The organism is Acinetobacter johnsonii CIP 64.6 (assembly GCF_000368045.1).
Taxonomy (GTDB): Bacteria; Pseudomonadota; Gammaproteobacteria; order Pseudomonadales; family Moraxellaceae; genus Acinetobacter; species Acinetobacter johnsonii.
Map to the genome: position 1 here is coordinate 900,744 of NZ_KB849236.1, position 57,671 is coordinate 958,414.

The window sequence follows — 57,671 nt, forward strand, 5'->3', positions numbered from 1 at the left end:
AACCTGAAAAAAAGTAGAGCTTAGAATTGTAGCAAGGCACAGGCCAGTTTTTTTGAAATGCATGGAAAGTGTCGCTTATAAAAATTATGTTCCGATTATAGCTTTACCCGTATAAAAAAAGCACCCTTAGGTGCTTTTCGTTGGAAAATTAATTAATCTTTCTTGGTATTTTCATTGATTAAAAACTCAACCAATGCTTTTTGTGCATGTAAGCGGTTTTCAGCTTCATCCCAAACCACGGCATTTTTATGGTCGAGCATCTTTTCAGAAATTTCTTCGCCGCGATGCGCAGGTAAACAATGCATAAATAAACAATCAGGATGAGCAAGATCCATAAGACGTTCATTCACTTGATAGTCTGCAAAAGCAGCTTCACGAATTTTTTGCTCTTCTTCTTGGCCCATGCTTGCCCATACATCGGTCACGATGAGGTCTGCATTTACGGCAGCATCTTCAGCTGAGTTCACCAGTTCTGCACAATGCGCAAATTCACTTAAAAATTCTGCTTTGGGTTCATAACCTTTAGGCGCAGCAATTTTTAATTTGAAGCCCCACATATGTGCAGCTTCAATATATGAATTACACATGTTGTTGCCATCACCAATCCAGGCTACCGTTTTGCCTGCAATGGGGCCACGGTGTTCAACAAAAGTTTGAACATCTGCAAGTAGTTGGCAAGGGTGGTGATCATCGGTTAAAGCATTAATCACAGGAACTTTTGAATAAGAGGCAAAACGTTCAATAATGTCATGTCCAAAAGTACGGATCATCACAATATCCAACATGCTTGAAATTACGCGTGCTGAATCTTCAATCGGTTCACCACGACCCAATTGGGTGTCTCGTGGTGAGAGGAAAATTGCACTGCCACCAAACTGGCTCATGCCTGCTTCGAACGATACACGGGTACGGGTGCTCGATTTTTCAAAAATCATACCCATGACTTTACCAACAAACGGTTGGAATACTTCGCTGTTGTGCTGTTTACGCTTTAGTTCGATACCGCGTTGCACAACTTGGTTCAGTTCTAAAGTAGATAAATCGCGTAAGGTAAGAAAGTGACGTAGAGCCATTGTTACTCCACAATAATTGCTGAAAACCGAAATAGGTACAGAACAACAATTAGTTGTTGGTTGGTGAAAAGAAAAAAGGGAGTCGATTAATATACTATATGCAAAGGAAATTGCAAAAAAACTAGACTTTTTGATGACCTGCTAAGAAACGATCTACACAATAATGAACATATTCTAGATTTTCTTGTTCATTTTCTTCAACATAGATGTTCATGAGTACTCGCCACTCTAATTCACGCACAATGCCAAAAAAAAGCTGTGCAGAATAATTCGGGTGTTCACATCGAATAATGCCTATTTCATCTGCTTTGGTTAAAACACAAGCCACGGCATCTTCAATATGTTTAGGTCCTTGTTTGTGAATATGAAAGGCCAACTGCGGATTACGTTGTACTTGTTCCATAATGAGTCTTAAAAAAGAGGCATTTTCTGGAAGCACAAGATGTGTTTGAATATTTAAAATGGTTTGTATTAAATAAACGCGCAAATTGTCCTTAGTGAAATCAAAAGACATACAAATATCTTTAAAAAACAGCTCACGACGGTAGTCACAAATTGCTGTAAAAAGACCGTCTTTATTTCCAAAATATTTGTAAATCGATGCTTTTGAACCACCCGCATGATTGACAATATCATCAAGTGAAACTGCATCGTAGCCATGTTGCAAAAACAACTCGTTTGCACTTAATAAAAATGCAAGACAGCGTTCATGACCTCGTTTTGTGTGAGGTATGTCACGTGTAAGGGGTTCTAGTTGAACTGAGTCGTGCATATAACTAACAACAGCCTAATAAATGTGGATCTCTAGTTGCTATCATAGCAAAAATATGCACACATTGTTGTTTTGGGGCTTATCTGTTTACCACTAAACCCCAATGCATGGAAGGAAATTACACAATAAAAACGTGAACCATGGGACTAAAGTTTTAGAGTGATCATTCTAAAATGTCATAGCCAATTCAGTCATTATGGCTATACTCAAAACTCGAAAATTAAAGTAAATGCCGTGGAAAGGACGATGACAGAACAAAGATCTGCAGGCTTAAGATTTAGACAAGCACTGGAAGTGGAAAAACCATTACAAATTATCGGTACAGTCAATGCTTATGCAGCAATGATGGCGAAACAGGTGGGCTACAAGGCCATCTACCTTTCGGGTGCTGGTGTAGCCAACTACTCTTATGGATTGCCTGATTTAGGCATGACCAGTCTGGATAATGTTTTGGAAGATGTACGCCGCATTACCGAACGTGTAGACACTCCGTTACTGGTAGATATCGACACCGGTTGGGGTGGGGCATTTAACATTGCCCGTACTGTGAAACAAATGATTGCTGCAGGCGCAGCCGCAGTGCACATCGAAGACCAAGTAGCACAAAAACGCTGTGGCCACCGCCCAAATAAAGAAATCGTCACCCAACAAGAAATGGTCGACCGCGTCAAAGCCGCAGTCGATGCTAAAACCGATGCAAACTTTGTGGTGATGGCTCGTACCGATGCCCTACAAAAAGAAGGCCTACAAGCGGTGATTGACCGTGCCTGTGCTTGTGTAGAAGCCGGTGCTGATGCGATCTTTGCTGAAGCAATGACGGATATCACTATGTACAAAACCGTCTGCGATGCAGTCGGTGTTCCAGTACTGGCGAACATTACCGAATTTGGCGATACCCCATACTACACCAAAGAACAACTGGCAGAACAAGGCATCTCGATGGTGCTGTACCCACTGTCACCGACCCGTGCCATGCAAAAGGCAGCACTGGAAGTCATGCATGCCATTCGCAATGACGGTACCCAAGTCAACGTCCTCGACAAAATGCAACAGCGCAAAGAACTCTACGAATTTCTCGATTACCACACCTTTGAAAACACATTAGACAAGCTGTTTAAACAGGAGAATTAAAAATGGCTGAAGGAAAAGTCCTCACAGGCGCAGGATTGCGCGGACAAGTCGCAGGAAAGACAGCACTCTCAACTGTAGGTAAAAGCGGAGCAGGTCTAACCTACCGTGGTTATGACGTACAAGACCTCGCTGAAAACTGCCAGTTTGAAGAAGTGGCCTACCTGATCTTCTTTGGTGAACTACCAACAGCAGCACAACTCACCGCTTACAAGGCTAAACTTAAATCACTGCGCCAACTGCCACAAGCACTCAAAGAAGTCTTAGAGCGTATCCCTGCGGATTCACACCCAATGGATGTGATGCGTACAGGTGTATCGATGCTAGGTAACCTAGAAACAGAACAATCCTTTGCAGAACAGCAAGATGTTGCAGACCGCATTCTCGCAACGCTTCCAGCAATCATTTGCTACTGGTACCGTTTTAGCCATGATGGCGTACGCATTGAAGAAAACACCGATGACGACTCAATCGGTGCTCAATTCCTACACCTGCTGCGTGGCGAAAAACCAAATGAACTGCATGAGCAAGTGATGAATGTCTCACTGATCCTCTATGCAGAGCATGAATTCAACGCATCGACTTTCACCGCACGTGTATGCGCATCAACCTTATCGGATATGCATTCATGTATTACCGGTGCAATTGGTTCACTACGTGGTCCATTACATGGTGGAGCAAACGAAGCAGCGATGGAGATGATTGAAAACTGGACGTCACCTGAAGAAGCTGAGCGAGAAATGCTGGGCAAATTGGAACGTAAAGAAAAGATCATGGGCTTTGGACATGCAATCTACAAAGACAATGACCCACGTAATGGCATCATTAAAATTTGGTCAGAGCGCTTAGCTAAAGATGTCGGCGATACGGTCCTGTATCCAGTTTCAGTCCGTTGTGAAGAAGTGATGTGGCGTGAGAAGAAATTATTCTGTAACGCAGACTTCTTCCATGCATCGGCTTACCACTTCATGGATATTGCGACCAAGTTATTCACACCAATCTTTGTGATGAGCCGTGTGACAGGTTGGGCTGCACATGTGATGGAACAACGTGCGGACAACCGTATCATTCGCCCAAGTGCGGACTATACGGGGCCTGAACTGCGTAAAGTAGTGCCGATTGAAGAACGTTCAGCGGCTTAATATAAAGCTCTGATACATTATTAAAAAAAGCCTCTTCGGAGGCTTTTTTTATATGCAATTTTTTTGTTGATTTTTCTCACGGGTTAATTCATATAAATATTTAATTTTAATGAAATAATAGATAATTAAAAGAATAGAGTTGCTATAATCGCGACCGTTTATTTCTTCATTTTTATTGTAATTTAATTTATGAAACATAAGTTTTTGTGTGCGTCAGCACTGTTTTTGGGATTGTCTCATTCTGCTTTCGCCATACCATTTGACCCACTTATTGGAACGTGGAAAGTGATTGATGATCGGACTGGGTATTATATTTCAGATATTGTGATTCGTAAGAATTCTAAAACATCACAATATAGCGCAGTGGTGACCAAGTACCATCCTTTGGCTGGAGCGCCTGTGAGTGATGTATGTAGTAAGTGTCAGGGTGGACTCAAGGATAAACCGATTTTTGGTATGCAAGTGTTGAATGGCTTAGTGGGTGATGCAACAGGTCAAAAATTCGCAAAAGGCCAATGGCTGAATCCTCAAGATGGTCGTGTATATAACATCAATACTGCGCAGTTAAATGTTGGTAAAGATCAGATGAAGGTACAAGCCACAGCAAAAGATGCGAAAGGTTTGAGCAACATGACATGGAAAAAGCTTTAAGTCTTTTGCTTGTATCGATAAAGCCATCGCATTGTCACATTGAGATGGCTTTTTTATCCATAAAAAAGTTAGAGAGGGATTTTCTAGACTTGTTCAATCCGTATAAAAAGGAAAAATCATCTTTCGGAGTGTGTAGTCAAAGAAAATGTAGACTATTTAATCGATGAGATGTATGTCATGAAGCGAGATGATTAAGAATTATTTAATTGATAATGATAACTATTATTGTGTGTTAAGCTTCGGTATCTCATGACTGTATATACGAAAAATGACTCATCTTTATAAAAAGACTTTTCATAGTGTGCTTTCGCGAATTTTTGGCTCGTTGTTGATTTTGGGTGCCAGTTTAAGTATTTATGCGAAACCTGAAATGAAACCTTTACCTGCCAATATTGCAGAAGTGGGGTCTGAGTATTATGATTTCAAAATTAAAGAGTTTGTATCCAAAGACCCACAAAAAACATATAAAGTGTGGTTAGGTATTCCTAAAACAGCGCAAAATGGACAAAAAGCGTATCCATCTGTTTTTATGTTAGATGGGAACTCTGCGATGTCTCATCTGACTGAAGAAATACTTAAGTCTTTGTATGCAAATGATGCCCCTGTATTGGTTGCCATTGGTTATAAAACCAATTTGCCGTTTGCCACAGCTTTTCGTTCACTCGACTATACTCCAGCAGATTTATTAACTGGGAATCCCTCCCAAGATCCAAGAAATCCAGAGCGGATGAGCGGGGGAGGTGCTGATTTTAGAAATATGATTTTGAAGGACATCGCCCCTTGGGTTGAGCAAAATGTAAAGCTGGATGCGCAAAAAAGAGCGTTATGGGGGCATTCCTATGGTGGGCTTTTCGTGCTTGATAGCTTGCTCGATGGGCGTTATTTCAGCCATTTCTTTGCTGCAAGTCCATCACTTTCTTGGGCTGATGAGCGCATGATGCAAAAAATTAGAGCCGTAAAATTAGTCAAAGAGCCACAAAAACATGTATTGCTGATGGAAGGTGATCTTTTAGCAAATGTTGGAACACAGCAAAGCGCTAATTTTGATGCAAATGGCATTAATAAAAATAGAGAAATTTTGTCTATATTCGATCAGCAGGGCGTCAAGGCTAAATTTTTAATCTATCCAAATCTAAAGCACGGTGAGGTGTTTAAAGCGTCTTTATTGGATGTGCTTTCAAATAAATTGTATTGATGGTATTTAAATTATCCGAACATAAAGAAAAGCCTGAGCATAAGATCAGGCTTTTCTTTTAAACAATGTTAAACAGAATTTTGTTCTAGTAGTACTTGGCCATATTGGGCGCGGAGTTCACGTTTTAGCATTTTACCCGTACCGCTCAGTGGAATGCTATCGACAAAAATCACACGGTCAGGGATCTGCCATTTCGCAATTTTGTCGGTATAGTAGTCTAAGACATCTTGTTCAGTGACCGTGCTATCAGGTTTCTTCACAGCGATGACAATAGGACGTTCATCCCATTTTGGATGTTCGGCTGCAATAACGGCTGCCATAAGAATGTCTGAATGTCCCATCGCAAGGTTTTCAAGTTCAACTGATGAAATCCATTCGCCGCCAGACTTAATTAAATCTTTAGAGCGGTCACTGATGCATAAGAAGCCGTCTTCATCTAAGGTTGCAATATCACCTGTGTCAAACCAGCCATCGGTCGTGAGTGCGGATTCATCTTTACCAAAGTAACTGTCAATAATCCAGTGGCCCTTAATTTGTAGATTTCCAATCTGCTCACCATCGCGGGCAATTTCATGGCTGCCTTTTTCTTCATCGGTAAGACGTAAATCCACGCCAAAAGGCGGACGACCTTGAGATAGGCGCAGCTGGAAACGCTCTTGTTCAGAGAGCTGCTGATGCTTGGCTTTAAGTTGGTTGGCAGAACCGAGTGGACTGGTTTCGGTCATACCCCATGCATGGATGGTGTCGCAGTTATAGTCATTTTTAAAGGCCGCTAACATGGATGGTGGACATGCAGAACCACCAACAACGTTACGGTCCATACTTGCCAGCTGGCTGCCTGTTTGTTTGGCTGCTGCCAGTAAACCTTGCCAAATGGTGGGCACACCCAAAGCCACAGTGACTTTATAGGTGTCAATCATGTTCACTAAACTTGGCCCATCTAAGCCTGGCCCAGGCAATACAACGGTACAACCGACCATAGCTGCTGCATAAGGCGTACCCCAAGCATTGACATGAAACATCGGAACTACGGGTAACATGATGTCATTTGCAGATAGATTAAGAGAATCGGGTAGGCTGATGGCAAAACTATGCAATATGGTAGAGCGGTGGCTATATAGCACACCTTTTGGATTTCCCGTTGTACCTGAGGTATAGCACAAAGAGCTTGCTGTTTGCTCATCAAAGCTTGGCCATGTGAATTGTTCAGACTCTTTGCTGACCAAGTCATCATAAAATTTCACATCGGCAATTTTTTCTGTAATAGCCTCATCTGCGGCATCTAGGCAAATAAAGTGTTCTACATGGGGTAAATGTGCTTTTACTGCAGCAATAAGTGGCGCAAAGGTTTTATCAAATAACACCACGCGGTCTTGGGCATCATTGATAATAAAAATCAGTTGTTCTGGAAATAAACGTGGGTTGATAGTATGGCAAATATAACCACTGCCAGAGATCGCATACCAAGATTCTAGGTGACGATGGTTGTTCCATGCGATGGTCGCCACGCGGTCACTTTGCGAAAGCCCTAAGCCTGCGAGTACATTGGCAAATCGCTTAGAATTGGCTGCGACTTTGGCCCAGTTGGTTTCAGTGATACTGCCGTCTGTATTTTTAGAAATAATGGCTGTATCCGCATGGTAGCGTTCTGCGTGATCAATAAGATTGCTAATTAATAGCGGTTGAAACATCATACGTCCAAGCATGTATAAATATCCTTATCGTTGCTTTTTTATCAAACTCTTTATTGGTTGCTCGAAACATCTGTTTTGAGCATTGATTGTATTTTTATCCTAGCTTGATCCAAATTTAAATCAAGCATTCTTTCAATCTCAGCATCATTTAAAAAATGATGTGATGCAGAACCACAAGTAAATGAAAAGCATCATTTAAAAAAGTAAATGACCATTTATCACTTTATGCTGTTATTCGACAAAAGGCACTTGAAATTTATAAAAAGTATGTTTAAAACTGTGTATAGCTCATGAGATATGAGTTGTGGGTATTTCAGGAAGATATACCTATTTTAAGAAGCGAATTTTTAAAAAATCATTTACAGGAGTTAAAAATGCTTCAGTTGTTTAAAAAATTATTTTGCATCCACGTTTATGAATATGAACAAATGACTGAAATAGGGGAGCATATGGAATGCCGAAAGTGTGGTGATTCTAAAACCGACTAATCATCTTAAGGAAAAGTGAGCGTAGGCTCACTTTTTAATGCCTGTATTTTTTTATGGCTTAGTTCGACTGAATTGACGCAGAACGGCTTACAATAGCCGAATAACAGTGTTTAGCGTATACAGATAATGACTAAAAATTTTCAAGCACAGACTTATATTGTCAATGATAATCTGAGTGATACCTTAAGCTGGCTGTGTCACCATCAAGAATGTTTCGAATCTTTTCACTATGACGCGATTCGCCAAACGTTAACTGTCCGTCATGCCAATGGTGAAGATGAGATATTCCAAGGTGATTATCTGAATGCCAGTTATGGTATTTTAATTACTGCGCATAATTTTGCTCAGTCGCCTGAAGGTTAAATAGATAGACATTAAAAAAGCCCCATACTGAATAAGGGGCTTTTTTGTGCTTAGCAAATCTTGGGAATTAGCTTGCCATGGCATCTAGGCTAAGGTCTGCCACCGTTGGTTTTGGCTTTTCTGCCACTAAACCTAATTTGGTGAACAGTTGACGGTCCTTACCTTCGCCTGCATTTGGTGTGGTCAGTAGTTTCTCACCTGAGAACAATGAGTTTGCACCCGCCATAAATGCAAGTGCTTGGTCTGAGTCAGAAAGTGCTTCACGACCTGCAGATAGGCGGATATAGCTGTGTGGCATGATAATGCGCGCAACAGCAATGGTACGAATCCATTCCGTCACATCGAGTTTTTCAACATCTGCCAGTGGCGTGCCTTCAATTGGAACCAACATGTTGATTGGCACAGATTCTGGGTGAATTGGCATGGTTGCAAGCTCTTGCAATAAACCAATACGGTCTTCTTTCTTTTCACCTAGACCAACGATACCACCGCTACACACTTTCATACCTGCTTGACGGACATATTCTAAGGTATTTAAACGGTCGTCAAAGGTACGTGTACTAATAATATGTGAATAATACTCGCGTGAAGTGTCGAGGTTATGGTTGTAATAATCTAAACCCGCATCTTTTAAACGTCCAGCTTGAGACTCATTCAGCATCCCTAAAGTCATGCAAGTCTCTAAACCAAGTGCTTTTACTTCTTTAACCATTTCTAGTACATAAGGCATGTCGCGTTCATGTGGATTCCGCCAAGCTGCACCCATACAAAAACGAGATGAGCCTGAGGCTAAAGCTTCTTTGGCTTCTGAAATCACTTTGTCTACAGCAATTCGCTTTTCGGCTTCAAGTTTTGAGTCATAGCGTGCTGACTGAGAGCAGTACTTACAGTCTTCAGGACATTTGCCTGTTTTAATCGACAATAAAGTACTGACTTGAATGGTGTTTGCTTGGAAATGTTGGCGATGTAAGGTCTGCGCTTGAAAGACGAGATCAAGAAAAGGCTGATCATACAAAGCTTCGATTTCTTCACGCGTCCAATCATTGCGTAGGTTCATAATGGCGATCCATTTTTAATTCTAACTTGTATACATCATACATTTAACGTGCCAACTTAAAAGGCATTATTGCTCAGTTTTAATAGTATCTCCCGATTATGTTTTTAATTTTATCTTTTTATGAGATTGTAAAAATAGTTGCAAAGTTGAACGTTTTTTCGGAAATTTGGCCGCAAAATTCTATTTATTTGGATTTTGAGTTACACTGAAAATGCAGCTAAATAGATAAAATAAATAAAATTATGCAAGCAAATGGCTGTTTGATTGAACTTTTATTGATTGAGTCTGTTCGAAGCAAGTTTTAGTGCCTTTTCATCAGTTGCTCTTGGATGGCCCAGTCAATATGGACTTGCACAATATCGTTAAGCTCTAGGCGAGAAGCTTGTAATTGCTGCAATATTTCATCTGAGAAAGGTGCATTACCTAGACCAATCGCGACGTTACGCATAAAGCTTTGGTAGCCTGTACGACGTAGGGGACTCCCTTCTGTATTTGCCATAAAGGTGTTTTCATCCCATTGCCAAAGGTCAATTAGTTGAATGTCATCCAAGCCATGACGTGGGTTAAAATCATCAATAGGAGTAGTTTTGGCAAAGCTATTCCACGGGCAAATGAGCTGGCAGTCATCGCAACCAAACACACGGTTACCAATACCGCGGCGTAGTTCTTCAGGAATAATGCCCTGAAACTCAATAGTTAAATAGGCAATGCATTTACGCGCATCTAATAAATAAGGTTCAACAATGGCTTGGGTCGGGCAAATATCAATACAAGCGCTACATGAACCACAGTGTTTGGTGGTGGCTTGGTCAAAAGGTAGCTCTAAAGAGGTAAAGAGCTCACCCAAAACAAAAAATGAGCCTGATGTTTTATGAATGAGTAAGGTGTGTTTACCGACCCATCCCATCCCTGCATTTTCAGCCAATGATTTTTCAAAAATGGGTGCTGAGTCTGCAAATGGGCGAGATTCAAAATCGCCAACTTTGGCTTTGATTTTCTGAGAAAGGGTCTTTAAACGCCCACGCATGACTTTGTGATAGTCACGTCCGCGTGCATAACGTGCAATGATGGCGCTATTTGGTGCAAAAGGCACAAGACGTGGTTCAGGAACGGCAACCAAATAATCCATACGCACACAAATAATGCTTTTGGTGCCCGGAACAAGCAGTGTTGGATCTGCGCGTTTTTCTAAGTTTTCAGCAAGAAAATGCATGTCACCATGATAACCAAGTTCTAAATATTTTTTAAAACGTGGCAATTCAACTTGAGCATCTGGTTTGGCGATGACACAATCAGAAAACCCCAAAGCCAGTGCTTCAGCTTTAATCCAAGCCTTAAGCTGCTCTGGATCATATTGATCTACAGGGATTTTTGAGGAAGATGTGGATGTTGTCATAACCAAGAACAAAGGAAAAATCATGCATCAGCAAGTGTACCACAGCAGTGAGATTCAAGCATGGGAAGGGCGTTGGTTCGCGCAGCAAAATAGTGCTTATGGATTGATGCAACAAGTCGCATGGGCAACAACTGAACAGATGCTGCCTAGGCTTAAACAGCAGCAAGTCAAAAGCGTTGCGGTGTGTTGTGGTCAAGGCAATAATGCAGGTGACGGTTACTTGATTGCATTGTATCTAGCCGTGCAAGGTTATGACGTTGAAATTTATGCAGCTGCTTTGGGAGAGTCTACTTCACTGCAACAAGCACATGCAGCAGCTGTGCAACTGGGGATAATGATTCATACTGGTTTTGCTTTTCAACGTCCTTATGATGCGTATATTGATGCTTTGTTTGGCATCGGTTTAAACCGTGAACTCAGTTCAGACTGGCAGGCAGTGATTCAGCAGATCAATAGACAAACAGGTTTAAAAATTGCGGTTGATATTCCAAGTGGTTTGCAGGCCAACACGGGGCAAGCTTTACCTTGTGCCGTTATTGCCGATTATACCTTTACGGCTCTGGGCTTGAAGGCTGGTTTATTTACTGGTCAAGGTAAAGCATTTGCAGGAGAGATCACGCTTATTTCGCTACTTCCTGTAGACAGTGCTTTAAAACCTTTAGCTTCACTTGCTCCACAACATATGCACCTTGTACCGCGTCAAGCCTTTGGACATAAAGGAAGTTATGGGCATGTACTGGTGATTGGGGGACATGCACAGATGGGTGGTGCGGTGATGTTAGCCGCCGAAGCTGCCTTTCATGCGGGTGCTGGCAAGGTGACCGTGGTATGTGATGCAAAACACCATACTGCAATTTTAGCTCGTGCACCCAATATTATGCTGCGCGATATTAACCAAATGTCGCTCCAAGAGCGTGCAGCGTTGGTGGCACATGTGGATGCAGTCAGTTTTGGTATGGGCTTGGGAAGGGACTCGTGGGCTCAGCAGCAGTTTGATGCATGGTTTCCACTCATTCAAACCAGTGCTTTACAGGTGGTATTGGATGCGGATGCTTTATGGTTCTTAGCCTCAAGACCTGTAAAACTCGGTGAGCAGGTCTACGCAACACCGCATCCTGGCGAGGCCGCAACTTTGCTCGGTATCAGTACCTCAGCGGTGGAGTCTGACCGCATTGCAGCTATTTATGCCTTACAAGAAAAATATGCAGGACAATGGGTGCTTAAGGGTTCGGGAAGCTTGATTTTAGATACGCAACTTTGGATTTGTACCGCAGGTAATCCGGGGATGGGGACAGGTGGAATGGGTGATGTATTGGCAGGCATGATTGCCAGTTTAAAAGCACAGTTGCAAGGTAACATTGCGTTACATCAAATTGTGACCTTACATGCCCAAGCAGGCGACCTTGTGGCTCAACAAGGTGAGCGTGGTTTACAAGCACAGCAAATGAGTCAGGCTATTTATACGGTCGTGAATCGAGAGCATACAGTATGAAAGCAGTAAAACTGACCATATCGGGAAAAGTTCAGGGTGTTGGATATCGACGTTGGTTTGCACAATATGCTGTTGCTTTAGGTTTAAAGGGTTATGTAATGAATTTGGATTCAGATGCAGTTGAAGCGTTGCTTTTGGGTGATGATGGTATGGTTGCCGAACTGGTGAATCGCGCTAAAGTCGGGCCAACTCATGCGGTAGTCACGGATGTGGTCATCGTAGAACTTGCTTCAGAACAGCAAACATTTACAGATTTTCAAATACGTCGCGAATGATCAAGTATGCAAAAATAAAAAAAGGGCGGAAGTTAAACTTTCGCCCTTTTTTTAAGATTGTTAAATCTTAGTGGTGGTGACCACCAGCACCGTGCGCATGGCCGTGCTGTAATTCTTCTTCAGTTGCATCGCGGATTTCTACGATTTCAACTTCGAAAGTTAAGTCTTGACCAGCAAGTGGGAAGTTCGCATCAACAATTACGTTTTCGCCTTCAACTGCTTTTACAGTTACGATTTGAACGCCATCATCAGTTTGAGCTTGGAACTGCATACCCGCTTGGATGTTGTCTACGCCTTGGAACATTTGCGCTGGAACTTCTTGAACGAGTTCAGGGTTGTATTCGCCATAACCTTCAGCAGCAGGAACAGTAACAGTGAATTTTTCACCTACAGTTTTGCCTAGCAATGCATTTTCTAAACCTGGGATGATGTTACCTGCGCCGTGCAAATATGCAAGTGGTTCACCTTGTGATTGGTCTAGCGTTTCGCCTTCAGCGTTAGTCAATTTGTAGTTGAAAGAAACCACGTGATCATTTGCGATAGCAGTCATGTTTTTCGTCCATTCATTTAGAATTTAAGGGGTATATCATAAAGTGAAAAGCAGCTTTTGTAGACTAAATTTAGCAAAAAAACTGCATTTTCCACGTTCTTATGGCGTTTTTTTATTAGTGGGGACGCATTTTTAGATTTCAATGCAATTTTATTTTCGGACCGACTTTTTTATTCATCAGGTCTTTTGCGGTCATCAGCCCAGCTTGGGTATAGCCATGTAAGGTGGCCTGATGGAGTCGATATAAAGAAACATACATGGTTTTTGCCAGCACGCCTTGCACATTAACTTGGCCCAGGAGTTCGCCCACAGCTTTGTATTGACTGAGGGAAACCAAAGAGCCTTTGTCAGAAAATTTAAACATCGGCAAAGACTGACCACGAATGCGCACTTTGAGCGCTCGAAGCAAAAAGGCTGCTTGTTGGCTGGCCACTTGAGCACGTGGGCCAAGGACTGGTTCATCGGCCGCGGGCTGGCAGTGAGCACAATCGCCAAAGGCAAAAATGTTGGGGTCGGAACGGGTTTGCAAAGTTGCATAGACTTTAAGACGTCCAATCGCATCTTTTTCAAAGCCTTCAAGCGCATTTAAAACGACAGGCGCTTTGATGCCTGCCGCCCAAACTTTTAGATCGGCATCGATTTGTGAGCCGTCAGCAAAATAGACATGGTCTTTGTCTAACTTGGCAACACGGTGATGGGTGAGGACTTCAACGCCAAGTTTTTCCAATTGGGTATGTGTGTGATTTGCCATTTTGGTGGATAGGGCGGGAAGAATACGATCCGCTGCCTCAATCAAGGTCACTTTGACTTTGTTTGGGTCAATTTTATTGAGACCGTATTTAAAAAAGGTACTTTTCGCATGGATCAATTCGGCTGCAAGCTCGACCCCTGTGGCACCTGCACCAATAATCGCAATATTGAGTGCGCGTGTTTCGGGGCGGTTTTGTGCATCCAAATACAAATGTAGAAGGTCTTGCTGGAAAATTTCAGCTTGCTGGCGACTGTCGAGGAAATGGCAGTAATGTTTAGCACCTTCGGTCGAAAAGTCGTTAGAGGTCGAACCGACTGCTAGGACTAAGGTGTCGTAGTTGAGTTCAAACTGCGTGGTTTCCGTGCTTTGTTTGGCATATTGGCGTGCTTCAAGTTTTACATTTTTATGTTCTTGATCTAAGCCGACAAAACGACCCAAAACAAACTCATAATGATGCTTAGAAGCATGTGCAAAATAATTAATTTCTTCAACACTTGGGTTGAGTGTACCTGCCGCAATTTCGTGGAGTAAGGGTTTCCAGATGTGGGTGAGGTTTTGATCGACGAGGGTGATTTTAACCCAGTTGGATTTTGCGAAGCTGTCACCGAGTTGCGTTGCTAACTCTAGACCACCAGCACCACCGCCAATAATAACAATATGGTGTGGCACTTGTTCTGTTTGTACAGCCATATGAAGCAACCTATTTATTATTAAAAAAAGAAGATGACATTGAATATGCCATCTTCTTGATTTATTGATAATTAGATTGTCTTACAAGTTACATAAAGTATAAAACTCGGGATACTGCTCGAACTTAACCGAGTGTGTAGGTTTTTACTTTAGGTTCATCACTTGATAAAAATGGAAACAAGCTTTTGAACCAAAACATCAGTCGCTGGAAAATATTGGCTTCTTCAATTTGTACATCTTCTTCAATGGTGAACGTTTGAATGAGCTGATTGTTTTGATAGACCTGCACTTTCGCCAGTTGCATCACTTCAGCCAGAGGAGCGGTCAGTTTGTTTTGCAACACTTCAATATTGAAATGCGTTTTTGTAGATTCTAAGGGATCAATGCGTTGAATAGTGCCATTGCCTGTATTGAGCATAATCCGTTGGTTGGTCTGGTCAAAGGCATGTAAGTCAATGGCATATGGCTGATCGTACAGTGATGTGGTCACAATTTTCGGTTGCTTACTTTCCACTTTGAACATTTTCAATGTCGATTTGACGACAGGCAGTTCAGCGATAATTTGCTTATCTTTCAGTGCAACTTCATTGCGAGTATAGGTATAAGACAAATTCATGAGGTTGTGTGCAACTTCAGCACGCTTAGCTGCACTTTCTGTACCCAAAACGATGACCACCAAGCGACGGTTTGGATTGTCTGGATTCATGGTTGGGCGGTTTGCTGTCAGGGCTAAATTGTATCCCGCTGCTTTGGTATAACCTGTCTTTAAGCCATCTACGGTTGGGTCTTGTTTTAACAGAATATTTGTTGCACGGTGAAAGCGTTGATTATAGCTAAAACTTTGCTGTTTTGAATAGTATAAATAGTCTGGCGTTTCATTCACCAAGGCTTGGCCTAATAGCGCTAAATCATGTGCGGTCGAATAGTGCTCTGGCATGGTGATACCAGCAGGATTCTGAAAATGGGTTTCAGTCATTCCCAGCGCTTTGGCTTCTTGGTTCATTCGTGCAACAAAGTTTGGAATATCACCTGAGATGCGTTCTGCTAAAGTCACCGCTGCATCGTTGGCAGACATCACCACTAAACCCGCTAAAAGCTGATCCACAGAAATCTGTTCGCCTTGTTTTAAGTACATTTGGGACTCATCCCACATCACTGTACTGACCACAGGTGTTGCGGTAAGAATTTCGCTCTTATTGAGCTTCCCTGCATTAATTTCTTTGAGTGCAATATACGCCACCATCATTTTGGTGAGCGAAGCGGGTGCACGTTGAACATGACTATTATGCTCTGCAATGACTTGCCCCGATTGGCTGTCAAAAACTGTCCAAGCTTGAGCTTCAACTGTTTCAGGAACAATGTTGAGCAATGCCGCTTGAGTGAAACTTGAACATAAGGCGAAGAGTGTAGCGATGAAGTAGATGACAGCTTTCAATGAAATTCCCTAACCAAGCCATTCCGTGACTTTTAAACCTAAAACAGCTGCAAATGCTATGCCTTTTTTTCCTCAATGACCAGTCAAAAATGCAGACAAATGTGACTGTGACGCAAAACTGGCGTAAATAATGCTAAGCTAAGTTATAACTCATTTCATTTTATTTTGTATCGCCCATTATGTTGCATTATCAGATCGAATTTGACGATTATCGTCAGCACCTTATACACGTGACTTTACGTTTTGTAGCAGACCCAACACAGGTACTTTCATTACCAACTTGGATTCCGGGTAGTTACCTCATTCGCGAGTTTTCAAAGCATATAGAGTCAGTTCGTGCTTATGATGAAGAAGGGCGTTTGTTAGAAATTCAAAAATTTGAAAAGAATAAATGGCGTCTTTTTAATACCGATCATGAACTGATTACGGTTGAGTATGATGTCTATGCCTATGATCTGTCGGTGCGCGGTGCGTATGTAGATCAAACCCGTTTATATGTAAACCCCGCATGTGCTTGCTTAGGTTTGGAGGGTCAAGAGGATAAAGCAGTTGAAGTTGAATTGTTCCTTCCTGATGAACTAAAACACTTCCAATTGGCTACCGGTATGGCTTCTAAAAGCCTCGTTAAAGGTCGTTTTACCTTAAAAGCCAAAAACTATGCCGAGCTGATTGATGCACCATTTGAGTTGGCAGAACAGACGCGTTTTGGTTTTGAAGCCAATGGTATTCCGCATGAGTTTGTGGTGTCAGGTAAACATGCCATGAATGCTGCACGTATGCAGCAAGATATTGAAAAAATCTGTGCAACAGAAATTTTAATGTTTGGCTCAGCGCCATTTTCAAACTACACCTTTATGACGATGGCGACAGCAAATAGCTATGGTGGTTTGGAGCATCCAAATTCAACCAGCTTGATTATTCCTCGTGAAGACTTACCAAAAGCCAATGAGCCTGAAGAGCCATCTGAAGACTATCAACGTTTCTTAGGTTTATGTAGCCATGAATATTTCCACTCATGGTTGGTCAAATTCATTCGTCCTGAAAACTTTGTCAATTATGATCTAAACAAAGAAGGCTATACCTCTTTGCTTTGGATTTTTGAAGGTTTCACGTCTTATTATGATGACCTGATTTTGCTACGTAGTGGTGTGATTTCCCAAGCCTCATATATCAAACTACTCAAAACTCAGATTGATCGTTATTTACAAAATCCGGGTCGTTTTGTTCAGTCTGTGTCTGAGTCCAGCTTTGATGCATGGGTGAAATTTTACCGTCAGGATGAAAACTCGAACAATGCAGGCACCAGCTATTACAACAAAGGTTGTTTGGTTGCCCTATGCTTAGACTTAGGTTTGCGCTTACGTGGTTCAAGTCTAGATGCACTTATGCGTAAACTTTATGAGAACGCGCAAAAGGGCATACAAGTACATGAGCGTACAATTGTTGAGTTGTGCAATGAGCTGACGGGTGATAACTGGATTGAGCAAATCAATCACTTAATTAACACCACAGATGAGTTGCCGCTCGATCAACTTTTCCCTGAGTTTGGTTTAAGTTATAGCCTGAAAAATGATAAGTCATTACCGTTAGGTTTAAAGCTTGTAAATAAGCCAGAAGGCGTGTTGGTGCAAAGCGCACGTCGTGATGGTGCTGCTGCTCAAGCTGGCCTTTCTGCCCATGATGTGATCATTGTGATTGATGGTCTCAAAGCAACGGTGAAACTGATAGAAAAGTATGCCAAGCAAGAAGGTATATATAGCATTTTGGCATTCCGCCGTGATGAGTTGATGAGCTTTGATGTGAAAGCTGCTGGCTCAGAGCTGACGGAAGTTGAATTGAAAGTTGAAGACCAAGCAAAAGCAGAGAAGTGGTTCAAGGCTTAGTCCCTAAGCCACTTTATTTGTCATTCTGTTGAAATAAAAACCGATGCCTAGGTATCGGTTTTTTTATATTTGTTCATTTTTGAATATTAACTACCACGATAAGTGGAATAGCCATATGGGCTAATTAACAGCGGGATATGGTAATGATCTAATGAGCCATCAATTACAAACACCACGGGCACTTCTGGAAAGAATGAGCGCTGATTTTTTTGGCGAAACCAATCACCCGTTTTAAAGGTAACTTTGTATACACCTTTTTGTAAGGCCGTATCTTTGGGATATAAATCATTGATTCGACCTTGGTCATCGGTCATGCTTGAGCTGATTTCTGTCCATTTATCATTTTGTTGGGCTTCAAGTGTCACTTTGACATTGGCAGAAGGGAGACCATTTTCCAAATTCAGCACATGGACGCTCAATGGATTTTGAGCAAAACACCAAGAAGAAAAACCAAGTCCAATGAGCGGAAGCAGCATTTTTAGCATTGAATTGACCCTTACCGTTGCAGGAAAAAGATTCAGTTTAACCAACCATATAAAAATCATAGGTTTAAAAATGTAAAAATGGGGGAGTACGCGTAGAGGGTTTATGTATCAATATTTAAGCTGCAGCATGTCGAATGGCTCTGCCGATTTAAATTTAGCGCTGAGAAAAGTCATTCTGATGCATGTAGGGCTAGATGCATGTAGGGCTATAAGACTATAAAAAGGATTTGAAGACTGTATTATGTGAAAAGTATCTGTTGTTGTGGTTTAGATGAGGTAAATAACACATTTCGCTAAAAAATTTGTCTATTTTCTAAGCAAAAGCTAAAGCCTTGTGGAAAGACGTGATTTTGAAAAACGAAGGCTGTAGTGGTATTTTCTGGCGAAATGTCGTTATCACTGGATATTACGTTGACTGTAAAGCCCTGAGGGACGATACTTTCAGGGTTTTATTCAAGCACATCGGTTCGCAGGGGTTGAGCCAGAAGCTCATCACCCTAAAAAACTCAATCTAACGCAAGGGGCTATATATGGCTGGTGGAAAGTCAACCATCATTTACACACTGACCGACGAGGCGCCATTGCTAGCGACTTATTCGCTACTGCCGATCATTGAGACCTTTACTAAACCTGCTGGTGTAGAGATCGTTAAAACTGATATCTCTGTTGCCGCACGTGTTCTCGCAGAATTCTCTGAATACCTAAAAGAAGAGCAAAAAGTCCCAGACAATCTTGCAGAACTAGGTCGTCTTACCCAAGATCCAGATACTAATATCATCAAACTCCCGAATATTAGTGCCTCTGTTGCTCAGTTAACAGCATGTATCAAAGAGCTTCAATCAAAAGGCTACGCGATTCCTGACTATCCTGAAAACCCAACCACTGAAGACGAAAAAGCGCTTAAAGCGCGCTATGGCAAATGTCTTGGTTCAGCTGTAAACCCTGTATTGCGTGAAGGTAACTCTGACCGTCGTGCACCAGCTGCAGTGAAAAACTATGCGAAAAAACACCCGCACTCTATGAGCGAGTGGAAGCAATGGTCTCAAACTCACGTTTCTCACATGGATGAAGGCGACTTCTACCACGGTGAAAAGTCGATGACTTTAGACCGTGCACGTAATGTGAAAATGGAACTCATCACCAAGTCTGGTGAAACGATTGTTCTGAAGTCAAAAGTTGCACTTCAAGACGGCGAAATCATCGACTCAATGTTCATGAGCAAGAAAGCGCTTTGCGATTTCTATGAAAAAGAACTTGATGATTGTAAAGAAGCGGGCATTTTGTTCTCTTTACACGTTAAAGCAACCATGATGAAAGTTTCACACCCGATCGTTTTCGGTCACTGTGTGAAAATTTACTACAAAGATGCTTTTGAAAAACACGGTAAATTGTTCGATGAGCTAGGCATTAACGTAAACAACGGTATGGCTGGTCTTTACGAGAAGATCGCAACTTTACCGACATCTTTACGTGAAGAAATCATCGAAGACTTACATGCTTGCCAAGAACACCGTCCTGCACTTGCAATGGTTGATTCGGCGAAAGGCATCACAAACTTCCATTCACCAAACGACGTGATTGTAGATGCTTCAATGCCTGCAATGATTCGTGGTGGCGGTAAAATGTGGGGCGCTGACGGCAAACCTTATGACTGTAAAGCAGTAATGCCTGAGTCAACTTTTGCGCGTATCTATCAAGAAATGATCAATTTCTGTAAGTGGAACGGTAACTTTGACCCACGTACGATGGGTACTGTGCCTAACGTTGGTTTGATGGCGCAAAAAGCTGAAGAATACGGTTCGCACGACAAAACTTTCGAAATGTCTGAAGCGGGTGTTGCAAACATCACTGACCTAGAAACTGGCGAAGTGTTGATGACTCAAAATGTTGAGGAAGGCGACATCTGGCGTATGTGTCAGGTGAAAGATGCACCGATTCAAGATTGGGTAAAACTTGCAGTAAACCGTGCTCGTAACTCGGGTATGCCAGCAATCTTCTGGTTAGACCCATACCGCCCGCACGAAAATGAAGTGATCAAGAAAGTACAAAAATACTTGAAAGACCACGATACTGCTGGTTTAGACATTCAGATCATGTCTCAAGTACGTGCAATGCGTTATACACTTGAACGTGTAGCGCGTGGCCTAGATACGATTTCTGTAACGGGTAACATCCTACGTGACTACCTGACTGACTTGTTCCCAATTATGGAATTGGGTACTTCAGCGAAAATGTTGTCTATCGTTCCGTTAATGGCGGGCGGTGGCATGTACGAAACTGGTGCGGGTGGTTCAGCGCCTAAACACGTACAACAGCTTGTTGAAGAAAACCACTTACGTTGGGATTCTTTAGGTGAGTTCTTGGCGCTTGCTGTTTCTTTAGAAGAGCTAGGTATTAAAGAAGATAACGCTCAGGCGAAACTTCTTGCGAAGACTTTAGACCAAGCGACTGGCAAATTACTTGATAACGACAAGTCTCCATCACGTCGTACAGGCGAGTTAGATAACCGTGGCAGCCACTTCTATTTAGCGAAGTTCTGGGCTGAAGCGCTTACTGCACAAGATGAAGATGCTGAGTTGAAAGCGAAGTTTGCGCCACTTGCGAAAGCACTTGCTGAAAACGAAGACAAGATCATTGCTGAACTTGCTCAAGTTCAAGGTCAAGCTGCTGACATCGGTGGTTACTATGCTGTAGATACAGCTAAAGTAAATGCTGTAATGCGTCCAAGCGAGACTTTGAATGCTGCACTTGAAGCGATCTAAGTCAAAACTAAATCGGTAAATTTACCGATGAAGTGAAAAAAGCCGATGCATATGCGTCGGCTTTTTTTAATAAATATATGTCCCGTCCTGAAATAAGTTTACACCTTTAAGAGGCTTATTTTATGGAACATGAACGAGAACAAAGAGTTAAACGTACACAAGGTGATTATAGCTTTGCCTTTAAAATGATGGTTGTACATGAAGTAGAAAAAGGGCAAATTACTTATAAACAAGCTCAGGCAAAATATGGTATTCAAGGAAGATCAACTGTGCTGGTATGGTTACGCAAGCACGGACAACAGGACTGGACTTCGAATATGCCGCCTTCTTCTAAACGCCAATTAACACCCCAACAACGAATCCGCCAATTAGAAAAGCAGTTAGCCGCAGAAAAGCTTAAAACTGAATTTATTCAGGATGTGATTTATCACATTGATAAAGAATGTGGGACTGATCTTGGAAAAAAGTATACCGAGCACGTTTCAAAGATTGGCAAAGCCAAAGAGGACTAAGCGTTTCACGTTATTGTCAGTGGTTGGGAATCACCCGACAAGCTTATTATCAAGCAGAAAAACGTGCTCAAATGACTGCACAAGCAACTGAACAAATACTTGAGTTGGTTATGGAATATCGTTGTCTCATGCCAAGTATCGGAACACGTAAGTTGTATTGGCTTATTAAAGGCAAATTGTTGCAGCGTGGTTTAAAGTGTGGACGGGATCAGTTATTTAAAATATTGAAAGAGCATAATTTATTGATTCGCCCCAAGCGTCGCTATACAAAAACTACGGATAGCAAGCATTGGATGAAGAAGCATCCAAATTTATTAAAGGATTATTCAGCAGTGCAAGCCAACGAAGTCTTTGTTAGTGATATTACTTATGTTGAGAGTGCTGAAGGCGTACATTATTTATCATTGGTGACAGATGCTTATACCCGTCAGATTAAAGGTTATAAGTTATCGAATGATATGCGTGCGGAGAATGTTATGCAGGCTCTACATATGGCGATGCAGCATGTGACGGATCGAGCGACTAGGATGATTCATCATTCAGACAGAGGCTCTCAGTATTGCTCTGAGCTATATCAATCGGCATTGCGCCATTATGGGATATGTCCTTCCATGACAGATGGATACCTTGCGAAACAGTGTTTCTCATATCAAAATGCATTAGCAGAGCGGATTAATGGAATATTAAAGCAGGAGTTTTTAACTACACGATGTCAAACCATGAAGGAGTTAGATCACTTAATTACGGAATCTATCATGATTTATAATTGCTATAGACCACATTTAAGTTTAAATATGAACACCCCGAATCAGATGTATGAGCAAACTAAAACCGAGCTAATTGCTTAACTCGGTTTGAAGTGGAATACTGTCAATCTATTTCAGGACAAGACATATAATTAATGTAAAACACACTGAGCATGGATTTAAAGAAGAAAAAGTAGATGAAAGTTTATAAATATAGATATGGCTCACAACGTGATTTAGAGTCGTTAAAACAAGATTATTTTTATGCACCTAATTTTTTGAAATTAAATGATCCCTATGAAGGGATGTATGTTGATGAAATTTTAAGTGCGTCTGAACTGCATCCTTATTTAAAAGATAGTTTTAGTAGATTTTATGAGGATATTAAAAGTTATGGTATTTACTCGTTGAGTAAAACTGCAATAGATGAGCTTTTATGGGCATATTATGCAAATTCACATCAAGGTTTTTGTATAGAGTATGATCAAGAAGTACTATTACAGATAAAAAATATTCAGACATATTAGATCTCCTGCGAAAGTCATTATTGCAAGTTTATCCGGTTTACGAGTGCAGCAATTAAGTTAATGCGTAAGCCGAATCTTTTCCGTCTATTTCGATAGCGTTCACTTAATATTCTAAATGTTTTCAATTGACTATTAATGTGTTCGATCACAACTCGTATTTTTCCAACCATTTTATTGTACTTTTTCTCAACATCAAATAAAGGTAAATTCTTCTTTTTCTTTATTGGCATCAATAATTTAAAGCCATCTTGCTCTAATCCGTAGTACCCTAGATCAGTCATAACATATTCACAATGTTTGAATTTCTTAACCGTTTTTCTTGCCAATTTAATGTCATGCTGACTGCCATTCGATATATCTAGCCCTATGATTTGTTTGCTGTTCGGATGATAGATCACTTGTACTTTTAGCGTATATTTCTTCTTTTTACCACTGTAGAATTTACTCTGATTTTTTTTTCGGACGTTCTATTGAACATTCTGTCGCATCAATAATTACCCAGTTAAAGTGTTCGTCTGCCGTGGTAATGCTTCGTTTTGGCAGAGTAAAACGTCTTGATTTCATCAATGCATCTTCAACCTTTTTAATGGTTCGATTCACATTACTTTCAGCGATATGGTAATTTGCCGCTAATTCCAGTTGAGTGCTGTAGTTCCGTAAGTAATTGAGAGTTAATAACAACTGATCCTCTATATCTAAAGTATGAGGACGACCTGATTTCTTTTTGAGTGATTCTGCTTTTTCTAAAACCTCTACCATTTCAGTAAAAACATGTCGAGGTACGCCAACCAAGCGTTTGAATTCAGAATCTGAAAAACGATTTAATTTCTGATATCTCATGAAATTTATATTGAGGTGGTTTTTACTTTCGCAAGAGGTCTATTGTGTTATGGAATATGGAGACGATTTACCTAAATTGAATTTTAATTCGGTTTTTCTTAATAATAGTATTTCTAAACTTAATAAGTTTATTTTTGGGAAAAAATCAAAAAGATGGCAACATGAAGATGAAATAAGAATAATCATGGATTATTTTGGTAAAGTTGAATATGACTTTAGAGCAGTGAAAGCAATTTATTTTGGTTTAAGAATGCCGAAAACACAACAAGATTTGTATGATGATAATAAAAAATTACCTGATAAGTTATCTCAAGTGAGTCAAGAACAAGTCATGGAGGTTTTGAAAGGACGAAATATTAAATATTATCAGATGAAATTTAAATCTAATTCTTATGAATTTGAATATATTCAAGTTATAGACCCTTATAATGATGTTGAAAAATATAAAATACTATAAATTTATAGATGATTTTTGATTGATTAGAGTGGTTATCTTTAGTAGGTAGGAAGTCAGTTATTTTACTAAACTTGCTGAGATTATGCTTTCTGATCGAATTTTTTGTAAATTAGCTCACATAGTTAGTTAGATCTGTAAATGCTTGAAAAAGTGAAATAGACCAATTATTTATACTGATTTTCTAAAAGAGGATGAATAAATCTTATTAATAAAGAAAAACTTTGCTTTGCAAGAAATTCATGACTTTCATTAAGAATTAAAATTACCATAAAAATAAAGCCCACTTTCGTGGGCTCTAAATCACTCAAATCTTAACGACCATTACGTCCGCGACCACGTGGAGCTTTCGTATTAGGACGTGTTGTACCATTGGTTTTACGTTTTGGTTTCTCACTTTCATCCATTTGCCAAATACGCTTTGTACCTGACTTTTTCACGGAACCATCTTTGTTCTTACGAACCATAGGCTTACCACCTGTACCCCCCGGTTTTTTCACATAAGAGCGTGAACGGTAAGGTTCTTCCGCAGGAATGTTTTGAAAGTCAGGGTATAAAAGTGGTTCGATTTCTTTGGATTCACCTGGTTGTAAACCCATTTGAACCAAATCAATTGCACCAATTTTAGTACGGATTAAACGTAAAGTAGGAAAACCTACAGCAGCAGTCATGCGACGTACTTGACGGTTACGGCCTTCACAAATTGAAATTTCGACCCAAGAAGTCGGCACAGACGCACGGAAACGTACAGGAGGATCACGATCCCATAACCACTCAGGTTGTGCAACTTTAGATGCTTCAGCAGGTAAAGTTATACCATCTTTCAGTTCCACGCCTTTACGCAACTGCTCCAGCGCTTCTTCAGTTACATCACCATCGACCTGAACCAAATACGTTTTAAATTTTTTATTGGCAGGGTTGGTGATGTATTGGTTTAAACCACCATGATCGGTTAAAAATACCAAGCCTTCAGAGTCCATATCCAAACGACCAGCCAAGCGCAAAGTAGAGTCGCTGACAAAGTCAGACATCGTCATATGTGCTTCATCTTTACGGAACTGGGAGAGGACGTCATAGGGCTTATTCAGGATGACGATTTTCATAGTCAATAACTTCTGTAATTACATAAAATAAGAAATATCAAGATTTATTTAATAGAGAAATGTAGTTATTTCTCGTATAAATCTCAAAAACAGCGGAATTCGATTAAGCTATTATGCGATAAGAAGAGTGGAAAGTATTGTCTATCGGCAATTATTTTTTAAATTTGCCAATTATAATAAAAGGGAGCGCCTGCAAAATGGGTTATCAGAAGATCATCGTTCCTGCGGATGGTAGTAAAATTACTGTAAACGCAGATTTATCCTTAAATGTTCCAAATCAACCGATTATTCCTTTTATTGAAGGCGATGGTATTGGTGTCGACATTACACCAGCTATGAAAACTGTAGTGGATGCTGCAGTACAAAAAGCATATGGTGGTAAACGCTCGATTGAGTGGATGGAGGTCTACTGCGGTGAAAAAGCCAATAAAATTTATGGCTCTTATATGCCAGAAGAAACTTTTGATGCGCTACGCGAGTTTGTGGTTTCAATTAAAGGCCCTTTAACCACACCTGTTGGTGGGGGGATTCGTTCTTTGAACGTGGCGTTACGCCAAGAATTAGATTTGTACGTCTGTGTACGCCCTGTACGTTGGTTTGAAGGGGTACCATCACCTGTTCAGCACCCTGAACTGACCGATATGGTCATTTTCCGTGAAAACTCAGAAGATATTTATGCAGGGATTGAATGGAAAGCCGACTCTCCTGAAGCGAAGAAAGTGATTAAGTTTCTCAAAGAAGAAATGGGCGTGACTAAAATCCGCTTTGAAGATAACTGTGGTATCGGGATTAAGCCTGTATCGAAAGAGGGAACGCAGCGCCTTGTGCGTAAAGCGATTCAATTTGCGATTGATAATGATAAGCCGAGTGTGACCTTGGTTCACAAAGGCAATATCATGAAATATACCGAAGGGGCGTTTAAAGAGTGGGGGTATGAGCTTGCGATGGACCGTTTCGGTGGTGAGCTCATTGATGGCGGGCCATGGGTAAAAATTAAAAACCCAAAAAGTGGTAAAGACATTATCATTAAAGATGTGATTGCCGATGCATTCTTGCAGCAGATTTTAATGCGTCCTGCGGACTATTCAGTGATTGCAACTTTAAACCTGAATGGTGACTATATTTCTGATGCATTGGCTGCAGAAGTTGGAGGGATTGGTATTGCGCCGGGTGCGAATATTGGTGGGGCGATTTCTGTTTATGAAGCCACGCACGGAACAGCGCCAAAATATGCTGGGCAAGATAAAGTCAACCCAGGCTCTATTATTCTTTCTGCTGAAATGATGCTACGGGATATGGGTTGGGTAGAGGCGGCAGATTTAATCATTAAAGGGATTTCAGGGGCAATTGAGGCGAAAACAGTCACTTATGATTTTGAGCGATTAATGCCGAATGCAACCTTATTACGTTGTTCAGAGTTTGGTGAGGCTATTATTGCGAATATGGAATAAACCTAAAGCTAAAAATGATAGAAACCCGCATATATTGCGGGTTTTCTTTTGTTGGCTTGAAAATAGGTCTGGAAATAGGTTTGTAATGTAAAACTAGGTTAAAGGATTCGTGCTTTCAGTGAGTATAGGTAAGGTCAAATCAAAAGGAGAGTTGATTTTTAACCATAAATTATATATGTAATTACAATGAAGTACTTTGATACAGCTTATAGCTTGGGTTTTTAGCTGAGTGATGTATGGTGGTCTTTGTCGAATGTTACGGCAGATGATAAAGGAGTAGTCTCGTGGCTAATCAACAAAATCAACAGCAGAACAATCAGCAGCAACGTCAACAACAACCAAATCAACCGCAAGAACAGCCAGATCAACAACAACAGCAACAACAACCCAAACCAAATCAAGGCCAGCAAAAACAGCCGAATCAAAACCAACCGAACCCAGATCAGCAACAACGCTAGGCGTATTGCTATTTCATGAACGAATGTTAAAGGCATTTCAAGGAAGAATCGAGCAAAGGGAGTTGAACCAAAGGAGGACCCTATGTCGAATAATGTTGTGAAAACATTAAAACAGAAGATCAAAGCACGTTTAAAAAAGATCTCTAAGCATCAGTCTAAGCTGAAAGCCTTAGAGAAAAAACTGAAGAAGTGTAAGTAGTTTTACGTGGTTTATTCGAAGCAAAGCCCTCATTTTATATGAGGGCTTTGCCGTTACATATATAAGATATCTTTCAATATATGAGGCATTTAGTATGAAAAGGTAACTTTATCTTATTTTAATATCTAAAAATTAGCTGAGTAGTTGAATCATGTCTCGTTTAGTTCTGAGTGGAGCTATTTTAAGTACAAGTCTGCTGATGAGTGGATGTCAGCCACCCGCTTCGGGTGAAGCAGCAGGTTTGAGTTATCCATATTTATATTGGCAATTATATAAGACACCTTTAGAGAAAATCTTAAATGTGCCTGTACAAGGTGTAAGCCATAAGCAGATACAGGACACTTGGGGGGCTGCACGTGGTCAGGGCCGAAAACATCAAGGTATTGATATCTTCGCTAAACGTGGTACACCTGTCTTAAGCGCTACATCAGGCATTGTCTTGGATGTCGGCCTCAATAGTCTAGGTGGACAAGTAGTATGGGTAATGGGACCAAACTTAAGCCGTCACTACTATGCACATTTAGATGCTTATGCGCCTAATATTCAAACGGGTGATTGGGTTGAAGTGGGAGAAGTATTGGGCTATGTCGGGAACACGGGCAATGCCAAGAATACGCCACCACATTTGCACTATGGAATTTATAGGACTGGAAAAGGAGCCGTAAATCCTTATCCGTATTTAACTTTAAATGCATTGAAATAACCGAGCTTTGATCTACAGCTGTAAAAGTTTGAATGCGTGAATTGTATTGGTTATAGAAGGCACATCAATTGGGTTCTTTTCTTATACTTAAACCGTACATTTGTAGTATTTAGAGGTAAGTTAAAAATATCACAGGTATTTAACATGGACGGCCCTTTATAACGGAACCTACAACTCTTTTTCGATTTCCTTCTATGTGAAGGATTAAAAGGCCTCTTTTTTAGTTGTTGGATTGGAGGTGGATGTCCTACGGGTAAAGTAAAATAGTTGCAATGTTCCTAAACCGAGAACTCCCGCAGCAAGCATAAACTGAAAGTGATATGACCAACCCAAATGCTGCAAGGTACTAAAACTTAAACCACCGACCAGTTGGACCGTTGCAAAGCTAAGTGTCGCCATACTCCACAACTTTTTATAGGCCAAGCCGTAGAGTTGTAAGATGGTGTAGGAGGTGAGAAAGACCACCGCAGGGTTCAGTAGGCCTGTGAGAAATGAAGACAGGAGCGTAAATATAGGCGAGAAACTCAGAACCGCAATAAAAACTGCCGCAATATAGACACTGTATAAAATCTTTAAAGCGTGAAAGTTGCCAAATTTACGCGCTAAAGCATAAGCTATCGCTGCACCTAGAGCACTGCCTAAGCCATATAAAATCCAGTTAAAATTGATCCAATATAAATTTAGCGTTAAAACATGACTTAAATAATCAATCCAAAACAAAGAATGGGGAATATAGGCAAAGGCGCTGCAGGCATAAACAATGAGTAAACTATAGTAAATTTTATTCACTGTATGAGTCTGGGGCTGGCTTGTAGGGATACTGTGCAGTTGCTTTTGGAAAGGGCGAACCAGTATCCATAATAACCATGTAATGACAAATGCAAAGCCACAGAGAATGAACCATGCGCTACTGATTGCAATACGGTCTAAATACGGCATAAACAGCGTGGCTGCCAATACGCCAATTCCTATTCCGCTAAATCCAATGAGATTAATTTTAAAACGGTGCGGTAACTCACTGCACTGTGCCACAATACTGGGCGATAGAATCATCAGCAAACCACCACCGATACCTGAAATGATGCGCCACACCAAATACCAAACTTCATTAAAATGCGAAAATGCACAGGCAAACAGGCTGATTGAACCAAAGAGCGCAGCAAAAATGATATAGATCGGCATTTTTGCATTTTGTGGCAACTTCATCGCCCAAAATGCTCCGATCAGATAGCCCAGCAGATTGGCACTACCGAGTAGACTGGCGAAATTGTGTGACCATTCATAGGCTTCGCGAGTGGACGGCAGTAGCGCGGTATAAGAAAAACGTAAGATGCCAATTCCCAAGCACATACTCAGGCAGAGAAAGAGACTCAGTTGTACGGTGCTTGAGAACGTCCTGTTCATCATAATTTGACTATTTGTTTAAAAAATACACTTGAACTATAAGATGAAATTTACAATAAAACAATCGAGTGATGTCCACCTTTAGTCGAGCGGAGTAAAGGCGCAGTCAATTTAATCAGTATCTTTGAGTTGATTGATATCCACTGCATCACCAATGGTATAAAAGTGTCCGCCTGCAACATGGTGGATGCTTTTCCACTCATCTGCGGCTTCATGGTAGTACCAATGGCCATCTCTAAAAACACGATCATCTGCATAAGCGGCAATGACTTTGCCAATAAATAAGTCATGCTGCTGCTGATTATGCGATTCAGGAATGAGTTCACACAGAATCCATGCGCTACAGCCTTCAACCACTGGAATTGGGCTGTGACCAAACTGAAAAAGTTCGACCCCACACTGACGTAACTTTTCAGGAGCATCATATTGACTGATCATGCCCAGTGCGTAGACCATTTTCAGCTGTTTAAGTGTAGGGACTTGCAGCGCAAACAAACCCGATTTTTCAATAATACTGCGGGTTTTCGTAGATTTATCGAGTACCACCGTCACTTTGGCTGGGCTAAACTCTAGGGCGCATGCCCAAGCCGCGGCCATGACATTGGTGCTTTCATCATCTTGACTGGAAACCAGCACGGTTGGGCCGTGGTTGAGTAGCCGATATGCTTTTTCTAAAGGGACGGGCAGAATGTGAGGATTAAGCAAAGATTGATTCATGTAAAAGAACACTTTAACAGTCGTTTAAATGCTTTATACCACATTCTAAAACTGCCAATTCAGTCTAAATTTGTACATTCAGCGTGGAATATGGCGCAAAACAGTAAGCCCGTTTAAATTTTGATTTATAATTATGACAGCATCATTTAGGGAAACAATATGAATATCCCCTTAATCGTCAATGTCATCATTTTTATTGCATTGCTTTTTTTACTGGGCCGAACCCGTAAAACCGATTGGAGTTTAGCGAAGAAAGTACTGGCAGGTCTCTGTCTCGGTATTGTTTTTGGTCTCGCTTTACATGGGTTTTATGGTACGAATTCGCCTGTACTGCAAGAGTCAGTACAGTGGTTTAATTTGGTCGGCAAAGGCTATGTCAAACTACTACAAATGGTGGTGATGCCTTTGGTATTTGTTTCCATTTTAGGCGCTGTGATTAAGCTGCACGATGTGGGTTCATTGGGTAAAATTAGTTTTATCAGTATTGGGACTTTGTTATTTACCACAGCGATTGCTGCATTTGTCGGTGTGGTGGTGACCAATCTGTTCGGCTTAACTGCGGCAGGTTTAGTGCAAGGGACACAAGAAACAGAACGTTTAAATACGATTCAAACTGACTATGTCGGGCAAGTGGCTGACTTGCAAGTGCCTGATTTATTTCTGTCATTTATACCGAGCAATCCTTTTGCCGAGCTGACAGGGGCACATCCAACGTCCATTATTAGTGTAGTCATTTTTGCAGTGTTTTTAGGCATTGCAGGCTTGAACCTCATGAAAGCGGATGCTGAGAAAGGGCAAAAGCTGTTGTCTGCAATTGACATCTTGCAAGCGTGGGTCATGAAGTTGGTGCGTCTAATTATGATGCTCACGCCTTATGGTGTGTTCGCACTCATGACCAATATTGTGGCCAACTCTAAAATGGCAGACATCTTAAACTTAGGTGGCTTCTTGGTTGCGTCTTATATCGGTTTGGCGATTATGTTTATCGTACACGCCGTGATTTTGGCGCTCACAGGTGTGAACCCAATTCAGTTCTTTAAAAAGGTTTGGCCTGTGCTGACCTTTGCGTTTACTAGCCGTTCAAGTGCTGCCAGTATCCCTTTAAATATTGAAGCGCAAACACGACGTCTGGGTGTACCAGAGTCGATTGCCAGCTTTTCAGCATCATTTGGTACGACCATTGGGCAAAATGGCTGTGCGGGGCTGTATCCTGCGATGTTGGCTGTTATGGTTGCACCGACAGTAGGTATTAATCCACTCGATCCGCTTTGGATTTTGACTTTGGTTTGTGTCGTGACCTTGAGCTCGATTGGGGTGGCGGGTGTAGGTGGTGGAGCAACATTTGCAGCACTGATTGTCCTGCCGATGCTGGGCTTGCCTGTGACTTTGGTTGCACTGCTCATTTCAATTGAGCCTTTAATTGATATGGGACGTACGGCTTTGAATGTGAATGGTTCTATGACCGCAGGTGTCGTGACCAGCCAAGTCTTATGTCAAACCGATAAGCGTATTTTTGAGCAAGACAATGTGGACTTAAAAGAAGTCTAAGCTGAGAAATATATCGCTTATGAACTGAAAAGAAGCCTATCTTCATGATTAGGCTTCTTTTTATTGGGCGTGTATCCATAAATGACTAAAAACTGTATCTATTTTTTTGCGCAGTTTTTTGCAAAATAAAGCTTCAATTTAGGAGAAAAACGATGAAAATGTATCAAGTCGATGCCTTTACAACTGAATTATTCAAAGGTAATCCTGCCGCTGTGATTGTACGTGATGAATGGTTAGCAGTAGATTTGATGCAGAATATTGCCTTGGAAAATAATTTGGCAGAAACGGCTTTTGTGAAAGTCATTGATGCTGAAAATTATGAAATTCGCTGGTTTACCCCTCAGGTTGAAGTGGAATTTTGTGGGCACGCGACTTTAGCCAGTAGTTTCATCCTGTTTCGGGATTATACCGATGCTAAACGTATCCAGTTTCATGTGAAAGACTTGGGTGTTTTTATCATTGATCAAGATGTTGATGGCAAGATTCATATGAATTTTCCAATTCGTGCACCGCAAAAGTTAGAAGACTATCCTGCGGAAATTCATGAATTGGTCGATTGTGAAATTAAAGAAGTCTATTTAAACCCACAGGCTTATATTTTAGTGTGTGAGTCTGAGCAGGCAGTTAAGGATGCCAAACCGAACTTAGATAAAATTCGTCAAATGGCAGAAAAGCATAAAGTCAGTACCGCGATTACCGCTGAAAACTTGGATGTTACCCTGACCTCAACGTCTCAAGACTATGATTATATCGCGCGTTATTTCGCACCGCATAAAGGCATCAATGAAGACCCTGTGACAGGCTCCATGCATACAGGTCTTGCGCCCTTGTGGGCGGAGAAGTTGGGTAAAACCTCATTGATTGCCTATCAGGCATCGAGCCGTGGAGGATTACTTTATTGCGATATTCAGTCTGCAATGCGGATCCAAATTTCTGGCTATGCCAAGTTATATATGACGGCTGAACTTTACTTAGATTAAGTTGTAATTCTCTTAAATTAAAACTACTGGTGAAAAATAAGCATTGATTAAAATGCTATTTTTCACCAAATTACTATAAAAATAATTTCACTTTCCTCTATGATGTTGAGAATCATTCATATTTTGTCGAATTATTTGGAAAAATAATGTTAATGCGTTTTAAAACATTGAGTTTGTCGGTATTGCTACTTGGCTTTGGGGGCACAGTATGGGCACAACCCGTATTGGTAAAATCGGAACAGAAAATTGAAGAATATAAATTAGATAACGGTTTACGCATTATTCTTGCGCCAAACGATAAAGAAAATAAAGTGTATATGAACATGGTCTATTTGACTGGTTCATTGAACGACCCAAAAGGTAAGGGCGGTTTAGCGCACCTATTGGAACACTTAGCGTTCAAGGGGACTAAAAATGTTCCAGGGGACGAGTTTCAACGCCGTTTAGATCAATACGGTTTAATGAATAATGCCAGCACGGACTATTATTCAACCAAATTTATTAATGTGGTTCGTCCTGAACAAAATGCAATTAATGAGCTAATTCATCTTGAAGCAGAGCGTATGGACGGTTTGGTGCTCCAAGAAAAAGATGTACCGTCGGAAATCGCGATTGTAAAACGCGAGCGTGAAGTCCGTATGGATCAGCCTTTTTCAGTGCTCATGGATCAGATGTGGAAGTCCGCTTATGGCAATCAATATTTAGGGCGTTTACCGATTGGTGATTTAAATGAGTTACAGTCAATCAAAATGGCTGAACTGAATAAGTTTTATCGTGACTGGTATGCACCGAATAATGCGGTATTTGTCATTTCAGGTAAGTTTGACCAAGCTGCTGTACTGAAGCAGATAGATGAAAAGTTTAGTGCGATTAAAGCGCGTGCTGTGCCTGCGAAAGTCAAAGTGCCTGTCTTAGATGCCAGTAAGATTAAAGAACGCCAGTTTGTGGTGAAAAAGGGCAGTAATTTCGCCAAATATAATATCTACCTGAATGGTAAAAACGAGAACATTAAGACCGCGTTGGCGGTGTCACCGTATTTATACACCATGCAACCCAGTGGGCATTTGTACCAAAGCATTGTAGAAACGGGAACGGCGACAGCTGTTCAGTCGACCACATGGTTAGACCAAGATTTTAATATGGTGTTTATGGGCGCAGTTTATGCCCCCAACCATGATGTGAAGAAAGTCGAGTCGGCTTTGGTTACTGGTGTAGAAAAAACACCAAGCTTCAATGAGGTTGAGCTCAACCGTGTGAAGAGCATGATTAAAAATGCCCAAGAAAGCATGTTCAGCAGTGCAACGGCAGTCGGTGGCATGCTCAGTGACTATGTGGTTTCTGCCAATGGTGATTGGACACAATACTTTAAAGATCAGCAACAATTACAACAGCTCAGCGTTACTGATGTGAACCAACGTTTAGATGACTTTTTAGTGCCTGAGCATCGTATTTCAGGCACTATTTTACCGACCCCAGAAGATCAGAAAAAAGCACTTGAACAAGCGGCAGCAGCGACCCCAGCAAAAACTTTAGACCAACAAGCCGTTGCTGAAGAACCATTGAAAGATATCAGTGCGTATAAGGCAGAAGTGGCTGGATATGTAAAAAGCTCAAAGCAATATTTAGAAAGTGCTGAAAAACAAATTCAGCGTGGCAAGTTAAAAAATGGCATGCAATATGCGCTGTACCCAAGTACTACGCGTGACGATAAGACCTATGCCACCATTTCAATTGACTTTGGTACTGCAGAAACTTTGTTTAATAAAGCAGAGTTGTTAGATCTGACTTCTTATTTATTGCTCAGAGCATCAACTCAATATAGCTTGCAAGATATTGCCGATCATTCTATAGATGCGGGTGGTGGTGCAAGTGCAGCAAGTAATGGCAATGGGATTAATATTTCAATCGTGGCGAAGAAAGAAAAGTTTGATGAATTTTTTAACTTCGTGATTGATGTCCTTAAAAATCCAACCTTTGAACAAAGCCAGTTTGATTTGATTAAGTCACAAAGCTTAGCAAGTCTAGATCGACCGTATACTGAACCTGAAACTGTAGCGGCTTTAACCATTGCTCGTTTACTTGAAACTTATCCAATTGGGGATATTCGACATCACTTCGAGCCTGAATATGTCAAGAAGCAGTATCAGACCGCAACACAAGCTCAGGTTAAACAGTTGTATCAGCAGTTTTTCGCGATGAATCATGCACAAATTTCGGTGACGGGTGTGATTGATACGAAAAAGATGAAAAAGACTTTAAATCAGGCTTTTGCAAACTGGAATTCGGCAGCGCCTTATCAGCGGATTACTTCTGACTTTACGGCATATAAAGCGCAGCGTGTACATGCACTGTCAGAGCAGCGTGAGTTTGGTAGCTATCAGAGCATTATGACGTTCCCTGTGGGCACATACCACCCAGATGCACCTGCCTTACAGGTACTCGAGCACATCTTAGGTGAGTCACAATTATCTTCTCGTTTGGCGCAAGAGCTACGTGAAAAGAATGCCTTGGTCTATGGTTTTGGCAGCAGCATTTCGCTGGATGACTGGACGGAGTCAGGAGCGCTGACGATTGATGCAAACTATAGCGCAGGTAAATCGGCTCAAGTGTCTCAGGCGGTCTATAAAGTGTTGAATGAGTTACTGGCAAAAGGCGTTACTGAACAGGAAGTGGAAGCTGCCAAGGCCGATATTTTGAAAAAGCGTGTGACTGCACTTGAAGATAGTCGCAATATCCATCGCATGCTGATTCCTCAAATGAAACGTAATCGTACTTTACTGGATCGTGAGCAGCGTGATTTAGCATTGGCCAAAATCAGTAGAGCTGATGTTGATGCAGTGATTCAGAAGTATATTAAGCTGGATCAGTTGGTTGAAGTGATGGCTGACCAATATGGCAAAGCGCAGCCAGCGTTGAAAAAGTAAAGATTTCAGTTCTCAGCTAAAAAGAACCCCTCAAAATTGAGGGGTTCTTTTTGTCATAGGTTTTGTGAATTAATTTTCAATTAAAGCCGATAAAACTGTTTGGCATTGTGATGGAATACGCGCTCTAAAGCATCAGGCTCATAGGCAGCGACGACATCGCTAAAGGCATCGATAATATTCACTAACGATGTATTGACCGAATCCATAGGAAAGTTCGAGGCAAACATTACCCGATAGGTTCCAAAACAGGCAAGGGCATGTGTAATCATGGGATGTGCAAGGTCAAAGACTTCTTGTTTGGAAGCCAGTCGGCCTTCTTTATGAAAACGATGTCCTAATACAGGCATGAAAAGCCCCGACATTTTGGTATAGACATTTGGATAGCTTGCAAGTTCAGCTAAGTCGTCTTTCCAACGAAAGAAAATATTTTCCCGCGCTGTTTGTGTCATCCCTGTATTTGCACCAATTGGACCAAATAAACCTGCGGGTGTACCTAGATGGTCTAGCACAATGGAAGTTTCAGGGAACTGCTTGGCCAGATAAATCACATCTTCAAGCTGTGTGGAATAAACCCAAGCATCAAAACTCAAGTTGTATTGGGACAGCACTTCGAAGCCTTTGAGAAATTTTTTATTGCGATATAAGTGTGGCTCATCTGTCCACGAATGGATTGCTTTGTCTTCATGAAAAGACGCCATTTTACGAATACCACGAAAGTGTGGTGAAGCTTTATGGTGTAATTTTAGGATTTTTTTAAAGTTACGATCACGTGGGTCAGCTGTTGCGACAATGCCACCCAATTTGACCGTATCTGCCCCAAAAGCTAAAGACTCGATAAACTGAGTTTCCTCAACCACACCTTTACCTTTGCTGTGATGCCAACTGGCTTCAACATGTACCACTTGCTCTACTGTGTATGGGCCAGTATCGAGTTTATAGTCTTGGGGCAAATAAGGACGTGTGATATGACGGGTTAGGCCTAGGGTTTCAATCAGATCTTTAGGTTTCACCAAACGAACCATTTTGTCCAAAAGCTTAGGATGCTTACCCAATAATTTGACTGCCAAAGCCGCTGCATGTGGCGTGTTATAGGGGTCCCACTGATGGATGTGCGGATCGATGAGTGCAAAGTCCAAATGCTGCATGTTCTTCCCTAAGTCATATTCCTTAGCGATTACCTTACTGTAAATTGAGGTGTTGCAACATTGTATTTCGTTTCAAATACGACGAAATGAAAAAAGCCTGCACGAAGCAGGCTTGGATTGATCAGTGATCGTGTTTGTGGTCATGCTTATTGGCATGAAATTCTTCGTTATGACGGAAACGAAGGTAGTTTTCAAACTGTTCACAGTATTCGTCATAGTTGTCTTCAAGCATCATTTGGAACTGCTGCAAAATATAAGACATCACTTGCTCTTTGGCATCACGCATTTCATCGCCATCTTTAAAGTTGTTGGCTGCCACCCACGTGTTAAAACGGGCTGTACCAAACAACATCGCAGCACTCACTTGGCCACGTATTTCAGCAGGTTTCACTTGTGAACCTTTTTCAGTGCGACAAAAATCGTTGGCTTGCTTAATAAATTCATCTGCACGTTCAAAAAAAGCAGCATTCAACGCTTCTTCTTCGGTTACATCTGTTGCTTCAATCTTCTGAACCATGAACTTGTCCTAAAATACATAAATAACTCAGACTGCATTATAGGCAAAGCCTTGCAGAAACTAAACCTTTGCCTTAATCTAAAAATAGCCTAAGCGATAAAATAGAGAATATCCATGCAAGACGCGATTGCTGTACAAAGTTTAAAAAGTGATATTGCCTTATTGCGTCAAAATATTTGGCCACCACAAAATTTAGCCAATGTTGGAGACTTACCAATCTATTATGGTACGAAAGCGGAAGTCGAGGACTACTATCTTCAGTGGACGGGTTTGATTGAGCGGGCACAAGACTTGTTCCAACCTTTTATGGAAGATGAAGTGTTGGATGCAATTCATTTACCTAGTCATTTGAACTTACCACTGTTTTATTTTCACGTCGATCGTATTCGGATTAATAAAACCCGCGCCAAAGAGTCTAAAAGTTTTCGTGGCATTGCGAGCTTAATTGAAAAATGTGGGCAGTTTGAGCCAGAGCAAGTCCAAGCCATGCGCGCTTGGTTGGACAGCGATGATAACGCTGCCTTGGTTGCGCATAGGGAATTTATTGACCTCAGAACCTATGTGTTTCAGCATGGGCAGAGTGAATATACCCGTACCCGATTTTATGTAAATGGTATTGTGTTAAGTACCGAAGCACATTTTGAGTTGGTCGATGCTCGAGACAAACCACGTAAACAGCGCAGTGATAGCTATAACGACCCCTTAGCAGACAACAATACGTGGAAAGTATACGGCAAGTATCGCTAACTTAATTTCCCGTAGAAAATGGACTGCTTTGAGTCTTTCTCGGTTGATGTGTGTTTTGATTTAAACGTCTATTTCAACTTTTTGATTTGACTGAACTGCCTCAGCTCTTGTTCAACCAATTTTAGCATTCTATTTTTTTCCGCGGCGATCCATCCTGTGGCAAAATTATAAGCGGCTTCTGGTTCCGGGGCCTGTTGAAATAAAGCGTCTGCAACCACCAAATCATTATAGTGCCCCAAGCTTTCCTGAACTGCTTTGAGTTTTTTTAAATAGGTTTTTAATGCTTTTGCATCGAGTAAAGACGCCACAAACTCAATGCTATAACGCAGTTGTTTGACTTGCTTACGAACGCGGTGTTTTTCCTCATCTTCAAGCTGGCTAAAGTGCTCGGCATGTGCGCATATTTTATGGTGTAAAGCTTGTATCACTTTGAGTGCATGTTTTTTCAGTTTGCTTTTTGAAGGCGAATCTAGTTCTTGCTCTGTAAATAAAATTAATTCAAGCCAAAGTTGCGTCGTTTCTGGTCGTTGGAACAGGGCGCAGACATCAGAGATTGCTTCTGTACTTGGTGCAAGATGGTCTAATAGATAACCTGCCTCAATCAGTTGGGGGAGTAAATCTTCGTTCAGCGCATCGATGTCGCGGGTTCCACCTAAGGCTTGAAAAATAGTGGTGAGTTCCGTGTTCCAGTGTGGTTGAATGTCCTCCGACCATGCAGCAAAACTTTTCAGTGCGGTACGTAAACGGCGGATTGCCACGCGGGCTTGGTGCACATGCTCACTGGAGTACTGCTGTCGAGCAATTGAACTGGCATTGGGAAGTAAGTGCTGTAAGCAATTGGCCACTATGCTTTGTAGCGTTTCAGCTTCGCTTGAGGTTTTGTTCAGTACAAGAAGTGTTTGATACTGTGCAGGAAAGCAACTTTTCTGACGAACAGCTAGAAGGCCATAGTCAGATTTACTGTGTGTGTCGAGCGACAGTTTATACTTTTGAATCCAAGGTCGTATAAATGCGATTAAATCTTCTATCGATCCTTGTTTTAATTCAAATTCGATCTCGAAAATATCAACACTGCTTTGTTCTTTAAAAATTTTTCCAATATCGAGAGCAATTTCAACTGTACTGTTTCCAACATCCTGCAAAACGCGTAAACGTTGGATCTTGGTTTCAAAGAGCAATTCAAGGGTTGGAAGTGGAAGCCCCAAAGCGCGTTTTAATTTTTTATAGGCAGCAGGATAAGCTTCATAGTTATCTAAGTCGAGTGTAGTCGTCTCAGGTGGCGCTATATCAAATTCAAGTTCCAAGCGACTCAATGCTTTTGCGGTATTCAGTGCTTTGAAGGTTTGTTTCCATTCATCATTTTCCTGCCGACGTCGAATCGCGATGCAATGCTTAGCAAGTGTTTGATCCGCTGTATCAAAGTATTGGGCTGCTAAATGAATCGGCTCAGCCTTGAGCAGTGTAAAGGCTTTTTGCAAGGCCTTACGCTTCTTAACTGGAACTTGAAACTTAAATTCAATCTCTTGCATAGCCCATGACTCATGACAACCTACGTTTTACTATATGCTAAATTGAATAAAAAAAAGACAAATTTTAAATGTGTATAAGTTAAAAGAGCAGAAATAGTGTGCTAGATGTCACTTTTAAAATGAGATGGTCGTCAGAAATATGCAGAGTTAATAAGTACAGATGGTTACATCGAAGTGATAATAAATTTACATTGAGTAGGAATGTATAGGTTTACTTTTTAAGAATAAAAATGAATATAAAGCCTGTATTGTTCTGATAATAGGCCGCTTTGTCATAGATAAATTAGTGGTTTAGATATACCAACCACGATCTTCTATCGTGGTTTTCGGCTTGTCAGGCCTTGTGGAGGATGGATAGCAGTCATGTATTTAACATGACTGCTTTGGTATATAGAGCGTTATTTTAAGAATTTACGGCTGACTAAGAACTGTTCTGTCGCTTCTAAAAGCTTATCGGCATAAACTTCAAGCTTTGCCGTGAGCCAACCCAAAACAAACCAATCACTGGCTTCAAGTTCTGTCTGTTGAATGTACGCAGCAGAAGTCGCCAAGATTTGATATTCATGTGCGGCTTGTTGGGCATCATTCAACGCTTTACTGTATTTCTGCAAATTTTTCACATCATAAATGGATGTTAAAATAGGAAAGCTAAACTTCAATTCCTTAATTTTCTGTGCCAATACATCTAAGCTTTCAAAGTGGCTAATATCTGCAGCATTTAAGCTTTCTTGTAGCTGTCGATATTGGTTTTGCAGGGTATTGTGCGCATAGGTTTTTAAATCCTGCTTTTGCACCTGATCATGTGAACTTAAACTAAAGGTCAATAATTCAAGATAATGATGTACATTCTGTGTCGATTTAACTAAGTTACCAAGCTTTTCTTGAGCATATAAAATGTCTTTGGCTAGATTTTCAGTGGTGGTTGGGTTCTGAAGAAAAGCGCCTAAGGTACTTTGCATATGCTGCAAATGTTGTAAATGATCAAACTGATGCTTAAATGCAGCAAGTTGCATCGCCCATTTATCAGAAATATTGCTATTCCAGTCCTTAAACAAAGCTAAGGTCAATTGTAAGTGCTCTAAAGCGGTTTGTGCCTGATCAATATGGCTTTGCTCAGCAACACCTGCCGAAATTGCAGCAATATTCGGCAGTAAATGCTGCATTTGCTGACCAATCAACAAACTCAGGTTATGTGCCGCACTTTCTTTTTTCGATAAGACAAACTCTTTTTCAAAACGTGCTGGACTTACGGTTTGCTCAAGTGCCAGTAGATTACCCATTTCGGCTTTGCTGCGGACATCTAACCATAGTTGATACTTTTTCACCCATTCAAAACTAAAAGCCAAAAGTGACTGAACAGAGCCTGATTTGAGTTCGAATTCTACCTCATGGATGGTCTGTTCTCGACCAGATGCACGAACCACTCCAACATCCAAACAGACTTCAATTTCAGCGTCTTCAAATTCAATGACGCGATAGGTACGTTGGATGTCCGTTTCAAATGTGAGCTTTAACGCAGCTGCATCTGAGCCTAAAGCTTGGGTTAAAATTTGCTGAGCCTCTGGAATAGCGTCATAAATGCTTAAGTCCAGTACAGGAGATGACTCTAACTCACCCAAATTATGATTATGTTCAAAACGGTGTAAATGACTTTTACCTGCGGCTTTGAGGGTTTGAATCCAGCAAGTACCTTCAAGACGCTGACGCAAAGCTGCGCCGTGTTGGGCCAAGAGGCGATCAGGCGTGTCAAAATACTTGGCTTGAAGTTGAATCGTTTCAGATTTTTTAGGATCTAAAGTTTTAAGAAGGGCGGTACGTCGTGTTTCGCTAATCTGAAATTTTAATTCAATTTCAACCATGAAAAATTCCTAATTTGAGGGGCTAGGTCAGTGCCAAGCCTTTATGTATTTAGATGCATGATCTGTAGTTTGTTTTTATGTGCGCTAAAGGCACACCAATGGACCACTGGATTGTAGCGAAAAAGAGACAGTATGTAAGACTTGACGACACAATAAAACAAAGTTGCAGTGCGAGATTGATCAAAAAACAATTCTGTTTTTAGTGGACGCGCGCCCAGAGGCGATTGCACTTTGCAGATTGCATATTTTCAGCTATGTTGGTAAAAAACTATCAGGATGATGACAGATGAATGCTCAGGTTGAACCGAAACAGGAACATGACGCTGAACCTAATTTTCAATTGCCGATTAAGGACTATCAACAGTTTTATCGTTTTTATCTAACAGAGCACCGCAACATCATGAGTCGTCGGCTACATGTCGCGGGCAGTTCAATTGGACTGTACTTTTTCTCTAAAGCCATACTTAAACGTAAGCCGCGTTATTTTATATACGGCTTAGTCTCTGGCTATGCCTGTGCGTGGGTAGGTCATTTTGTTTTTGAAAAAAATAAGCCAGCTAGTTTTAAACAGCCTTTGTATAGTTTTATTTCTGACTGGCGCATGTTTTCCGATGTTTTACGTGGAAATTTAAGCTTACAAGATCGTGCTTTGGATAAAATTCCAAGTTAGTGAAGCACTTTGTGACTTCATCATGAAAGTTTTATTAAAAGTTTGAAATTAACAGTTGCAAAGTATGAGTTAATGTTCTAATAATGAGATCGTTGTTTATATTTTCACCAAATAATATATAAGTGCTTTGAACCTTAAAGTGCTTTTAGTTTTCCAAGCCTAGAGTGACCTTCTCTAGGCTTTTTTTATATGGACGCTAAGTAAAAATATGCGGCTTTTTAGCTTTTATGATGTTGTTCAAACACCACTGGTTTAAAAAGCTAAAAAGCCGTATCAGATCGCTGCGTGTCTCTTATTCTTGTTATAAAGTTGTTATTTTTATTTTATTCTTGTTGCTTTCTGTATCCATTAAACTGCGAAAGCGGTGGGGCGACTATCACTGAAAATAGGTATTTTTATATAGGCTGAGCTTGGCCGCGGGATTTTTGTGCAAAGCAAAGTATTTTCAGTCCCAACTCATTAAAGCATCAGTCGCCTTTGGCTTTATAATAGAACGACATAACCCAAAGGTAGAGTTAAATGCGCGGTTTATATTTAATTACAAATGATGATCCTTTAGAGCTACTTTTGGCTAAATTAGAAGGTGCAATGGCAACACGTGAAGTTGCCGTTTTGCAGTATCGCCGTAAAAAAGTACCTAAAGAAGAACAGGCTTACGAAGTCGAGTATATGAAAGCGATGTGCGCTGAGTATCGTGTTCCTTTTGTGATTAACGATGACTTAGAAATGGCAGTCAAATACGGCGTTGGTGTGCATTTAGGGCAAGATGATGGCGAAGTTGCCGAAGCTGTCGCGCGCCTGCCAAAAGATGCGGTGATTGGTCGTACGTGTTTGAACTCGATTGAGCTGGCAGAGAAAGCTATTGCTGAAGGTGCAACATACGTCGCTTTTGGTGCAATTTATGCAACTGAGACCAAGCCAGAGGCTGGCAATATTGGCTTGGAGACTTTAAAAGAAGCCAAATCCAAATTGAATGTTCCGATTTGTGCGATTGGTGGCTTAACAGTTGAAAATTCAGGTGAAGTGATCGAAGCCGGTGCCGACCTTTGCGCGGTGATTAGTGATATATTAGGGCTATCAATGTCTGCGATTCCTGATCGTATAGAACAGTGGGCTGATTTATTTGCATCTAAAGCTTAAGCGTTTTTAGATGTTTTTTTATTTTTTGAGTTGAGTAACTTCATGAGCTTATCTCCAAAGCAAGAACAATTGTTTAAACAAGCAAGCAAACATATTCCGGGTGGTGTGAACTCACCTGTACGTGCATTTAATAGCGTAGGCGGAACGCCTGTCTTTATTGAAAAGGCGCAAGGTGCATACTTGTACGATGTGGATGGTAAGCGCTATGTAGATTATGTGGGCTCATGGGGACCAATGATTTTAGGTCATGCTCATCCTGAAATTATTAAAGCAGTTCAAAATGCTGCAGTGGATGGATTAAGTTTCGGTGCGCCTACCGTACATGAAACGACTTTAGCCGACATTATTTGCGAAATTATGCCGTCAATTGAGCTGGTTCGTATGACCAACTCAGGTACTGAAGCAACCATGACCGCCATTCGTCTTGCACGTGGTTATACAGGTCGTGACAAGATTGTAAAATTTGAAGGCTGTTACCACGGTCACTCAGATTCACTGTTGGTCAAAGCAGGCTCTGGTTTGTTAACCAGCGGCGAAGGCGAAGCGACTTCGGCCGGTGTTCCTGCCGACTTTGCCAAACACACACTGACTCTTCCATATAACGATATTGCTACTTTAAAAGAGTGCTTTGCGAAGTTTGGTTCAGAGATTGCAGGGGTGATTGTGGAGCCTGTGGCAGGGAACATGAATCTAGTTAAACCAATCGAAGGCTTCTTACAAGCGATTCGTGATGTATGTGATGAACATGGTTCTGTTTTTATCATTGATGAAGTGATGACTGGTTTCCGTGTTGGATTGGGTGGTGCGCAAGCTCACTATGGCGTGACTCCTGATTTAACCACCTTGGGTAAAATTATTGGTGCAGGCTTGCCCGTTGGTGCTTTTGGTGGGAAACGAGAAGTGATGGAGTGTATTGCTCCACTGGGTAAAGTTTACCAAGCTGGAACACTGTCGGGGAATCCACTTGCAATGCGTGCAGGGATTGAGATGTTTAAACACCTGCGCCAAGATGGTTTTTATGAAAAATTGACAGCGCAGCTAGAAAAACTGCTTGTGGGTTTACAAGCCGCGGCTGATGAAGCGGGTATTGCTTTTAAAACGCAACAAGTAGGCGGTATGTTTGGTTTGTACTTTACCGATCAAGAAGACATTACTAGCTTCGACTCGATGTTAAAGTGTGATATCGATGCATTCCGTAAGTTCTTCCATGGCATGTTAGACCGTGGTGTGAACCTTGCACCATCTGCATTTGAAGCTGGCTTTATTTCAGCTGCCCATTCTGATGAAGATATTGAATTTACCCTACAAGCAGCGAAAGAAGTTTTTGCAAGCATGAAGTAAGTATTTGTCCTTGCTAAAAAAGCCCATCTCATTTGATGGGCTTTTTATATGATGGGTATTTTGAATAAAAAAATACTATATCTCAAATACTTTGTGTTAATTTTAGGAGCACATGAAAAAATTAATAATTAAATAAGATGACTTATGATTTTAGATTTTCTTAGAAAGCCTATTCAGCTAAAACATTTTTTGATCTTTATACTATTGTCACCAATCATTATCGTTATTTTGAGTGTTATTGTTAGTGTATTAGAACCAAGTGATGTACCGAGCTTAAAAGAAAAACCATATGAGTGTGGAAGTTTTGGTGATCAGAAAATGCGCATTGATCGACGATATTTATTTTTTGCAAGAGTTGAATATCAAGATGTCAGTTACTGGGAGAAAGGCTATAGAGAGCTGCATAATACCAAAGATTGTAATGATCAAATCCAAAGTGCCTCATTTAATGTGAAATGGCCTGAGATGCTACCTTCTAAAAATGGATTTCAACTTTCTTCAAAGAAGCTAAATGACATCACATTTTATCTTCATCAGCGTACAATTTGGACTGGTAGGCAAGAAGACAAAGATTTTTTTGACTCTGATCCAGTTCTGAAACTGTATTTAAGTCCAGATGGTGCTGACATGGAAATTAACGATGAAGAGATTAATAAAAATAAAGTATTTAATCCGGATCTAGGTCTTTATGAAATAAGTTTTGACAGAGTAGGAAATGTCACAAAAAAGGTTTTTTGGCAAGAGAAAAAGGGGAAAGGAGTCAGTTTAGTAATTAAATGTCTTTATTTTAAGACTGGCGGAAGTGATTGTAAGTTAAGTAGTCATGTACCAAATTATGGTTTTAATACTAGTAATTTGGATATAGATTTCCATGCGGAGCTTCTGCCACATTGGGAAAAAATTCAGCGTGATTCTTTAAAATTATTTAATTCTTTTCAGATAGAAGAAAATAAAGTAAATGCTTCGGGTAAAGAACATTGATGTAGTAATGGTAAAAGTGGGGAGGAAGAATGGATAAATACTTACTGGTGGCCTTGGTGGTTGGTGCATGCATACTGTTGGTGATTTATACCCAACTTGCACCATCAGGTGGACAGAAAAATTTTAAACAAATCGTACAGCAGGCATTTGGTCGTTATAAAGTGATCGAAAAAAACTACACTATTATGATTTGTGAGATCAACCACCGCAATGAGCCAGAAGAATTGGTCTTTATCCGTATCGATCCTGCTCAAAAGAAAAATTTACGCATTTCGGGAAGAATGCTGATAGCAACTTATCCCAAAGCACCATCGGTACGTGAAATGCGTAAAGACTTTAAAGACTATGTCACTTAACACTTAGCGTCGACGAGAGCTACTACGGCTGCGGCCGCGCGCCATACCGCCAAGAGCATTGAGTACAGCAAGCTTAGTCATACTGCCTGAAGCATGCGCATGACAGATGGCAGCAGCGAGAGCATCGGCGGCGTCTTGCTGTGGTTTGATGCTTAGGTTTAGGAGCTTCATCACCATCATTTGTACTTGTTCTTTGTCCGCAGCACCATAACCGACTACTGACTGTTTAATCTGACGTGCGGTGTATTCCGCAACTTGTAGGTCAAGGTTTACCAGTGCGGCAATAGCAGCCCCGCGTGCTTGCCCAAGCTTCAGTGCGGAGTCAGGGTTTTGTGCCATAAATACTTGCTCAACCGCGGCTTCGGTTGGGCCATGAAATTTTACAATACGATCAATCCCTGCAAAAATACGTTTTAGCCGTTCAGGCATATCAGCAGCTTCGGTACGAATGGTGCCAGCATCGACAAAAATTAGTTTTTGACCTTCTTTTTGAATAATACCGTAGCCTGTAAGGCGAGAACCGGGGTCAATACCAATAATTAATGACATGCTTGCCCTTTAAAAAAAAAAATATGCCCATATTGTTACATAAGCGTATCAAAAAAGCTTGATGTAGATTGAGCACTTGATTCTTGCACCTTATTCATTTTGTTGAGATTAGATTAATTTTCATGAAATTATTTCTTTTTATATTAGCTGGTGTCATTCTCGAAGTCTTTGTATGGATTGGCGTGGGCGACCTCGTTGGTAGCATGTGGTACGTGTTCTTCTGGTTTATTGCCGCTTTCTTTATTGGTATGAGCCTGATTCGTAAGTATTCAGCAGGTTTAATGCCACAAATGCAGCAAATGCAAACGGGCCAGATGGGTGCAGATCCTGCATTAACAAACAATCTGCCAAAAATCATTGCGGGTTTTCTTTTATTGATTCCTGGCTTGGTGACAGACGTGGTTGCAGTGTTATTGCTTATTCCTGCGGTGCAAAAAGCCATGACAGGTGCACTGATGAACGTGATGATGAAACGTCAGCAAGCGATGATGGAAAAAATGATGGGTGGCATGATGGGGGATATGAATGGCATGGGCGGTGGTGCTCAAGGTCAAAACCCATTTGCAGATATCATGCGCCAAATGCAAGAAATGCAGCAACAGCAGGGCGGTTCAACTTATCGTGACTCTAGTATTATTGATGGCGAAGCACGAGAAGTTACGCCAGTTGCGAAAAAAATTGAAATGAAAGATGTGAATAAATAATTTCATGCCTAATTTTAAAGCCGAGTTCTAACTCGGCTTTTTTTATCTTTATGAAAATGTTTTAAGTGCTTATGATTTAAAATAAATATAACAAACGATATAATTATTTTTTAAAATTTATGCCACTTTTTTATGTCATTGCTTTTCACGATTTGCGCATTGCATTTTGTTGCGCAGCTAAGTCCTGGTCCTGATGTTTTGCTGATTGCCAAAAGCTCAGCTTCGACCACACAAAAAAATACTTTAAAAACGATCTTGGGTATTTCCGTCGGTATTGTGGTGTGGGTGGTTTTAACCTTGTTAGGTTTTACCGTACTCATCGACAAAATGCCGTGGATTCAACAAGTATTGATGGTGATTGGTGGGGTGTTCCTTGCACGTATGGGTTGGCTGATGTTGAAAGCAGGCCTCAGCACAATGCAGCAAGAAGCCTTGCTAGATGATGGTCAAAAACTGCCTACACCCAAGGCCAACCATTATTTCATGTCAGGTTTGCTGACTAACTTGTCTAACCCGAAAACGCTGATTTATTTCAGTAGTGTGTTTTCATTAGCCTTGAGTTCTAGCGCAAGTCCTTATCTAAAAATGCAACTTGCGGTGATTATTCCCATTCAAACTTTTATGACTTTTGCACTGTTAATGCTGCTTTTGTCATTACCAAAAATTAAGGCGGCTTATCAGCGTTCAGGAAGTTATATCGACATTTTTTCTGGCGGGTTGTTCCTGATTTTTGCTTTATGGCTTTGGTACGATGCTCTCGCAATCTACATCTAAGTCATTTTTAAGCTCTTTAGATGATGGAGCCTGTTCCAAGCTAGACACTTCGTCTTTTTTACTTTGCGCATAGCGGTTGGGCTGCAATGTCGCTTCGGTATTTTCTGAGCCCTTATAGCTCCGACTGCGGTTGGCACGTTCGCGTAAACCGCCTTTTTTAATCAACTGAACCATTCTTTCTTCCTCATCGTTGCATCTTATTTTAATAAACAATCGCGAGAAAACTAAAGGATTTTGAGCAAATATGACGTAATACGTCAAAAACTATTATGTTACAAAATGAAATTGTCATGATTCGGTGTTATAAAGAGGAATATGCGTTAAATCAATTGATTAATCTTTCAGTGTAAGCATTGCTGACATCACTTCAGGCGAATGGCGCTTGAGTCTCAACAAATACTCACATAAGATAAATGAATCTAACATTCTGTGAGGCAGGGTGATGGACAATAAAAACAAGAAAGGACAAAAACAAGGGGGTAAAGCCATGCTCTATCAATACCACTGCGCATGTTGTGAAACAGTTGTCGCATCAACAGATAAAGACTGTCCAAACTGTGGATCACATAATATTCGAAGTCCTTTTGGATTTTGGATTTTCTGTATTGTTGCATGTCTTGCAGCAGCGATTATCGTTAAATCTGTACAAGTCTATTTGGCCGACCGAAACAGTGAACCCGCTGCGGTAACATCATTGTTTGATGTGTTGAATCATGAAAACAAGCCTAAGTAGTGGAGTTCAATGACTTCACGACTGAACTGATGGACTATTCTCCATCAAGGAAAATAAAAAACCCGCATTAAGCGGGTTTTTTTGGATCAAGCTTATAGACCAGCTGAAGCTTTAAGCGCTTCTACTTTGTCTGTTTTTTCCCACGTAAATGCAGTATCTGAACCTTCACGACCAAAGTGACCATAAGCAGCAGTTTGCTTATACATCGGTTGAATGAGGTCAAGCATACGAGTGATCCCGTATGGACGTAAGTCGAAGTGTTCACGGACTAATGCAATGATCAACTCTTCAGATACTTTTGCTGTATTGAAGGTATTGATCGAAATAGACGTTGGCTCAGCCACACCAATGGCATAAGACACTTGAATTTCACATTTGTCTGCAAGACCCGCTGCTACGATGTTTTTCGCAACATAACGACCTGCATATGCAGCAGAACGGTCAACCTTAGATGGATCTTTACCAGAGAAAGCACCGCCACCGTGACGTGCCATACCACCGTAAGTGTCTACAATGATTTTACGACCTGTTAAACCACAGTCGCCCACTGGACCACCAATCACAAACATCCCTGTTGGGTTGATGTGAAATTTGGTGTCTGCGTGGAACATTTCAGCAGGGATCACTTTTTTCACGATTTCTTCAATCACAGCTTCTTTTAAGTTGCTTTGAGAAATTTCAGGATCGTGCTGGGTAGATAATACGACTGCGTCTAAACGAACAGGCATGCCATTTTCATAAGCAAAAGTCACTTGGCTTTTTGCATCTGGGCGTAACCATGGTAAAGCACCATTGCGACGTAATTCAGCTTGCTTTTCCATTAAACGGTGTGCATATGAAATTGGAGCAGGCATAAGCACGTCAGTTTCACGGCTTGCATAACCAAACATTAAACCTTGGTCACCCGCGCCTTGATCTTCAGGCTTTTGACGGTCTACACCTTGAGCAATCTCTGGTGACTGTTTACCAATCATGTTGATGACGGCACATGTTGAACCATCAAAACCAAGGTCAGAATGGTGGTAACCAATGCCATTTACGGTTTGACGAACAATCGCTTCGAAGTCAACATTTGCAGTTGTTGTGATTTCACCTGCAAGTACTACCGCACCCGTTTTTACAAGCGTTTCACAAGCAACCCGCGCATATGGGTCTTCTTTTAAGATCGCATCCAAGATAGCATCACTGATTTGGTCAGCCATTTTATCTGGATGGCCTTCGCTTACAGATTCCGAGGTAAATACAGCGTACTCGCGCATAAGTCCTATCACAGTTAATTTAAAAGACGCAATATGGTACATCGACTTAGCCGTTTGAGCCAGTTCTACACGACCAAAATGACTGAATTTATTTCAATTCAACGACTTTTTATCTGATATAAGCATCTAAAAAATTGATATAGCGTTTATTTTTAGTTCGAAACGACAAAGTAACGGTTCTGATTCAAAGTTTATGGGTGCGTATCATGAGATTTTGTGCTTTGGTTATATCTAATTGTAAAACAATAGTTTGTTTGGTTTTTTTTTGGCTTTGGTGTTAAGTTGGTAAATAAAAAATGCTCAAAATAAGCATCAGAAAATAATCAATAATTTGTACTAATTCATGAATAATTTAAAAAAGTGAATAAAATTCACCATGAATGTTTAATTGTATGTAAAAAATACAAATGTATCCTATGATGTGTTTGATACTCAAGGACAAAGGCTTTTCTGATTAGTGAATAAGATGGCTGAGCTTTGTTTTTAAAAGTTGACGATTCTATCGTGTAGAATTTGACTCAGAGAAAAGCGATAGAGACATTTCCGAGTGAAATTGTTGTGATTTTAGGCAATGCCCGCATTTATTAGACATTGATGATGAATAAATAGCGAAATATTGTCCATTAGGCTTTACCCATTCCTCTTTTTTTAAGACAATACACCTATCTTTGAATTCTATTCATCTTACTCTTTAAATCATTTGTTTGGACTCTGACCTATGACAACCCCGCTTAACGAACGTCGTATTGCAAACGCAATTCGTGTATTGGCAATGGATGCTGTGCAAAAAGCAAACTCTGGACATCCAGGTGCGCCAATGGGGATGGCTGATATCGCTGATGTGGTATGGCGTGAGTTTTTTAACCATAACCCGACTAACCCTCAATGGGCGAACCGTGACCGTTTTGTACTATCAAATGGTCATGGCTCTATGCTGCAATATGCGTTATTGCACCTTACGGGCTATGATTTATCAATTGAAGATTTAAAAGCATTCCGTCAACTGCACTCTAAAACGCCGGGTCACCCAGAATTAGGTTATGCACCAGGTATTGAAACGACAACTGGCCCGCTTGGTCAGGGGATTGCAAACGCAGTTGGTTTTGCTCTAGCTGAAAAAACTCTAGCAGCGCAGTTCAACAAAGATGAGTTGAGTGTTGTTGACCATTTCACTTACTGCTTCTTAGGTGATGGTTGTTTAATGGAAGGTGTTTCTCACGAAGCATGTTCACTTGCAGGCACACTAGGTCTGGGTAAACTGATTGCTTACTATGACGACAACGGTATTTCGATTGATGGTGAAGTAGAAGGTTGGTTCTCTGACGATACAGAGCAACGTTTCTTGGCTTATGGTTGGCAAGTACTTAAAGCTGATGGTCATGATGCAGATGCATTACGTGCTGCAACTTTGCAAGCAAAAGCTGAAACGAAAAAACCAACGATCATCATCTGTAAAACGATTATTGGTCTAGGTTCACCAAACAAGCAAGGTAAAGAAGACTGCCACGGTGCGCCGCTAGGTAATGACGAAATCGCATTAACACGTGAAGCATTGGGCTGGACTGAAGGTCCATTTGAAATTCCTGCTGACGTTTATGCAGCATGGGATGCAAAAGCGAAAGGGACGGCTTCTGAAGCGGCTTGGAATGAATTGTTTGCTCAATATGCAGCAAAATATCCAACTGAAGCAGCTGAATTAAAACGTCGCCTTTCAGGTGAATTGCCAGCTGAATTCCTTGCTCAAGCAGATGCATTTATCGCAGAAACTAATGCAAAAGCTGAAACCATTGCTACACGTAAGGCAAGCCAAAACACATTGCAAGCTTTCGGTCCATTATTGCCTGAACTATTAGGCGGTTCTGCGGACTTGGCTGGTTCTAACTTAACACTTTGGAAAGGTTGCCAAGGCGTTCAGGACAATCCTGCAGGTAACTACGTACACTATGGCGTACGTGAGTTTGGTATGACTGCTATTGCAAACGGTGTTGCGCTTCACGGTGGTTTTATTCCTTACGTTGCAACATTCCTTATGTTTATGGAATATGCACGTAATGCAGTGCGTATGTCTGCGTTGATGAAACAACGTGTAATCCATGTATATACACATGACTCAATTGGTTTGGGTGAAGATGGTCCAACGCATCAACCTGTAGAGCAAATTGCGTCTTTACGTGGTACACCAAACTTAAATACTTGGCGTCCATGTGACACAGTTGAAGCCGCTGTGTCTTGGAAATCTGCACTTGTACGTTCAGAAGGCCCAACTGCGTTGATCTTCTCGCGTCAAAACCTACCATTCCAAACACGTACAGATGCACAAATTGCAAATGTAGTGAAAGGTGGTTATGTATTAGCTGAAGAAAAAGGCGAATTAAAAGCGATTATTATCGCGACGGGTTCTGAAGTATCTTTAGCGATGGAGGCGCACGCACAACTTGAAGGTGTGCGTGTCGTGTCTATGCCATGTGCTGAAGAATTTGTGAAGCAAGATGCAGCGTACCGTGAAGTGGTTCTTCCATCAAGCATTCGTGCGCGTGTTGCTGTTGAAGCGGCTCACGTAGACTACTGGTGGAAGTTTGTAGGTTTAGACGGTCGTGTAATTGGTATGACGACTTATGGCGAATCTGCACCTGCGAAAGACTTATACCAATACTTCGGTATTACCACTGAAGCAGTTGTTGCTGCGGTAAAAGAATTGACAGCTTAATTTTTAAAATTAACTGTTTGAAGGACGCTCCAGTTTAGGGGCGTCTTTTATTTTGAATGGTGTATATAATATGCAAGCTGCTGCTAAAGTAGCTGCATAAATTTTAGGTGATGATATGAGCTTGTACGATCAAATTCATGATGAAGTTGTATTGATGGATGCGGGCGAACAGAAGTGGATTGGACCAGATCTACCTTTGGAGGCGATGGTTGCTGTTGAACTGTTATTGCAAGATTTAGCAGAAGATAAGCAAATTAAGATCCGCCGTAAAAACCATGAAAAGCAGACAGGTATGAAGTTGATTGATCGGATTCTGATTGAAAAACTATGATGGTTGTCACGTCCAAAAGAAGCCTTATTGAAGCGATTCAATAAGGCTTTTTCTTTGTGGTGATTTCAGTTTAAATATAAGCCTTACAAAAAAATAAACATCACTTTGATAACAAAATGGAAGTACGAAATATTCAAATTGTGCCACTGACAGAAATCGATCAGTCGATCTGGGTTACATTATGGCAAGCTTATCGGGCATTTTATCAGGTTGATTTATTGGAGCAGATATCTGAAAACACATGGCATAAGCTAACTGATTCTAAGTGTGAGCATATGTATGGTTTTGCCGCACTTATGGCAGGTCGGGTTGTAGGGATTGTATATGTGATAGAGCATGATAGCTGTTGGACGTTAAAGCCTTACGCATATTTACAAGATCTGTTTACGCATGAGGACTATCGTGGGCTAGGGGTTGCAAGAGCTTTAATCGAACACGTTAAGATGTATACCGAAAAGCGAGCATGTGATCGGGTCTATTGGTTTACCCATCAGAACAATTTAGGCGCACAGCAACTTTATAATAAAGTCGCGAAGAAGACTGGTTTCATTCAATATCGGGCATAGCTAAGTTGCTACATTTAAAAACAATTATATCGTTCTAAAGTTGCAACATATCGTTTTATCTTTATAGATGTATTCGTTGTAGAACTCTATAGACTAAGCAGTATTCCAATGTGAGATAAAAACATGAACTTTAAAGCTTTAACAATCGGTTTGGCCGTTGCAACTGCGACTACATTTGCTATGGCGAAACCTGTGGCATATCAAATTGACCCTACACATACAGCAACAGTTTTCACATGGAGCCACTTTGGTTTTTCAACTCCATCTGCAAACTTCAGCGACATTCAGGGTGTGATTAATGTTGATAATGCAAAACCTGCAAATTCATCGGTGAATGTAACGATTCCTTTATCTAGCTTAAACACCAACGTAAAAGCTTTAGATGAACACTTGCAAGCGGCTGATTTCTTTGATGCAGCAAAGTATCCAACCATTACCTTTAAAAGTACAAAAGTACAAGCTGTTGGTGCGAATAAGTACAAAATCACAGGTGATTTAACCATTAAAAATGTGACAAAGCCTGTCGTTTTAGATGCGGTGTTGAATAAACAAGGTGAGCACCCAATGACCAAAGCACAGTCAATTGGTTTCAACGCAACCACTTCATTTGACCGTTCTGCTTTTGGTGTAGGCGCATACGTGCCAAACGTGGGTGATAAAATCACTGTGAATATCACCACTGAAGCATCAGTTCCACAGCCTAAAGCTGCTGCGAAATAAGCGATATCTACCAAAAAAGCACCTTAATAGAGGTGCTTTTTTATGTCTGCTATAAACTTAAAATTTAGAGCAATAGGCGCATGGAGCGGATTATGGCTGAATTATTAAACCAAGGCTTTTAAATATGCTGTCAAAACTTGTCCAGAAACATGTTCTAGTTGAGCTGCACAGCGTTGGTTGTCTGCACGCAATGCTGGAATATTGATGTTCGCTTGACGAAGTTCAGCAGTATGCCCAATTAGCCATTTTTCTAAACCATCCGCTGCGACTTCAGGATGGAACTGTAAGCCTAGAATATTTTTGCCTACACGAAAAGCTTGGTTGGGATAAACTTCTGAGCTGGCCAACGGTTCAGCTTGAGCAGGAAGTTCAAAGGTGTCGCCATGCCAATGTAGTACTTCAGTTCCTACCAGTGCTTGTAATGGGTTATGTTCAACGATATTGAGCTGTAACTGACTCCAGCCAATTTCTTTGCTATGACCTGCATATACTTTTGCACCGAGTGCATGTGCAATCAACTGTGCACCTAAGCAAATGCCTAAAGTGGGTAAATTCTTTTCTAAGCGAACTTTGAGTAAGTCTATTTCTTGTTGTAAGAAAGGGTAATCATCAGTTTCATATACCCCAATCGGGCCACCTAAAATGATGGTTAGACCTGTATAGTTCAACGCTTTAGCTAAGTCATCTTTGCCGGCTTCAAAATAGCGTACCCGATAACCCAATTGATATAACACATCTTCCCATGCACCTAAATCTTCAAAAGCAAGATGCTGAATCGCGTAAATGGTATCGGGTAGTGTCGTCATAGCAGGCTCGTTCACAGGGGGGTAAAGGAGTGTAAAAATGTACAGGGAAATGCGCAGAAGTTGAAGGCAAAAAATCAGAAAATATGTAGAAAAAAACTATAAATCCAATCCAAGATTTTACTTGAGCTGTAGCATGTTTTTAATCATCCATTTGCTTGAGTTTAAAATTTCTCGTTGTAGATGTTCATCAGCCATGCTCCGCGCCATGACGATTGCGCCGACCAGTTGAGATAGAACCGCCCAAGCTTGTATTTCACTGCCTAGATGTTGTGTAAAGAGTGCGTGACCACGAAGCATTTCCTGTTGAAAACACAGTTTTGTTGTTTCACTACTACGTGCTACCTCGGCTGCAAGAGAGGGAATAACACAGCCTTGATCTGGACGTTGCACATGAGACAGCGCTAAATAACGTTCAATTTCGAAGTCAATCCACTCTTCGATATTGTCATGCGGATTGGCTTGCCATGCTTGAAAGCTGTGTTGTAACTCGGACTGGATCAGTGCTTCAAACAATTCATGTTTTGATGAAAAATGCGAATAAAAAGCACCGCTGGTCATTTGAGCCGCTTTCATAAAACCGTCGACACCTGTATTGGTAAAGCCTTGCTTCTTGGCCAGTTGAGCACTGATTTTAAGCAGCTCTTGACGTTTTTCTTCTTTATATCCTGTTTTATAGCGCATAGGAGTTTCATCAAAATAAAATTGACTGACGCTAAAAACTATAACATAGTGATCGTTATGATAACGATCGTTATTTTATGAAGGGAGTGTATTTATGGATGAATTACAGCCAGAACAGCAGTTGCAAAAGACTGCTTCTAAAAAGAAAGTCGCGTTAGTGATTGGCGCAGGAGATGCCACAGGGGGCGAAATCGCAAAACGTTTTGCACGTGGTGGATACATCGCCTGTATGACGCGAAGAAATGCCGAAAAACTCCAGCCCTTAATTGCAGAGATAGAAGCTGAAGGTGGCCTTGCATATGGCTTTGCGTCTGATGCACGTAAAGAAGAGCAAGTCATCACTTTGGTAGAGGAAATTGAAGCCAATATTGGTGAAATCGATGTTTTAGTGTTTAACATTGGGGCGAATGTGCCATGTAGTATTTTAGAAGAAACTGCACGCAAATATTTTAAAATTTGGGAAATGGCTTGCTTCGGTGCATTTTTGACAGGGCGTGAAGTGGCAAAGCGTATGGTCGTGCGTGAGCACGGAAGTATTATTTTCACAGGTGCAACCGCAGGCATAAGAGGTGCAGCAAACTTTGCCGCTTTTGCAGGGGCGAAACATGCACTGCGTGCCTTAGCGCAAAGTATGGCACGTGAGCTTGGCCCGAAAAATATTCATGTGGCACACGTAGTGGTGGATGGGGCAATTGATACCGATTTTATTAAAGACACTTTTCCTGAAATGTACGCGCGTAAAGAACAGGATGGCATATTAAATCCCGTGCATATTGCAGAAAATTATTGGCATTTGTCGCAGCAACCGCGCGATGCATGGACGCATGAGTTAGATTTAAGACCTTGGATGGAAACTTGGTAAAAGGACAAAGCATGAAAAGCGTAGAATTTTATTTTGATTTGGGCAGTCCATATAGCTATTTGGCCTACTATCGTTTACTGCAAATGGCAGAGCAGCAAGAGATTCAGATTGTGTATAAGCCTATATTATTGGGCGGGGTGTTTAAAGCAACAGGCAATCGTAGTCCGATAGAGATTCCTGTCAAAGGGGTTTATTCAATCTTAGATATGCAGCGCTGGGCGGAGTATTACCATATTCCAATGCACATGAATCCGCATTTTCCGATGAACACTTTAACCCTAATGCGTATTTTGACAGGCGTTCAATTGTTGCATCTAGAAAAGTTTGAGCAAGTTTTAAAACTTTTATTCGATGCGATGTTTGGTACACCACAAAATCTGAATGAACCTACTGTCTTGGCAGAAGTGCTAGAACCAAGTGGCTTTTCTGTAGATGACATTATGAGTATGGTTCAGTCGGAAGTGGTGAAACAAAAACTAATCACTGAAACAGAACAGGCCATTCAACGTGGCATTTTCGGCACACCGACATTCTTTATGGGTGATGAAATGTATTGGGGTCAAGATCGTCTACATTTTGTAGAACAAGCGCTGAATAAAGCGAGCTAAAATACAAGTTAAAAGAACACACCATTTAAGATCAGCCATAAAATTACGGCTGATCTGCTTCAAATTAAAATAAACGCTTAGGCGAATGTTCCGTGTCTAGACTGACCATTTCATGTTCATCTTTTAAGTCTACACCTGAGTAACCGAGTTTCTTAGAGCCACGCATGAGAGACATTAGCCGTTGTACTGCAACAGGAATGCTTAAACCTGCAGGTCGAACATTTGAAATACAGTTTCG

General features: G+C 41.0%; 57 protein-coding genes (2 of these 57 cut by a window edge). 33 read left to right on the forward strand and 24 right to left on the reverse strand.

The annotated features are described in order from the left end of the window. The 3 genes from F986_RS15450 to F986_RS15460 form a co-directional block, all read right to left on the reverse strand. Window positions 1–63, reverse strand: partial view of a hypothetical protein gene (locus F986_RS15450; protein WP_004696701.1) — the 5' portion only. Its footprint begins 411 nt before the window's first position; the window shows 63 of its 474 coding nt (coding positions 1–63); the start codon lies at window positions 61–63; the stop codon falls past the left edge of the window. A gap of 89 nt (window positions 64–152) precedes the next feature. Next, window positions 153–1,073: an ornithine carbamoyltransferase gene (gene argF, locus F986_RS15455; RefSeq protein ID WP_004696702.1), complete on the reverse strand. Its 921-nt coding sequence runs from the start codon at window positions 1,071–1,073 to the stop codon at window positions 153–155. Window positions 1,074–1,194: 121 nt separating this feature from the next. Beyond that, complete coding sequence (locus tag F986_RS15460; protein WP_004696705.1) at window positions 1,195–1,845, reverse strand: TetR/AcrR family transcriptional regulator; 651 nt, start codon at window positions 1,843–1,845, stop codon at window positions 1,195–1,197. A gap of 246 nt (window positions 1,846–2,091) precedes the next feature. Between F986_RS15460 and prpB the strand changes: the two genes are divergently transcribed. From prpB to F986_RS15480, 4 genes are all read left to right on the forward strand, one after another. Beyond that, window positions 2,092–2,976, forward strand: a complete 885-nt coding sequence (prpB, locus tag F986_RS15465; protein ID WP_004696708.1) for a methylisocitrate lyase — start codon at window positions 2,092–2,094, stop codon at window positions 2,974–2,976. Window positions 2,977–2,978: 2 nt separating this feature from the next. Beyond that, window positions 2,979–4,115 (forward strand): bifunctional 2-methylcitrate synthase/citrate synthase, encoded by a 1,137-nt coding sequence (prpC, locus tag F986_RS15470; protein ID WP_004696709.1) that lies wholly within the window; start codon window positions 2,979–2,981, stop codon window positions 4,113–4,115. 189 nt (window positions 4,116–4,304) lie between these two features. Then, window positions 4,305–4,766, forward strand: coding sequence for a DUF2147 domain-containing protein (locus tag F986_RS15475; RefSeq protein WP_004696711.1), 462 nt, complete (start codon window positions 4,305–4,307; stop codon window positions 4,764–4,766). Between the two features lie 268 nt (window positions 4,767–5,034). Beyond that, window positions 5,035–5,961, forward strand: a complete 927-nt coding sequence (locus F986_RS15480; RefSeq protein WP_004696714.1) for an alpha/beta hydrolase — start codon at window positions 5,035–5,037, stop codon at window positions 5,959–5,961. A gap of 68 nt (window positions 5,962–6,029) precedes the next feature. On the opposite strand, the gene F986_RS15485 is transcribed toward F986_RS15480, so the two are convergent. Beyond that, window positions 6,030–7,667, reverse strand: coding sequence for a long-chain-fatty-acid--CoA ligase (locus F986_RS15485; protein ID WP_004696716.1), 1,638 nt, complete (start codon window positions 7,665–7,667; stop codon window positions 6,030–6,032). Window positions 7,668–8,269: 602 nt separating this feature from the next. Between F986_RS15485 and F986_RS15495 the strand changes: the two genes are divergently transcribed. After that, on the forward strand, window positions 8,270–8,506 hold the full coding sequence (locus tag F986_RS15495) for a hypothetical protein (protein ID WP_004696719.1): 237 nt from the start codon (window positions 8,270–8,272) through the stop codon (window positions 8,504–8,506). A 67-nt stretch (window positions 8,507–8,573) separates the two neighbouring features. Here F986_RS15495 and bioB read toward each other — a convergent pair whose 3' ends face one another. Both bioB and queG read right to left on the reverse strand, forming a co-directional pair. After that, complete coding sequence (gene bioB / locus F986_RS15500) at window positions 8,574–9,563, reverse strand: biotin synthase BioB (protein ID WP_004696722.1); 990 nt, start codon at window positions 9,561–9,563, stop codon at window positions 8,574–8,576. Between the two features lie 301 nt (window positions 9,564–9,864). After that, window positions 9,865–10,959, reverse strand: coding sequence for a tRNA epoxyqueuosine(34) reductase QueG (queG, locus tag F986_RS15505; protein ID WP_004696725.1), 1,095 nt, complete (start codon window positions 10,957–10,959; stop codon window positions 9,865–9,867). Between the two features lie 22 nt (window positions 10,960–10,981). Between queG and F986_RS15510 the strand changes: the two genes are divergently transcribed. Further along, entirely contained in the window at window positions 10,982–12,451 is a 1,470-nt protein-coding gene (locus F986_RS15510; protein WP_004696726.1) for a bifunctional ADP-dependent NAD(P)H-hydrate dehydratase/NAD(P)H-hydrate epimerase, read from the forward strand. Continuing rightward, window positions 12,448–12,726, forward strand: a complete 279-nt coding sequence (locus tag F986_RS15515; protein WP_004696727.1) for an acylphosphatase — start codon at window positions 12,448–12,450, stop codon at window positions 12,724–12,726. Before F986_RS15510 ends, F986_RS15515 begins: the two co-directional genes overlap by 4 nt. Window positions 12,727–12,793: 67 nt before the next feature. Here F986_RS15515 and slyD read toward each other — a convergent pair whose 3' ends face one another. The 3 genes from slyD to F986_RS15530 form a co-directional block, all read right to left on the reverse strand. Then, entirely contained in the window at window positions 12,794–13,276 is a 483-nt protein-coding gene (gene slyD, locus F986_RS15520) for a peptidylprolyl isomerase (RefSeq protein WP_004696728.1), read from the reverse strand. Between the two features lie 139 nt (window positions 13,277–13,415). Further along, on the reverse strand, window positions 13,416–14,717 hold the full coding sequence (locus tag F986_RS15525; protein ID WP_004696729.1) for an NAD(P)/FAD-dependent oxidoreductase: 1,302 nt from the start codon (window positions 14,715–14,717) through the stop codon (window positions 13,416–13,418). Window positions 14,718–14,841: 124 nt separating this feature from the next. Then, window positions 14,842–16,152 carry a D-alanyl-D-alanine carboxypeptidase PBP6B gene (locus F986_RS15530; protein WP_004696730.1) on the reverse strand — a complete coding sequence of 437 codons (1,311 nt, stop codon included), beginning with the start codon at window positions 16,150–16,152 and terminating at the stop codon, window positions 14,842–14,844. 179 nt (window positions 16,153–16,331) lie between these two features. Between F986_RS15530 and F986_RS15535 the strand changes: the two genes are divergently transcribed. After that, window positions 16,332–18,035 (forward strand): M61 family metallopeptidase, encoded by a 1,704-nt coding sequence (locus F986_RS15535; RefSeq protein ID WP_004696731.1) that lies wholly within the window; start codon window positions 16,332–16,334, stop codon window positions 18,033–18,035. An 86-nt stretch (window positions 18,036–18,121) separates the two neighbouring features. Here the strand turns inward: F986_RS15535 and uraH are convergent, their stop codons facing one another. After that, window positions 18,122–18,520, reverse strand: coding sequence for a hydroxyisourate hydrolase (gene uraH / locus F986_RS15540; RefSeq protein WP_004696732.1), 399 nt, complete (start codon window positions 18,518–18,520; stop codon window positions 18,122–18,124). Window positions 18,521–19,050: 530 nt separating this feature from the next. Here uraH and F986_RS15545 point away from each other — a divergent pair. The 3 genes from F986_RS15545 (at window position 19,051) to F986_RS15560 (ending at window position 23,067) form a co-directional block, all read left to right on the forward strand. Beyond that, a complete protein-coding gene (locus F986_RS15545; RefSeq protein WP_004696733.1) occupies window positions 19,051–21,282 on the forward strand; it encodes an NADP-dependent isocitrate dehydrogenase in 2,232 nt (743 codons plus the stop codon). Between the two features lie 122 nt (window positions 21,283–21,404). Then, window positions 21,405–22,642, forward strand: a protein-coding gene (locus F986_RS18115; RefSeq protein ID WP_115613876.1) for an IS3 family transposase whose coding sequence is annotated in 2 segments (ribosomal slippage) — window positions 21,405–21,741 and window positions 21,741–22,642 — 1,239 coding nt in all. Because the reading frame shifts where the segments join, the coding sequence is not laid out codon by codon here. A gap of 95 nt (window positions 22,643–22,737) precedes the next feature. Beyond that, window positions 22,738–23,067, forward strand: coding sequence for a DUF2971 domain-containing protein (locus F986_RS15560; RefSeq protein WP_004696734.1), 330 nt, complete (start codon window positions 22,738–22,740; stop codon window positions 23,065–23,067). Between the two features lie 17 nt (window positions 23,068–23,084). Here the strand turns inward: F986_RS15560 and F986_RS18120 are convergent. Further along, window positions 23,085–23,907 (reverse strand): IS5 family transposase gene (locus F986_RS18120; protein ID WP_094148576.1). Its coding sequence is split into 2 segments (ribosomal slippage): window positions 23,085–23,525 and window positions 23,527–23,907, totalling 822 coding nucleotides; the frame shifts between segments, so codons are not numbered across the junction. Between the two features lie 49 nt (window positions 23,908–23,956). On the opposite strand from F986_RS18120, the gene F986_RS15575 reads away from it, so the two are divergent. After that, complete coding sequence (locus F986_RS15575) at window positions 23,957–24,364, forward strand: hypothetical protein (protein ID WP_004696735.1); 408 nt, start codon at window positions 23,957–23,959, stop codon at window positions 24,362–24,364. Window positions 24,365–24,675: 311 nt separating this feature from the next. Here F986_RS15575 and F986_RS15580 read toward each other — a convergent pair whose 3' ends face one another. Next, a complete protein-coding gene (locus F986_RS15580) occupies window positions 24,676–25,464 on the reverse strand; it encodes a pseudouridine synthase (RefSeq protein WP_004696736.1) in 789 nt (262 codons plus the stop codon). A gap of 197 nt (window positions 25,465–25,661) precedes the next feature. Here F986_RS15580 and icd point away from each other — a divergent pair, with 197 nt between their 5' ends. The 3 genes from icd to F986_RS15590 all read left to right on the forward strand — a co-directional run bounded on the left by icd (window position 25,662) and on the right by F986_RS15590 (window position 28,275). Continuing rightward, window positions 25,662–26,915 carry an NADP-dependent isocitrate dehydrogenase gene (gene icd, locus F986_RS15585; protein WP_004696737.1) on the forward strand — a complete coding sequence of 418 codons (1,254 nt, stop codon included), beginning with the start codon at window positions 25,662–25,664 and terminating at the stop codon, window positions 26,913–26,915. A gap of 284 nt (window positions 26,916–27,199) precedes the next feature. After that, window positions 27,200–27,373, forward strand: a complete 174-nt coding sequence (locus tag F986_RS18460) for a hypothetical protein (RefSeq protein ID WP_004696738.1) — start codon at window positions 27,200–27,202, stop codon at window positions 27,371–27,373. A 350-nt stretch (window positions 27,374–27,723) separates the two neighbouring features. Then, window positions 27,724–28,275 (forward strand): M23 family metallopeptidase, encoded by a 552-nt coding sequence (locus F986_RS15590; RefSeq protein ID WP_004696740.1) that lies wholly within the window; start codon window positions 27,724–27,726, stop codon window positions 28,273–28,275. 204 nt (window positions 28,276–28,479) lie between these two features. On the opposite strand, the gene F986_RS15595 is transcribed toward F986_RS15590, so the two are convergent. Continuing rightward, window positions 28,480–29,682 carry a YbfB/YjiJ family MFS transporter gene (locus F986_RS15595; protein WP_004696741.1) on the reverse strand — a complete coding sequence of 401 codons (1,203 nt, stop codon included), beginning with the start codon at window positions 29,680–29,682 and terminating at the stop codon, window positions 28,480–28,482. 108 nt (window positions 29,683–29,790) lie between these two features. Continuing rightward, window positions 29,791–30,396 (reverse strand): flavin reductase family protein, encoded by a 606-nt coding sequence (locus tag F986_RS15600; RefSeq protein ID WP_004696742.1) that lies wholly within the window; start codon window positions 30,394–30,396, stop codon window positions 29,791–29,793. A gap of 159 nt (window positions 30,397–30,555) precedes the next feature. Here F986_RS15600 and F986_RS15605 point away from each other — a divergent pair, with 159 nt between their 5' ends. The 3 genes from F986_RS15605 (at window position 30,556) to F986_RS15615 (ending at window position 35,848) form a co-directional block, all read left to right on the forward strand. Beyond that, window positions 30,556–31,944, forward strand: a complete 1,389-nt coding sequence (locus F986_RS15605) for an L-cystine transporter (RefSeq protein ID WP_004696743.1) — start codon at window positions 30,556–30,558, stop codon at window positions 31,942–31,944. A 152-nt stretch (window positions 31,945–32,096) separates the two neighbouring features. Continuing rightward, window positions 32,097–32,924, forward strand: a complete 828-nt coding sequence (locus tag F986_RS15610) for a PhzF family phenazine biosynthesis protein (protein WP_004696744.1) — start codon at window positions 32,097–32,099, stop codon at window positions 32,922–32,924. Window positions 32,925–33,070: 146 nt separating this feature from the next. Beyond that, the gene (locus tag F986_RS15615) at window positions 33,071–35,848 is read left to right on the forward strand and encodes a M16 family metallopeptidase (RefSeq protein WP_004696745.1); all 2,778 of its coding nucleotides are present in this window, start codon (window positions 33,071–33,073) and stop codon (window positions 35,846–35,848) included. Window positions 35,849–35,928: 80 nt separating this feature from the next. On the opposite strand, the gene F986_RS15620 is transcribed toward F986_RS15615, so the two are convergent. Both F986_RS15620 and F986_RS15625 read right to left on the reverse strand, forming a co-directional pair. Then, window positions 35,929–36,993 (reverse strand): amidohydrolase family protein, encoded by a 1,065-nt coding sequence (locus F986_RS15620; protein ID WP_004696746.1) that lies wholly within the window; start codon window positions 36,991–36,993, stop codon window positions 35,929–35,931. Window positions 36,994–37,114: 121 nt separating this feature from the next. Further along, entirely contained in the window at window positions 37,115–37,510 is a 396-nt protein-coding gene (locus F986_RS15625) for a DUF3144 domain-containing protein (RefSeq protein WP_004696747.1), read from the reverse strand. 114 nt (window positions 37,511–37,624) lie between these two features. On the opposite strand from F986_RS15625, the gene F986_RS15630 reads away from it, so the two are divergent. Beyond that, window positions 37,625–38,257, forward strand: a complete 633-nt coding sequence (locus F986_RS15630; protein ID WP_004696748.1) for a hypothetical protein — start codon at window positions 37,625–37,627, stop codon at window positions 38,255–38,257. Between the two features lie 68 nt (window positions 38,258–38,325). Here the strand turns inward: F986_RS15630 and F986_RS15635 are convergent, their stop codons facing one another. Next, a complete protein-coding gene (locus F986_RS15635) occupies window positions 38,326–39,786 on the reverse strand; it encodes a CYTH and CHAD domain-containing protein (RefSeq protein ID WP_004696749.1) in 1,461 nt (486 codons plus the stop codon). A 398-nt stretch (window positions 39,787–40,184) separates the two neighbouring features. Further along, window positions 40,185–41,645, reverse strand: a complete 1,461-nt coding sequence (locus F986_RS15640) for a CYTH domain-containing protein (RefSeq protein WP_004696750.1) — start codon at window positions 41,643–41,645, stop codon at window positions 40,185–40,187. 286 nt (window positions 41,646–41,931) lie between these two features. On the opposite strand from F986_RS15640, the gene F986_RS15645 reads away from it, so the two are divergent. The 5 genes from F986_RS15645 (at window position 41,932) to F986_RS15665 (ending at window position 46,133) form a co-directional block, all read left to right on the forward strand. Beyond that, window positions 41,932–42,315 carry an Mpo1-like protein gene (locus F986_RS15645; RefSeq protein WP_004696752.1) on the forward strand — a complete coding sequence of 128 codons (384 nt, stop codon included), beginning with the start codon at window positions 41,932–41,934 and terminating at the stop codon, window positions 42,313–42,315. Between the two features lie 519 nt (window positions 42,316–42,834). Further along, the gene (thiE, locus tag F986_RS15650; RefSeq protein WP_004696754.1) at window positions 42,835–43,455 is read left to right on the forward strand and encodes a thiamine phosphate synthase; all 621 of its coding nucleotides are present in this window, start codon (window positions 42,835–42,837) and stop codon (window positions 43,453–43,455) included. Between the two features lie 42 nt (window positions 43,456–43,497). Next, window positions 43,498–44,796: a glutamate-1-semialdehyde 2,1-aminomutase gene (gene hemL / locus F986_RS15655; protein ID WP_004696756.1), complete on the forward strand. Its 1,299-nt coding sequence runs from the start codon at window positions 43,498–43,500 to the stop codon at window positions 44,794–44,796. A gap of 144 nt (window positions 44,797–44,940) precedes the next feature. After that, on the forward strand, window positions 44,941–45,777 hold the full coding sequence (locus tag F986_RS15660; RefSeq protein ID WP_004696757.1) for a hypothetical protein: 837 nt from the start codon (window positions 44,941–44,943) through the stop codon (window positions 45,775–45,777). A 29-nt stretch (window positions 45,778–45,806) separates the two neighbouring features. Further along, complete coding sequence (locus tag F986_RS15665) at window positions 45,807–46,133, forward strand: hypothetical protein (protein ID WP_004696759.1); 327 nt, start codon at window positions 45,807–45,809, stop codon at window positions 46,131–46,133. A gap of 3 nt (window positions 46,134–46,136) precedes the next feature. Here F986_RS15665 and ruvC read toward each other — a convergent pair whose 3' ends face one another. Next, window positions 46,137–46,682, reverse strand: coding sequence for a crossover junction endodeoxyribonuclease RuvC (ruvC, locus tag F986_RS15670; protein ID WP_004696760.1), 546 nt, complete (start codon window positions 46,680–46,682; stop codon window positions 46,137–46,139). Window positions 46,683–46,804: 122 nt separating this feature from the next. Between ruvC and F986_RS15675 the strand changes: the two genes are divergently transcribed. Then, on the forward strand, window positions 46,805–47,386 hold the full coding sequence (locus F986_RS15675; protein ID WP_017397106.1) for an FxsA family protein: 582 nt from the start codon (window positions 46,805–46,807) through the stop codon (window positions 47,384–47,386). A gap of 132 nt (window positions 47,387–47,518) precedes the next feature. Continuing rightward, window positions 47,519–48,160, forward strand: coding sequence for a LysE family transporter (locus F986_RS15680; protein ID WP_004696763.1), 642 nt, complete (start codon window positions 47,519–47,521; stop codon window positions 48,158–48,160). Here F986_RS15680 and F986_RS15685 read toward each other — a convergent pair. Beyond that, on the reverse strand, window positions 48,122–48,334 hold the full coding sequence (locus F986_RS15685; RefSeq protein WP_004696765.1) for a hypothetical protein: 213 nt from the start codon (window positions 48,332–48,334) through the stop codon (window positions 48,122–48,124). The genes F986_RS15680 and F986_RS15685 overlap by 39 nt on opposite strands. A 313-nt stretch (window positions 48,335–48,647) precedes the next feature. Here F986_RS15685 and F986_RS15690 point away from each other — a divergent pair, with 313 nt between their 5' ends. Further along, a complete protein-coding gene (locus F986_RS15690; RefSeq protein WP_026056381.1) occupies window positions 48,648–48,893 on the forward strand; it encodes a hypothetical protein in 246 nt (81 codons plus the stop codon). 92 nt (window positions 48,894–48,985) lie between these two features. Here the strand turns inward: F986_RS15690 and metK are convergent, their stop codons facing one another. Further along, window positions 48,986–50,152 (reverse strand): methionine adenosyltransferase, encoded by a 1,167-nt coding sequence (gene metK / locus F986_RS15695; protein ID WP_004696767.1) that lies wholly within the window; start codon window positions 50,150–50,152, stop codon window positions 48,986–48,988. 718 nt (window positions 50,153–50,870) lie between these two features. On the opposite strand from metK, the gene tkt reads away from it, so the two are divergent. The 4 genes from tkt to F986_RS15715 all read left to right on the forward strand — a co-directional run bounded on the left by tkt (window position 50,871) and on the right by F986_RS15715 (window position 54,476). Next, complete coding sequence (gene tkt, locus F986_RS15700) at window positions 50,871–52,859, forward strand: transketolase (protein WP_004696768.1); 1,989 nt, start codon at window positions 50,871–50,873, stop codon at window positions 52,857–52,859. Between the two features lie 115 nt (window positions 52,860–52,974). After that, on the forward strand, window positions 52,975–53,190 hold the full coding sequence (locus F986_RS15705) for a hypothetical protein (protein ID WP_004696769.1): 216 nt from the start codon (window positions 52,975–52,977) through the stop codon (window positions 53,188–53,190). Window positions 53,191–53,306: 116 nt separating this feature from the next. Continuing rightward, window positions 53,307–53,756 (forward strand): GNAT family N-acetyltransferase, encoded by a 450-nt coding sequence (locus tag F986_RS15710; protein WP_004696770.1) that lies wholly within the window; start codon window positions 53,307–53,309, stop codon window positions 53,754–53,756. Between the two features lie 123 nt (window positions 53,757–53,879). Next, a complete protein-coding gene (locus F986_RS15715) occupies window positions 53,880–54,476 on the forward strand; it encodes a YceI family protein (RefSeq protein WP_004696771.1) in 597 nt (198 codons plus the stop codon). A gap of 104 nt (window positions 54,477–54,580) precedes the next feature. Here F986_RS15715 and F986_RS15720 read toward each other — a convergent pair whose 3' ends face one another. Beyond that, window positions 54,581–55,282, reverse strand: a complete 702-nt coding sequence (locus F986_RS15720; RefSeq protein ID WP_004696772.1) for a glutamine amidotransferase — start codon at window positions 55,280–55,282, stop codon at window positions 54,581–54,583. A 117-nt stretch (window positions 55,283–55,399) separates the two neighbouring features. Continuing rightward, the gene (locus tag F986_RS15725) at window positions 55,400–55,963 is read right to left on the reverse strand and encodes a TetR/AcrR family transcriptional regulator (RefSeq protein ID WP_004696773.1); all 564 of its coding nucleotides are present in this window, start codon (window positions 55,961–55,963) and stop codon (window positions 55,400–55,402) included. Window positions 55,964–56,057: 94 nt separating this feature from the next. Here F986_RS15725 and F986_RS15730 point away from each other — a divergent pair, with 94 nt between their 5' ends. Both F986_RS15730 and F986_RS15735 read left to right on the forward strand, forming a co-directional pair. Further along, window positions 56,058–56,825 (forward strand): SDR family oxidoreductase, encoded by a 768-nt coding sequence (locus F986_RS15730; RefSeq protein ID WP_004696774.1) that lies wholly within the window; start codon window positions 56,058–56,060, stop codon window positions 56,823–56,825. Between the two features lie 11 nt (window positions 56,826–56,836). Continuing rightward, window positions 56,837–57,433 carry a 2-hydroxychromene-2-carboxylate isomerase gene (locus F986_RS15735; protein WP_004696775.1) on the forward strand — a complete coding sequence of 199 codons (597 nt, stop codon included), beginning with the start codon at window positions 56,837–56,839 and terminating at the stop codon, window positions 57,431–57,433. 64 nt (window positions 57,434–57,497) lie between these two features. Here F986_RS15735 and eutC read toward each other — a convergent pair whose 3' ends face one another. Then, window positions 57,498–57,671: the 3' end of an ethanolamine ammonia-lyase subunit EutC gene (eutC, locus tag F986_RS15740; RefSeq protein ID WP_004696776.1), read on the reverse strand. It continues 642 nt past the right edge of the window; only the last 174 of its 816 coding nucleotides appear in the window; its start codon lies off the right edge, out of view; it ends in the stop codon at window positions 57,498–57,500.

What these genes read in the sequence shown, in the direction of transcription:
- argF (WP_004696702.1), bottom strand. Translation starts at nt 1,073, where the DNA reads ATGGCTCTACGTCACTTTCTTACCTTACGCGATTTATCTACTTTAGAA.
- F986_RS15460 (WP_004696705.1), bottom strand. Translation starts at nt 1,845, where the DNA reads ATGCACGACTCAGTTCAACTAGAACCCCTTACACGTGACATACCTCAC.
- prpB (WP_004696708.1), top strand. Translation starts at nt 2,092, where the DNA reads ATGACAGAACAAAGATCTGCAGGCTTAAGATTTAGACAAGCACTGGAA.
- prpC (WP_004696709.1), top strand. Translation starts at nt 2,979, where the DNA reads ATGGCTGAAGGAAAAGTCCTCACAGGCGCAGGATTGCGCGGACAAGTC.
- F986_RS15475 (WP_004696711.1), top strand. Translation starts at nt 4,305, where the DNA reads ATGAAACATAAGTTTTTGTGTGCGTCAGCACTGTTTTTGGGATTGTCT.
- F986_RS15480 (WP_004696714.1), top strand. Translation starts at nt 5,035, where the DNA reads ATGACTCATCTTTATAAAAAGACTTTTCATAGTGTGCTTTCGCGAATT.
- F986_RS15485 (WP_004696716.1), bottom strand. Translation starts at nt 7,667, where the DNA reads ATGCTTGGACGTATGATGTTTCAACCGCTATTAATTAGCAATCTTATT.
- F986_RS15495 (WP_004696719.1), top strand. Translation starts at nt 8,270, where the DNA reads ATGACTAAAAATTTTCAAGCACAGACTTATATTGTCAATGATAATCTG.
- bioB (WP_004696722.1), bottom strand. Translation starts at nt 9,563, where the DNA reads ATGAACCTACGCAATGATTGGACGCGTGAAGAAATCGAAGCTTTGTAT.
- queG (WP_004696725.1), bottom strand. Translation starts at nt 10,959, where the DNA reads ATGACAACATCCACATCTTCCTCAAAAATCCCTGTAGATCAATATGAT.
- F986_RS15510 (WP_004696726.1), top strand. Translation starts at nt 10,982, where the DNA reads ATGCATCAGCAAGTGTACCACAGCAGTGAGATTCAAGCATGGGAAGGG.
- F986_RS15515 (WP_004696727.1), top strand. Translation starts at nt 12,448, where the DNA reads ATGAAAGCAGTAAAACTGACCATATCGGGAAAAGTTCAGGGTGTTGGA.
- slyD (WP_004696728.1), bottom strand. Translation starts at nt 13,276, where the DNA reads ATGACTGCTATCGCAAATGATCACGTGGTTTCTTTCAACTACAAATTG.
- F986_RS15525 (WP_004696729.1), bottom strand. Translation starts at nt 14,717, where the DNA reads ATGGCTGTACAAACAGAACAAGTGCCACACCATATTGTTATTATTGGC.
- F986_RS15535 (WP_004696731.1), top strand. Translation starts at nt 16,332, where the DNA reads ATGTTGCATTATCAGATCGAATTTGACGATTATCGTCAGCACCTTATA.
- uraH (WP_004696732.1), bottom strand. Translation starts at nt 18,520, where the DNA reads ATGCTAAAAATGCTGCTTCCGCTCATTGGACTTGGTTTTTCTTCTTGG.
- F986_RS15545 (WP_004696733.1), top strand. Translation starts at nt 19,051, where the DNA reads ATGGCTGGTGGAAAGTCAACCATCATTTACACACTGACCGACGAGGCG.
- F986_RS15560 (WP_004696734.1), top strand. Translation starts at nt 22,738, where the DNA reads ATGAAAGTTTATAAATATAGATATGGCTCACAACGTGATTTAGAGTCG.
- F986_RS15575 (WP_004696735.1), top strand. Translation starts at nt 23,957, where the DNA reads ATGGAATATGGAGACGATTTACCTAAATTGAATTTTAATTCGGTTTTT.
- F986_RS15580 (WP_004696736.1), bottom strand. Translation starts at nt 25,464, where the DNA reads ATGAAAATCGTCATCCTGAATAAGCCCTATGACGTCCTCTCCCAGTTC.
- icd (WP_004696737.1), top strand. Translation starts at nt 25,662, where the DNA reads ATGGGTTATCAGAAGATCATCGTTCCTGCGGATGGTAGTAAAATTACT.
- F986_RS15590 (WP_004696740.1), top strand. Translation starts at nt 27,724, where the DNA reads ATGTCTCGTTTAGTTCTGAGTGGAGCTATTTTAAGTACAAGTCTGCTG.
- F986_RS15595 (WP_004696741.1), bottom strand. Translation starts at nt 29,682, where the DNA reads ATGATGAACAGGACGTTCTCAAGCACCGTACAACTGAGTCTCTTTCTC.
- F986_RS15600 (WP_004696742.1), bottom strand. Translation starts at nt 30,396, where the DNA reads ATGAATCAATCTTTGCTTAATCCTCACATTCTGCCCGTCCCTTTAGAA.
- F986_RS15605 (WP_004696743.1), top strand. Translation starts at nt 30,556, where the DNA reads ATGAATATCCCCTTAATCGTCAATGTCATCATTTTTATTGCATTGCTT.
- F986_RS15610 (WP_004696744.1), top strand. Translation starts at nt 32,097, where the DNA reads ATGAAAATGTATCAAGTCGATGCCTTTACAACTGAATTATTCAAAGGT.
- F986_RS15615 (WP_004696745.1), top strand. Translation starts at nt 33,071, where the DNA reads ATGTTAATGCGTTTTAAAACATTGAGTTTGTCGGTATTGCTACTTGGC.
- F986_RS15620 (WP_004696746.1), bottom strand. Translation starts at nt 36,993, where the DNA reads ATGCAGCATTTGGACTTTGCACTCATCGATCCGCACATCCATCAGTGG.
- F986_RS15625 (WP_004696747.1), bottom strand. Translation starts at nt 37,510, where the DNA reads ATGGTTCAGAAGATTGAAGCAACAGATGTAACCGAAGAAGAAGCGTTG.
- F986_RS15630 (WP_004696748.1), top strand. Translation starts at nt 37,625, where the DNA reads ATGCAAGACGCGATTGCTGTACAAAGTTTAAAAAGTGATATTGCCTTA.
- F986_RS15635 (WP_004696749.1), bottom strand. Translation starts at nt 39,786, where the DNA reads ATGCAAGAGATTGAATTTAAGTTTCAAGTTCCAGTTAAGAAGCGTAAG.
- F986_RS15640 (WP_004696750.1), bottom strand. Translation starts at nt 41,645, where the DNA reads ATGGTTGAAATTGAATTAAAATTTCAGATTAGCGAAACACGACGTACC.
- F986_RS15645 (WP_004696752.1), top strand. Translation starts at nt 41,932, where the DNA reads ATGAATGCTCAGGTTGAACCGAAACAGGAACATGACGCTGAACCTAAT.
- thiE (WP_004696754.1), top strand. Translation starts at nt 42,835, where the DNA reads ATGCGCGGTTTATATTTAATTACAAATGATGATCCTTTAGAGCTACTT.
- hemL (WP_004696756.1), top strand. Translation starts at nt 43,498, where the DNA reads ATGAGCTTATCTCCAAAGCAAGAACAATTGTTTAAACAAGCAAGCAAA.
- F986_RS15660 (WP_004696757.1), top strand. Translation starts at nt 44,941, where the DNA reads ATGATTTTAGATTTTCTTAGAAAGCCTATTCAGCTAAAACATTTTTTG.
- F986_RS15665 (WP_004696759.1), top strand. Translation starts at nt 45,807, where the DNA reads ATGGATAAATACTTACTGGTGGCCTTGGTGGTTGGTGCATGCATACTG.
- ruvC (WP_004696760.1), bottom strand. Translation starts at nt 46,682, where the DNA reads ATGTCATTAATTATTGGTATTGACCCCGGTTCTCGCCTTACAGGCTAC.
- F986_RS15675 (WP_017397106.1), top strand. Translation starts at nt 46,805, where the DNA reads ATGAAATTATTTCTTTTTATATTAGCTGGTGTCATTCTCGAAGTCTTT.
- F986_RS15680 (WP_004696763.1), top strand. Translation starts at nt 47,519, where the DNA reads ATGTCATTGCTTTTCACGATTTGCGCATTGCATTTTGTTGCGCAGCTA.
- F986_RS15685 (WP_004696765.1), bottom strand. Translation starts at nt 48,334, where the DNA reads ATGGTTCAGTTGATTAAAAAAGGCGGTTTACGCGAACGTGCCAACCGC.
- F986_RS15690 (WP_026056381.1), top strand. Translation starts at nt 48,648, where the DNA reads ATGCTCTATCAATACCACTGCGCATGTTGTGAAACAGTTGTCGCATCA.
- metK (WP_004696767.1), bottom strand. Translation starts at nt 50,152, where the DNA reads ATGCGCGAGTACGCTGTATTTACCTCGGAATCTGTAAGCGAAGGCCAT.
- tkt (WP_004696768.1), top strand. Translation starts at nt 50,871, where the DNA reads ATGACAACCCCGCTTAACGAACGTCGTATTGCAAACGCAATTCGTGTA.
- F986_RS15705 (WP_004696769.1), top strand. Translation starts at nt 52,975, where the DNA reads ATGAGCTTGTACGATCAAATTCATGATGAAGTTGTATTGATGGATGCG.
- F986_RS15710 (WP_004696770.1), top strand. Translation starts at nt 53,307, where the DNA reads ATGGAAGTACGAAATATTCAAATTGTGCCACTGACAGAAATCGATCAG.
- F986_RS15715 (WP_004696771.1), top strand. Translation starts at nt 53,880, where the DNA reads ATGAACTTTAAAGCTTTAACAATCGGTTTGGCCGTTGCAACTGCGACT.
- F986_RS15720 (WP_004696772.1), bottom strand. Translation starts at nt 55,282, where the DNA reads ATGACGACACTACCCGATACCATTTACGCGATTCAGCATCTTGCTTTT.
- F986_RS15725 (WP_004696773.1), bottom strand. Translation starts at nt 55,963, where the DNA reads ATGCGCTATAAAACAGGATATAAAGAAGAAAAACGTCAAGAGCTGCTT.
- F986_RS15730 (WP_004696774.1), top strand. Translation starts at nt 56,058, where the DNA reads ATGGATGAATTACAGCCAGAACAGCAGTTGCAAAAGACTGCTTCTAAA.
- F986_RS15735 (WP_004696775.1), top strand. Translation starts at nt 56,837, where the DNA reads ATGAAAAGCGTAGAATTTTATTTTGATTTGGGCAGTCCATATAGCTAT.